General features: G+C 46.9%; 44 protein-coding genes, 5 pseudogenes and 1 other annotated feature (1 of these 50 cut by a window edge). Of the genes and pseudogenes, 16 read left to right on the top strand and 33 right to left on the bottom strand.

Features of this window, described 5'->3' with window-relative positions:
- Positions 1–8 precede the first annotated feature (8 nt).
- Entirely contained in the window at positions 9–281 is a 273-nt protein-coding gene (locus AC58QD_RS06545) for a GNAT family N-acetyltransferase (protein WP_497331242.1), read from the bottom strand.
- 426 nt (positions 282–707) lie between these two features.
- On the opposite strand from AC58QD_RS06545, the pseudogene AC58QD_RS06550 reads away from it, so the two are divergent.
- Positions 708–1,445 (top strand): annotated as a pseudogene (locus AC58QD_RS06550) (Gfo/Idh/MocA family protein); the annotation flags it as partial.
- 501 nt (positions 1,446–1,946) lie between these two features.
- Here AC58QD_RS06550 and mraY read toward each other — a convergent pair.
- From mraY to AC58QD_RS06570, 4 genes are all read right to left on the bottom strand, one after another.
- Entirely contained in the window at positions 1,947–2,906 is a 960-nt protein-coding gene (gene mraY / locus AC58QD_RS06555; RefSeq protein ID WP_497331244.1) for a phospho-N-acetylmuramoyl-pentapeptide-transferase, read from the bottom strand.
- 370 nt (positions 2,907–3,276) lie between these two features.
- On the bottom strand, positions 3,277–4,173 hold the full coding sequence (locus tag AC58QD_RS06560; protein ID WP_497331246.1) for an RCC1 domain-containing protein: 897 nt from the start codon (positions 4,171–4,173) through the stop codon (positions 3,277–3,279).
- Between the two features lie 903 nt (positions 4,174–5,076).
- Positions 5,077–5,718 (bottom strand): HAD family hydrolase, encoded by a 642-nt coding sequence (locus AC58QD_RS06565; RefSeq protein WP_497331248.1) that lies wholly within the window; start codon positions 5,716–5,718, stop codon positions 5,077–5,079.
- A 119-nt stretch (positions 5,719–5,837) separates the two neighbouring features.
- A complete protein-coding gene (locus AC58QD_RS06570; RefSeq protein ID WP_497331250.1) occupies positions 5,838–5,960 on the bottom strand; it encodes a hypothetical protein in 123 nt (40 codons plus the stop codon).
- 977 nt (positions 5,961–6,937) lie between these two features.
- On the opposite strand from AC58QD_RS06570, the gene AC58QD_RS06575 reads away from it, so the two are divergent.
- Both AC58QD_RS06575 and AC58QD_RS06580 read left to right on the top strand, forming a co-directional pair.
- On the top strand, positions 6,938–8,179 hold the full coding sequence (locus AC58QD_RS06575; RefSeq protein WP_497331252.1) for a hypothetical protein: 1,242 nt from the start codon (positions 6,938–6,940) through the stop codon (positions 8,177–8,179).
- A 31-nt stretch (positions 8,180–8,210) separates the two neighbouring features.
- A complete protein-coding gene (locus AC58QD_RS06580; RefSeq protein WP_497331254.1) occupies positions 8,211–8,552 on the top strand; it encodes a hypothetical protein in 342 nt (113 codons plus the stop codon).
- Between the two features lie 236 nt (positions 8,553–8,788).
- Here the strand turns inward: AC58QD_RS06580 and AC58QD_RS06585 are convergent, their stop codons facing one another.
- The 10 genes and pseudogenes from AC58QD_RS06585 to AC58QD_RS06630 form a co-directional block, all read right to left on the bottom strand.
- Positions 8,789–9,358, bottom strand: coding sequence for a dihydrofolate reductase family protein (locus AC58QD_RS06585; RefSeq protein WP_497331256.1), 570 nt, complete (start codon positions 9,356–9,358; stop codon positions 8,789–8,791).
- Between the two features lie 991 nt (positions 9,359–10,349).
- Positions 10,350–10,709: pseudogene (locus AC58QD_RS06590) on the bottom strand (response regulator); the annotation flags it as partial.
- A 147-nt stretch (positions 10,710–10,856) separates the two neighbouring features.
- Positions 10,857–11,051, bottom strand: a pseudogene (locus AC58QD_RS06595) (MerR family transcriptional regulator); the annotation flags it as partial.
- A gap of 472 nt (positions 11,052–11,523) precedes the next feature.
- Positions 11,524–11,979, bottom strand: coding sequence for a DinB family protein (locus AC58QD_RS06600; protein ID WP_497331258.1), 456 nt, complete (start codon positions 11,977–11,979; stop codon positions 11,524–11,526).
- A gap of 309 nt (positions 11,980–12,288) precedes the next feature.
- Positions 12,289–12,696 (bottom strand): dihydrofolate reductase family protein, encoded by a 408-nt coding sequence (locus AC58QD_RS06605; RefSeq protein WP_497331260.1) that lies wholly within the window; start codon positions 12,694–12,696, stop codon positions 12,289–12,291.
- 290 nt (positions 12,697–12,986) lie between these two features.
- Positions 12,987–13,733: a type I methionyl aminopeptidase gene (gene map, locus AC58QD_RS06610; protein ID WP_497331261.1), complete on the bottom strand. Its 747-nt coding sequence runs from the start codon at positions 13,731–13,733 to the stop codon at positions 12,987–12,989.
- Positions 13,734–14,840: 1,107 nt separating this feature from the next.
- Positions 14,841–16,523: a P-loop domain-containing protein gene (locus AC58QD_RS06615; protein ID WP_497331263.1), complete on the bottom strand. Its 1,683-nt coding sequence runs from the start codon at positions 16,521–16,523 to the stop codon at positions 14,841–14,843.
- 719 nt (positions 16,524–17,242) lie between these two features.
- Entirely contained in the window at positions 17,243–17,932 is a 690-nt protein-coding gene (locus AC58QD_RS06620) for a hypothetical protein (protein WP_497331265.1), read from the bottom strand.
- A gap of 320 nt (positions 17,933–18,252) precedes the next feature.
- Positions 18,253–19,194 (bottom strand): NAD-dependent epimerase/dehydratase family protein, encoded by a 942-nt coding sequence (locus tag AC58QD_RS06625; RefSeq protein ID WP_497331268.1) that lies wholly within the window; start codon positions 19,192–19,194, stop codon positions 18,253–18,255.
- A gap of 255 nt (positions 19,195–19,449) precedes the next feature.
- Positions 19,450–19,945, bottom strand: a pseudogene (locus AC58QD_RS06630) (hypothetical protein).
- Positions 19,946–20,228: 283 nt separating this feature from the next.
- On the opposite strand from AC58QD_RS06630, the gene AC58QD_RS06635 reads away from it, so the two are divergent.
- Positions 20,229–20,435, top strand: coding sequence for a helix-turn-helix transcriptional regulator (locus tag AC58QD_RS06635; protein WP_497331270.1), 207 nt, complete (start codon positions 20,229–20,231; stop codon positions 20,433–20,435).
- Positions 20,432–20,863 (top strand): hypothetical protein, encoded by a 432-nt coding sequence (locus tag AC58QD_RS06640; RefSeq protein ID WP_497331271.1) that lies wholly within the window; start codon positions 20,432–20,434, stop codon positions 20,861–20,863. Before AC58QD_RS06635 ends, AC58QD_RS06640 begins: the two co-directional genes overlap by 4 nt.
- A 493-nt stretch (positions 20,864–21,356) precedes the next feature.
- Here the strand turns inward: AC58QD_RS06640 and AC58QD_RS06645 are convergent, their stop codons facing one another.
- Positions 21,357–22,508 carry an aminotransferase-like domain-containing protein gene (locus tag AC58QD_RS06645; protein ID WP_497331273.1) on the bottom strand — a complete coding sequence of 384 codons (1,152 nt, stop codon included), beginning with the start codon at positions 22,506–22,508 and terminating at the stop codon, positions 21,357–21,359.
- A gap of 66 nt (positions 22,509–22,574) precedes the next feature.
- Between AC58QD_RS06645 and AC58QD_RS06650 the strand changes: the two genes are divergently transcribed.
- Positions 22,575–23,279, top strand: a complete 705-nt coding sequence (locus AC58QD_RS06650) for a dihydrodipicolinate synthase family protein (protein ID WP_497331409.1) — start codon at positions 22,575–22,577, stop codon at positions 23,277–23,279.
- Between the two features lie 112 nt (positions 23,280–23,391).
- Here the strand turns inward: AC58QD_RS06650 and asd are convergent, their stop codons facing one another.
- Positions 23,392–24,477 (bottom strand): aspartate-semialdehyde dehydrogenase, encoded by a 1,086-nt coding sequence (asd, locus tag AC58QD_RS06655; RefSeq protein ID WP_497331411.1) that lies wholly within the window; start codon positions 24,475–24,477, stop codon positions 23,392–23,394.
- A gap of 246 nt (positions 24,478–24,723) precedes the next feature.
- Positions 24,724–24,989: a binding site (T-box leader), on the bottom strand.
- A gap of 337 nt (positions 24,990–25,326) precedes the next feature.
- Between asd and AC58QD_RS06660 the strand changes: the two genes are divergently transcribed.
- Positions 25,327–25,719: a MoaF-related domain-containing protein gene (locus AC58QD_RS06660; RefSeq protein WP_497331275.1), complete on the top strand. Its 393-nt coding sequence runs from the start codon at positions 25,327–25,329 to the stop codon at positions 25,717–25,719.
- A gap of 52 nt (positions 25,720–25,771) precedes the next feature.
- On the opposite strand, the gene AC58QD_RS06665 is transcribed toward AC58QD_RS06660, so the two are convergent.
- The 3 genes from AC58QD_RS06665 to AC58QD_RS06675 all read right to left on the bottom strand — a co-directional run bounded on the left by AC58QD_RS06665 (position 25,772) and on the right by AC58QD_RS06675 (position 28,318).
- Positions 25,772–26,659 (bottom strand): helix-turn-helix transcriptional regulator, encoded by an 888-nt coding sequence (locus AC58QD_RS06665; RefSeq protein WP_497331277.1) that lies wholly within the window; start codon positions 26,657–26,659, stop codon positions 25,772–25,774.
- A 22-nt stretch (positions 26,660–26,681) separates the two neighbouring features.
- The gene (locus tag AC58QD_RS06670) at positions 26,682–27,827 is read right to left on the bottom strand and encodes a cysteine peptidase family C39 domain-containing protein (RefSeq protein ID WP_497331279.1); all 1,146 of its coding nucleotides are present in this window, start codon (positions 27,825–27,827) and stop codon (positions 26,682–26,684) included.
- Positions 27,828–28,039: 212 nt separating this feature from the next.
- Entirely contained in the window at positions 28,040–28,318 is a 279-nt protein-coding gene (locus tag AC58QD_RS06675) for a DUF4177 domain-containing protein (RefSeq protein ID WP_497331281.1), read from the bottom strand.
- Positions 28,319–28,356: 38 nt separating this feature from the next.
- On the opposite strand from AC58QD_RS06675, the gene AC58QD_RS06680 reads away from it, so the two are divergent.
- Both AC58QD_RS06680 and AC58QD_RS06685 read left to right on the top strand, forming a co-directional pair.
- Positions 28,357–28,701 carry an extracellular solute-binding protein gene (locus AC58QD_RS06680; RefSeq protein WP_497331283.1) on the top strand — a complete coding sequence of 115 codons (345 nt, stop codon included), beginning with the start codon at positions 28,357–28,359 and terminating at the stop codon, positions 28,699–28,701.
- A 990-nt stretch (positions 28,702–29,691) separates the two neighbouring features.
- Entirely contained in the window at positions 29,692–32,385 is a 2,694-nt protein-coding gene (locus tag AC58QD_RS06685) for a DUF4091 domain-containing protein (protein ID WP_497331285.1), read from the top strand.
- Positions 32,386–32,817: 432 nt separating this feature from the next.
- Here AC58QD_RS06685 and AC58QD_RS06690 read toward each other — a convergent pair whose 3' ends face one another.
- The 4 genes from AC58QD_RS06690 to AC58QD_RS06705 all read right to left on the bottom strand — a co-directional run bounded on the left by AC58QD_RS06690 (position 32,818) and on the right by AC58QD_RS06705 (position 36,037).
- Positions 32,818–33,243, bottom strand: a complete 426-nt coding sequence (locus AC58QD_RS06690; RefSeq protein WP_497331287.1) for an NUDIX hydrolase — start codon at positions 33,241–33,243, stop codon at positions 32,818–32,820.
- 229 nt (positions 33,244–33,472) lie between these two features.
- The gene (locus tag AC58QD_RS06695; RefSeq protein WP_497331289.1) at positions 33,473–33,895 is read right to left on the bottom strand and encodes a GNAT family N-acetyltransferase; all 423 of its coding nucleotides are present in this window, start codon (positions 33,893–33,895) and stop codon (positions 33,473–33,475) included.
- 146 nt (positions 33,896–34,041) lie between these two features.
- Positions 34,042–34,590 (bottom strand): GNAT family N-acetyltransferase, encoded by a 549-nt coding sequence (locus AC58QD_RS06700; RefSeq protein WP_497331291.1) that lies wholly within the window; start codon positions 34,588–34,590, stop codon positions 34,042–34,044.
- A 388-nt stretch (positions 34,591–34,978) separates the two neighbouring features.
- Positions 34,979–36,037 carry an RNA-guided endonuclease TnpB family protein gene (locus AC58QD_RS06705; protein WP_497331293.1) on the bottom strand — a complete coding sequence of 353 codons (1,059 nt, stop codon included), beginning with the start codon at positions 36,035–36,037 and terminating at the stop codon, positions 34,979–34,981.
- 258 nt (positions 36,038–36,295) lie between these two features.
- Between AC58QD_RS06705 and AC58QD_RS06710 the strand changes: the two genes are divergently transcribed.
- A complete protein-coding gene (locus AC58QD_RS06710) occupies positions 36,296–36,670 on the top strand; it encodes an MmcQ/YjbR family DNA-binding protein (RefSeq protein ID WP_497331295.1) in 375 nt (124 codons plus the stop codon).
- A gap of 2 nt (positions 36,671–36,672) precedes the next feature.
- On the opposite strand, the pseudogene AC58QD_RS06715 reads toward AC58QD_RS06710, so the two are convergent.
- From AC58QD_RS06715 to AC58QD_RS06750, 8 genes and pseudogenes are all read right to left on the bottom strand, one after another.
- Positions 36,673–36,953 (bottom strand): annotated as a pseudogene (locus AC58QD_RS06715) (MarR family transcriptional regulator); the annotation flags it as partial.
- Between the two features lie 233 nt (positions 36,954–37,186).
- Positions 37,187–41,866 carry a 3-keto-alpha-glucoside-1,2-lyase-like domain-containing protein gene (locus tag AC58QD_RS06720; protein ID WP_497331297.1) on the bottom strand — a complete coding sequence of 1,560 codons (4,680 nt, stop codon included), beginning with the start codon at positions 41,864–41,866 and terminating at the stop codon, positions 37,187–37,189.
- A 292-nt stretch (positions 41,867–42,158) separates the two neighbouring features.
- Complete coding sequence (locus AC58QD_RS06725; RefSeq protein WP_497331299.1) at positions 42,159–42,353, bottom strand: hypothetical protein; 195 nt, start codon at positions 42,351–42,353, stop codon at positions 42,159–42,161.
- Between the two features lie 103 nt (positions 42,354–42,456).
- Positions 42,457–44,475 carry a Sip1-related alpha-galactosidase gene (locus AC58QD_RS06730; protein WP_497331301.1) on the bottom strand — a complete coding sequence of 673 codons (2,019 nt, stop codon included), beginning with the start codon at positions 44,473–44,475 and terminating at the stop codon, positions 42,457–42,459.
- Between the two features lie 96 nt (positions 44,476–44,571).
- Positions 44,572–46,149 (bottom strand): extracellular solute-binding protein, encoded by a 1,578-nt coding sequence (locus tag AC58QD_RS06735; RefSeq protein WP_497331303.1) that lies wholly within the window; start codon positions 46,147–46,149, stop codon positions 44,572–44,574.
- A 99-nt stretch (positions 46,150–46,248) separates the two neighbouring features.
- The gene (locus tag AC58QD_RS06740) at positions 46,249–47,130 is read right to left on the bottom strand and encodes a carbohydrate ABC transporter permease (RefSeq protein ID WP_497331305.1); all 882 of its coding nucleotides are present in this window, start codon (positions 47,128–47,130) and stop codon (positions 46,249–46,251) included.
- Between the two features lie 14 nt (positions 47,131–47,144).
- The gene (locus AC58QD_RS06745) at positions 47,145–48,104 is read right to left on the bottom strand and encodes an ABC transporter permease (RefSeq protein WP_497331306.1); all 960 of its coding nucleotides are present in this window, start codon (positions 48,102–48,104) and stop codon (positions 47,145–47,147) included.
- A 164-nt stretch (positions 48,105–48,268) separates the two neighbouring features.
- Complete coding sequence (locus tag AC58QD_RS06750; RefSeq protein ID WP_497331413.1) at positions 48,269–49,594, bottom strand: extracellular solute-binding protein; 1,326 nt, start codon at positions 49,592–49,594, stop codon at positions 48,269–48,271.
- Here AC58QD_RS06750 and AC58QD_RS06755 point away from each other — a divergent pair.
- The 3 genes from AC58QD_RS06755 (at position 49,539) to AC58QD_RS06765 (ending at position 53,375) form a co-directional block, all read left to right on the top strand.
- The gene (locus AC58QD_RS06755) at positions 49,539–49,865 is read left to right on the top strand and encodes a hypothetical protein (protein WP_497331417.1); all 327 of its coding nucleotides are present in this window, start codon (positions 49,539–49,541) and stop codon (positions 49,863–49,865) included. The genes AC58QD_RS06750 and AC58QD_RS06755 overlap by 56 nt on opposite strands.
- Positions 49,866–49,978: 113 nt before the next feature.
- Entirely contained in the window at positions 49,979–51,781 is a 1,803-nt protein-coding gene (locus AC58QD_RS06760) for a sensor histidine kinase (RefSeq protein ID WP_497331308.1), read from the top strand.
- A complete protein-coding gene (locus AC58QD_RS06765) occupies positions 51,756–53,375 on the top strand; it encodes a response regulator transcription factor (RefSeq protein WP_497331310.1) in 1,620 nt (539 codons plus the stop codon). Before AC58QD_RS06760 ends, AC58QD_RS06765 begins: the two co-directional genes overlap by 26 nt.
- Positions 53,376–53,829: 454 nt before the next feature.
- Here the strand turns inward: AC58QD_RS06765 and AC58QD_RS06770 are convergent, their stop codons facing one another.
- Complete coding sequence (locus tag AC58QD_RS06770) at positions 53,830–53,979, bottom strand: hypothetical protein (protein ID WP_497331312.1); 150 nt, start codon at positions 53,977–53,979, stop codon at positions 53,830–53,832.
- Between the two features lie 474 nt (positions 53,980–54,453).
- Here AC58QD_RS06770 and AC58QD_RS06775 point away from each other — a divergent pair, with 474 nt between their 5' ends.
- From AC58QD_RS06775 to AC58QD_RS06785, 3 genes are all read left to right on the top strand, one after another.
- Positions 54,454–57,075, top strand: coding sequence for a LamG domain-containing protein (locus AC58QD_RS06775; protein WP_497331314.1), 2,622 nt, complete (start codon positions 54,454–54,456; stop codon positions 57,073–57,075).
- Between the two features lie 184 nt (positions 57,076–57,259).
- Positions 57,260–57,412, top strand: coding sequence for a hypothetical protein (locus AC58QD_RS06780; protein WP_497331316.1), 153 nt, complete (start codon positions 57,260–57,262; stop codon positions 57,410–57,412).
- Positions 57,413–57,505: 93 nt separating this feature from the next.
- Positions 57,506–57,671: the 5' portion of a CBO0543 family protein gene (locus tag AC58QD_RS06785; RefSeq protein ID WP_497331318.1), read on the top strand. The gene runs 314 nt beyond the window's last position; 166 of the gene's 480 nt are visible here — the first part of the coding sequence; its start codon is at positions 57,506–57,508; its stop codon lies off the right edge, out of view.

Here is a 57,671-nt window from a genome sequence, read left to right on the forward strand (position 1 = left end):
TACTCAAATCACCAATGTTTTTCCATGGCTTCTTCACATCGAAAAAAGCCATCTCTTGAATAAAACTGCACACTTTCGCTACTTGGCCAGAGAATAAGAAACTCTACGCTATTCTCTTTTGACCACTGTTCCATAGCGATATGAATCTTGGTACCGATACGTTGACTTTTAAACTCTTCAAAGCTCACTATACCATTGCTGTGCTCATCTTCTGAGAATTCCCGACGCATTTGAACAAGTTCATCAACATCATCTAAAGTAGCCAAACGCACAATTGCCATAAATGTCACCCCTTTGATTTGTATATGTCTTCCATATGTAACTGAATTATTCTTGTTTATTCATATAAGGTTTTTGCGTTAAACCGCCTGTTAGCTTAACGCTTAATCTCTGTCGGGAATGAGATAAAGTTCTTGTCATTTGAATTTGACAAGAACTTTATCCCATAGAACAAAAAAGCCGCGGTTTATGCGGCAATTAATGGGACAATGTTCTTGTCACCCGACACTTAAAAGACAGCAATCCTTTGGACCGCTGTCTTTTAGAAACGTTTGTGTCATTGGGAAAGGCCTTGTGATATTCATAAGGCTAACCAAGTCTAAAACTTATAGATTTTATATACGATTGTACGTATTTCATTTCTTCATCTAATTCTTTTTTTCTGGCAACATCTTTGCATTCAATCTTTAGCAACGCTAAATTCATAAAAGCCGATGGCGACAACCGCCGCAGAAGGTTTAGCCATGATCGAGGCTGCCCGCCGCAACGGCGTTTATCTGATGGTCGGCCACAACCAGCGGCTGATGCCACCTCATGTGAAAGCGAAAGAAATTTTGGTGTCCGGACGACTCGGCAAAGTGCTGACATTCCGCACCTCATTCGGCCATCCCGGCCCGGAAGGCTGGAGCTTGGACGGCCGAAACAGCTGGTTTTTCCGCAAGGCCGAAGCCGTAATGGGCGCTATGGGTGACCTGGGCGTCCATAAGTCCGACCTGATCCGCTGGCTGCTGGACGACGAAGTAAGTGAAGTAGCCGCTTTTGTCGAAACGCTGCATAAAGCAGGCACGGATGTTGACGACAACTCCATCTGCCTGTTGCGGATGAAGAGCGGAACCATTGGCACGCTTGCCGCCAGCTGGACGTATTACAAAGGTCAGGACAACAGCACGGTGCTTTGGTGCGAGAACGGAGTGATGAAGATCGGAACTCACCCGGAAGACCAAGTGATCGTGGAACTGCGAGGCGGGACGATCGAACGGTACAAGGTAGGCGCGATCGCAACGAACGAGAAACAAACGTACAGCGGCGTCATTGATGCCTTCGTCAACAGCATCCTTACAAAGACGCCGCCGGAAATTTCGGGCGAGGAAGGGCTGCGGTCTCTTCAGGTCATTTTGGCCGCGTTCGAATCGAAAGCAACCGGCAATTTCATCAAGGTGGAATAAACAACACAAAAACGTACACTTTGCAAGCTGTAGCCGGCATTGCAAGTGTGCGTTTTGCTTCTATGATTTCTGCTTCATTGCAGCTGACGATCACATCGGCGAACCGGCTGCAGCTTGCGTTGCTCGAAGGAATTGAATCTTAACTCCAATACTCTTTTCGCTGAACACGTTAAACTCTGAAAGTCAAAAAGACCCGAAGCAGTGCCTCAGATCCGTGCTATAACTTATATTTAGCGGCAAAAGCTTTCGTTCCCTACCCCAGCCTGTGCCAGAGCAGTTTCCAAACCAGCTGCAAACGCTGGCTGAACGACTTTGTTCGACCCAGCGGCTACAGCATGAGCAAGCTGATGTTATCGTCAGTCCGCCGGTCCATTTACTTTGACATCAGCGCTTCGACAATTTTTTTGACTCATCGACTGTCTTATCCGTGGATTACTTGATATCATCCGCATCAGTAAGGGATTTGCCCAATCCGAACGGGACTTAGATGCTTTACATTTATTATTCTGAAAACATAAATTTCCATAATAACAAACATATCAAAGTAGATACCCATGAAATGAAGCCAAATATCATAACAATTTTGTTTTCACTCCAACCATATTTCAGGCTAAAATGATAGTGGATAGGTGCCATACGAAAAATACGAAGTTTGGTTTTTTTATAGTACCAAACCTGTAAAATAACGGATAGTTGTTCAGATAAATATATAAAAAATAAGATGGGAATTAATATCTCAACTTTTTCAATTATAGCCATAAAAGCTAAAGAACCACCAATAGCCAAAGAACCAGTATCACCCATAAAGGCTCTAGCAGGATATATATTATAGAAAAACAATCCTAATAAACAACCAATCATTACCAATGAGAATGTTTGAACGCCTATTTTGTCAGAAATTATAAAGAAGAAAAAATATGTTGGAATAGCTGCAGAAATAAGTAAACCATCTAATCCATCGGTAAAATTAATCGCATTTGCTGAACCGACAATAAAGAGCACCATTATTATTAAGTAAAATAGAAAGGGAAGTTTTAATGAATAATCACCAAATATTGTTATGTTCGGACTAAGGGAATATGTACTAATCAGATACCAAAGGAGTACACCAGTAAAAGTAAACTGAAGGACTAGCTTTGTTTTTCCTGAAACACCAGAAGGGTCTTGAAAATAAGCCTTTTTAAAATCATCAATAAATCCTATTATGCTGAATAAGATGAAGGTGGTATTAAGGAATAATGTTAATGGGTCTGGTCTGGTCAGAGTGGTTACTAATATGCCTGTTAAAAGTACAAGACCCGCCATTAACGGAGTTCCACGTTTGGCTTGATGGTCAGGAGGTAATTCCGCTCTAATTGGTTGGGTAAGTTTTAACGTCCGTAGTCCCCAAATAAGAATGGGACATAAAAGTGCGACCATAAAAAAGGAAAGTGTGGAAATACCTAAGGTTGATTGCAGCATGATTATCCCCTATCGTTTTTTGTACAGGCGTAGGATATTATACATTAATTTATTGGACAAATATTCCTGTAGAGGATTTTTAATTTTTTCAGTCCTCCTTTTAATATTCGTTTTACAACTCTTACGGCTTTCTCGCAATAACTTAATGTTACATGAAAAATATGAATAAAAAAAAGAGAAACTTCAAAGAAATATCTTTCCTATTTTATTGACGACTTTCTCTCAATCCCGAAACTATACCATGATTCCTACACGTTCTCAGAGCTTAAGAAAAGCATCATCGTTTGATGATGCTTAGTTAGTCGCTTGATTGTGCCTTAAATGCTCTCATCTCCTAAATAGCTGTGTATTTTACTATTAATATTGAAAATTAATTTCCAGGCAGTTGGATGCCGCGCCAGCCACTTACATTGCATTGGCCATATTCATTATCACCCACAGCAATCACCGTGCCGTCCGATTTAAGCCCTACGGTATGGGCACAACCCGCCGCAATCGCCACAATATCGCGCCAATCACTTACATTACATTGGCCATGCCTATTCCAACCCACAGCCGCCACAGTACCGTCCGATTTAAGGCCGATGGTATGATTACTACCCACCGCTATCGCCACAATACCGCGCCAGCCGCTTACATCGCATTGGTCATGTTTATTCAAACCCACAGCCGTCACCGTACCGTCCGATTTAAGACCGATTGTATGAAGATAACCCGCCGAGACCGCCACAATCTCGCACCAGCCGCTTACGTTGCATTGACGATACTGATTATTACCCACTGCCGTCACCGTGCCGTCCAATTTAAGACCGATGGTATGCCAGTCACCCGCCGAGACCTCCACAATATCATGCCAGCCGCTTACATTGCATTCACCTTCATTATTTCGTCCCACTGCTACCACCGTACCATCCGATTTAAGCCCAATGGTACGACGCCACCCCGCCGCAACCGCTACAATATCGCGCCAGTCGTTTACATCGCATTGGTCATACTTATTCCAACCCATAGCCGCCACAGTACTGTCAGATTTAAGACCGATTGTATGAGCATTACCCGTGTTCGTCGCCATATGAACATTACCAGCAGCGACCGCTACAATATCGCGCCAGCCGCTTACATCACATTGGCCATATTTATTATCACCCACAGCTGTCACCGTGCCGTCAGATTTAAGCCCAGCGGTATGACGACGACCTGCCGCTATGGTATCTTTAGGCCACCGTTTCACCTTTAACATCGCTTCTTTCGGTGAAATGTAATCCATGTTTTACCTCCTTGAAAACAAGACCTATTTTTTTATACGTTTCATCGTAGTCAACTACACTGCGAGAGTTGTACGTTCCATTAAGAAATATTACCACGAACTGTCTTTCTTGGGTTTTGTTAACCTCCCGTTAACGTAGCGAAGCTGCCGATCTTTCCCTGCGGTAGCTTCGTCAAACTGCTATTAAGTGAATCCGGTATTCTTCTTCAGTTTTTAAGCCATTTGCATAGACTACACAATCTACGTAAGTCTCAAAAATTAAGGTTACATGACTATTTTTGAGACTTTATTATTCTGTGAGGCTGAGCATCAGTGGAATACCACCACGTTAATCTGCCCGATAGCTTAACAGGCTGCCAATGCCTGCAGCCTAATGTCGTTGAGCTATAGTGATCGGTTAGCAGAATGATCTATTATGTAACACTGTGATAATTTCGTTAGTTAGGAGGTCAACATTTCCGTCAACGACGAGGTCACAATCTTTTCTAACATTAGCGTTTACTATTGAATACGAGTCTCTACTAACATGAAGATATTGATCGACAAAGCTAAATCAAATCCGATTTCAGCTCTAGGTTGTTCTCCCTGAATCCAGCAATGGAAGCCACAAGTTCCAATAAGCTCAGCATCACTCTTACTAAAAATCCCCCAGCGGCAACCGGTATCTTCTATGTGATTACAGGTGTATTTGTGTCAATTTCCAAGTCCTGAAAGATCCCTATAGTAAATATTTTCCTCATCCCATATCTTTCATAGTCGGGACGGTCACACTTTAATCCAACCCGAACATGCCGTGGTACCCAGCAGCCAAGCTCCACGTTCCACGGGCATCACGTGAGTCCGCGCCGCTCGCACTGCTCTTCACTTTTAAAGTGAGTATGGGACACGCTGGCGAATGCTCTCTCAGGTTACATTCAGGATAATGTCCTTTAGTTCAATCAGAGTCTTGATTCGATAGCTGGCCTGTGAGAAGTCATGTGTTTTTGTGAAGTCGTTATGGACAATAGCACAGTCGATACCAGCCGCCACGGCTGAGTTCAACCCTCTGTTTGAATCCTCTACAACCAGGGTCTCTTCTTTGGTAGCTCCGAAGCGCTTTAGGCCTGTCAAGTATGGTTCCGGGTGCGGCTTGGTGCGCTCGTAGTCTTCGCGAACAAGGACGAATTCCATGAATTGTCTAATCTGGCGCTTTTCATGAATAAGTTGAAAATCCGCACGTTTTGCAGTCGTCACGATGGCCATGCGGACGTACTTTGACAGTTCGGCTAGAGTTTCAACTACGCCTTCAATCTCTATGGCTTCTGTTCTTAGATATTCCTGATAATAGACGTTGCGGACCTCACGTTGCTTGCTGATGGTCTGTTCATCAATACCTGCCGCCCTAGCTTGGGACCAAGTGCCCAATGACTGGGTCATGTCGCGGAGGTATTGATCTTTATCCAAGGTAAATCCAATGTCAGCCAGAGCGCGTTCTCCCGCTTTGTAATACCAGAATTCAGTATCAACCAGAACACCATCATGATCGAAGAGTATGTACTTTTTCATTGTTTCGTTCTCCTTTGTCAGCTGCGGCAACCATGCGTGCCATCACGCGCCGTTGATCACCCATAAGTAGACGGGCCACTGATACCGTTAACCTTTAATGTGATACATTCATTAACAAGTTATATGCCAATCCATCCGTCATAGATTTGTCTGTTCTTATTGTTATGAAGCACCAGACTCTTCTTGAAGGTTGCTTTCCATTCGGCATCAAAGTCAGGGTCCAGCTTATTGGCAGTTTGCAATGCAGCCGCTTCATCTATTACTCTGCCGTTTCTTGCACACTGTAAATTGTAGCACTAGCTTAGCCCCGCAGGGAGTATTTGCAATTGTAAGCGAAGCTGCCGATTTTTTTTCCGCCCTATCTTCGCCGTGTTGTTTTCTTGAGCACACGTTCCTCGTTAACGGAGTGACCTAGAGATCTTATATTCAAGAATATAAATACCCCTCAGTTCGGTTGCCAATAAATACAAATTCTATCCAATACTCCAATATCCTGCCCAGCAGCTCTATGACGAAGTGAAGTTACTGCATTCCCTCTTCAACGTCACAGATTTACCCCTTGCTATTATTTCAATGACGTTTCTGTCGGGAATGAGATAATGTTCTTGTCAATTTCGGGAATGGGATAAAGTTCTTGTCACGGAAAATTGACAGGAACTTTAACCCATTAAACTAAAAAGCCGCGGTTTACGCGGCAATTAATGAGATAATATACTTGTCACCCAACAGTATTTTTTCGGCAATGGGGTATTATTAGGAAAAATCGAGGTGTCCTTATATGTCCTTAGAACCACTTTTCGATCAGAATTCTAGTAATTGCCGCCACTAGGCGGCTTCTTATTTTTAATCCTTATGATAGAAAACACATTCAAAGCCCGCCGCACTTAAAGACGATTGTCAGAGGACAGAAGAAAAGAACTATGTGTTAGATGAGGCAGCGCACTAAGATAAAAGGCAGGATACTCCTTCTGCCTTCCGTTCCAGGGCTTCCCAAAACCTCATTTTTCGAACTGTAGAACTTACCAATAATACAATACTTATCCAGAACGTGAATTAAGTCCTTTTTTCGAAAAGCGACTTCCCGTACATTTACCCCAAGAAAAAAACAGGGAATTTCCATTCTTTGGCGAATAAATAAAGTGGAGTCGGAACTGCCGACCGACATTCGCCTATGTTGGCGATCTGCAAGACGTACGCTTCTGATGAGGAGGTGAATGGCTTGAAAAGCTATGTCCTTGCGCTTTCGCTTTCTATATGCATAATCTCCATCGTATTCGCCGGGGAATGCTCAGCTGCCGCTAAGGAACCGTCTGCTTCCTCCTCTTTGCTTGGTGGGCTTGCAGGCATATTGCATAACGTGACGGATACCTTGCCCCCGATTACCGATACGGTGGAAAAAACGCTGAAGCCCGCAGTGGAGCCGGTGTTAAACACAGTGACGGAAACGGTAAAGCCGATCACGGAAACGGTTGGAGCAACGTTGATGCCCGTAGTGGAGCCCGTGTTAAGCACAGTGACGGATACGGTAAAGCCGATCACGGAAACGGTTGGAGCAACGCTGAAGCCCGTAGTAGAACCCGTGGTAAATACAGTGACGGAAACGGTTGGATCGACATTGAAGCCCGTAGTGGAACCCGTGCTAAACACAGTGACGGAAACGGTTGGAGCAACGCTGAAGCCCGTAGTAGAACCCGTGGTAAATACAGTGACGGAAACGGTTGGATCGACATTGAAGCCCGTAGTGGAACCTGTGCTAAACACAGTGACGGAAACGGTTGGAGCAATGCTGAAGCCAGCGGTGGATCCCGTGGTAAACATCCTGACGGAAACGCTGGCTCCCGAAACTGACTACCTACAATCCGCGTTGCCGTCCGTCGTGCAGCCCTTGGTCCCAGTCGCTGCAATTCCTGCAGCTCCAGCAACACCAGCAACACCAGAACCTAGTGCGCCTCCAAAAGAGGCCCATTCCCATACAAATTCTCAGCCCCAGCAAGTCGTGGCGGCTGCCAAACCATTAATCGAACCTGTTCCTGAGACTGATTCATCTGCTGTACATAATGAAAATGAACCGCCGTCGCCAACACAGACACCACAACAAAAGAAGCCGGCAGACGTGCTGTCCAACGCTGGTCCTGAAACAGACCCGATCCCAGAGCAAACGCCTCCGAATCGGATTCACCTGCTGCCTCTAGAGGAGTCCTCGAATACCAATCCGGCTCCGCCATATTCGGACATGCCGGAGGCGGTCATTCAAAGCACGCCGTCCTGCGCCGGTCCTGGGAAATTGTCAGGAAGTGCAGCCGGTCTTCAAGCTGCCGGAGTCCTGAATGAGGAATGGGATACCACTCTACAAGCCCAGATCCTAATGTGGGTCAGGGAGAGCAAACGGATTAAAAAATGGTCGAATGCTCCACCCGGACGCCCGCCAATGGCCTCCTTGGTCTCGATAACCAACATGTAAGACCAATCGAGAACAAAGGAGTGTCAATAGCATGCATAGCACTAAATCTTGGATTCCCTTAACAACTAACGATAAAATGTTGATTGTGAACTGCTTGGTGTTGTGGTCAAGGAAAATCAATAACCGATACGAATCTCAGATGTATAGAAAGCTTGCCAAAAAAACGGTGTATGCGGAAGGTTATGTTGGACTGGACGGTCAGGAGCTCACAATGATGGCTTACGCCTTGAAACAAGAGGCAGATTGCTGCGGCAATGATCAATTCGCCCGAATGTACCGGCTCATGGCTCAGGACCTTGTTCAAGTAAAGAAAAAGTTTCACAGCGAAGCGTATGAGGAGTTAGCCGCCCGTTACTTTTTTCCAAAAGAATAATCGCCGCAACCATGTCCATTCCGTGAAAGTTTCAAAAGTACCCCAATAATAATGTTTGGTCCCTTTAGATTTGAATATAGAAAACGGCGGCAGCCTTGGACTTATTTTCCTCAAGTCCAAGGCTGCCGCCTGTTGACGGATGACAAGAACATATATCCATTGCCACCAATCCAGCATGCCGGCAGCCTCGTCCTGGATTCAACTATCGTGTCCCTTTAGCGGAACACCTTGTACGGCTATTTCTCCAGCTCATAGCGGGCCGCGATAATGCCCGACTTGAGCGTTCTGCTGGACAGCAGCTTGAGCCTGATTTTCTCGCCGCCGCCGTCGAATACCGATTTTCCGCCGCCCAGGACGACCGGACAAATTGTAAGCAGGAATTCGTCGATCAGGCCGAGCTTAAGCAGCGTCTTCGCCGCTCCCGGGCTGCCGAAGATAACGAGATTTTTGCCGGGCTGCTCCTTGAGTACCTTGATCTCCTCTGCGATATTGTCCTTGATCAGCATCGTATTGTTCCATTCCACCTTGTCCATCGTGCCGGAAATGACGATCTTCTTAACATCCTGCAGCCATTTGGCATGCTCCATACCGTGCCTCGACGCATTCGGATTGTCCAGCACCGTGGGCCAGTAGCTCTGCATCATGCGATACGTCGTGCGTCCGTAAACGGGAGCTCCGACTTCGGCTACGATCTCCTCGGCGTATTTCTCTAATTCCTCATTGTACGGAATCCAATCGAGTCCTCCATTCGAATCCGACGCATACCCGTCCAGCGACACATGCATGAACAATACGAGTTTTCTCATGTCCGTTTCTCCTCCGATTTCGAATTTATTTTGTTCGATTTTATTGGCCGTTGGCCCGCGTTTCATCCTGCTGTTACGTTCATTATAAATCATTACGTTACGTAAGGTTCAAGTGGAAATCTGAATTTTTTGCAACGAAACTGCCGATACATGCCGGCTACCTCGTCCTAGTCCTTATTGACCTATTGTACTCGTTAATGAAGTAAAGGAAATATTCTTTATTATTATCACCAATGAAATGAATACCTTTTAGAAGGTCAAACTGTGAAATCTCTTCTTTACTTAAACCCCTAGCATCAAAAATAGCTTCACCAGAAATAATTATCGTGCCCTTATCGGTAGATTCATAGGATCGTCTATAAATCGGAATAATCCCTTGTGTAGTCTTTTGTCGGTTGTTGTTGACAAGAAATTGATGTCATAAATGACAAGAACTTTATCCCATTCGATAACAGTGACATAACCGCAATGAGGCTACCGACAGCGGATCGGTACACCAAAAGCCGTTGGTGCTGCAGCTACCAGCTTCAACAAAAAGGACCGGCGCTGATGGACCCGGACGCTCCCTTACCCGGCGGGCGGCGTCGGCGCGGTAACTGCTGGCTAGCGCGCGCCCCCTGGAAGCAAGTCGGCATAAAAAAGAGCAGCTGCTTTTATCAGACTGCTCCCTCCATTGAACTATCGTGTCCCGTTAGGTGAATCAATGTAATCATACTTGTTCATATTTATGAATATTTCATCGCATTAGCTGTAAGCTCGCTTTCGGCAATAAAAAAGAATAATTGCGGTTCTAGGCAGGAGATATTTGTTCCAAGTTCCTTAATTCACCACAGAAATCAGTCCATTCAGGACTATCCAAACTAACCCCTTTATTACAAAGTTCAATTAAATCATTAATCAATTCTTGCGTTAGAGTTCCTCCTATACTTTTCAGGTGGTTATCCTCCAAAATAGACGCAACAGACGAAAATTCGTCCTGGAGAGCACTCTCAAGCGTGAAGTGAATTATTTCAAGAAGATTTTCCGCTCTAAATGGTTTTACTACAAAGTGGCTTGCCCCCGCCTGTAAGCTCTCAAGTGTTGTGAGGAGTTGACCTTTAGCGGAGCACATCACAATTTTGGAATTTCCATCCATTCCCTTGATCATTTTAGCCACTTGTATGCCATCTATCCCAGGTAAGCCGATGTCCAAAATGACAACGTTTGGTTTAAGTTCGTCATATCTAGCTATTCCTTCTTCTCCACTGGACGCCTCTCCAACGACTGATAGACCCTGTTTTTCAAGAATATCCTTCAATACATGACGCATAAATGCAGCATCATCAATAATTAGTACTTTCTTCTTATTCATTGTTACCTCTCCCTTCAGATTCTTGATACGTTTGCTAAGCTTTTCAATTGTTTGTTCTATATGGGAACGGTCGGTGGTTAGTTGCTGAAGTCTTGAATTGAAAGCACTTTGAAGTCGTTCTGTGCTTGTGCAATAAAGCAATTCTTTAATTGCGTCCAAACTAAAACCGAATTGCTTCAGATCCATAATTGTTATGATATCGTTGACTTGTTCTGCAGAGTAGTATCGGTAACGGCTAAATGTATCAATATGGTAAGGTTTCACTAATCCGATTTCATCGTAATAACGAAGCGCATCTATGGATATTTTTACAATTTTAGATAGTTCCCCAATTGAGTACATCTTCTCCCCTCCTGTTCCAAGTAATCGGTAACTAAACTCATCTTAATCCCTAGGGTAACTCCAGAGTCAATATGAACACTAAAATTTTATTCCTATACTAGGTACAAGACGTCCAGGTCAGCCTTATCAATTCCACTTTAACCTGCTCGTTAGCTTAACGCTTAATCTCAGTCGGGAATGAGATTAAGTTCTTGTCAAATTCGGGAATGGGATGAAGTTCTTGTCATTTGAATTTGACAAGAACTTTATCCCATAAAACAAAAAAGCCGCGGTTTACGCGGCAATTAATGGGACAATGTTCTTGTCACCCGACAGATGTCGGATGACAAGAATCTGTACCCGATGATTGACAAGAATCTGTCCAATTTTGGGCGATCTTCCTGTGCCGGCTGCCGTAAGTCGTGACTTAACTATAGTTCTCCGTTAGGTCAATACCAATCCCATTCCGAGTGATGGTGATTATTAGGCCCCGTTAGAGCCTCGCGAACGTGATGTAATCGACTTGGACGGGCTCTGCCGATTCGATCCGAAGTCCCCGGTTGATCTGTCCCCGGTGATATTGCCCATGTAAGAGGATCTGCGACAGGATGTCCCGGACGGACGTTCGGAACGGAACCCCGCTCTGGTTCGCATAGTCGACCATCTCGTCCAACTCGGATTCCTCGAGCTTTTCGATATAGACGCGATATTGCTCGGCGTTCTCTTCGAACATCGTCCGGATCGCCGTCAGGTCTTCCGCTTCCTCCCACAACGAATATTGCGCGCTGCCCTTGCCCTGCAATCGGGACAACCAGACTCGTTCCGCGACCGCGATGTGCCGAACCAGCTTCAGAAGGTCCTTGTTCTTCGTCTCACTCTCCTCGAGCGCGTCCAAGATGCGTCCGTCCGCCCAGTACAGGTGGTCCATCATGCGCTTGATCGTCTTCATTTCGGTTTCCCCCTCTTCGTCTCATCGATTACTTGAACCTATGTCTCCCGTTAGTTTAAAAATGGAAGCCGCTCATAACTTCCGGCTTCCGTAGTTTCACTTGATTATAGTAAGCCCGAAGGCGTATCTCCTGGATTTCACTCTCTAGTGTCGCGGTCAGACGATCACGCGGTAGTGAAGATGAACAACGCCGCATTGGAAGCGGCGCTCACCGAGCAGCTCTAGCCGCATACGGAGGTTGTCCGGCAATGCTCGCTTCCCTCCACCCAAGACAATCGGATTAAGAAGCAGATGACACTCGTCGATCAGTCACGCGCTCATCGCCTGCCCAGCAAGCTCGGGGCCGTTAATCGTAATGTCGGCAACTGAAGACTCCTTCAGCCTCCGGATCGCATCAGGATCGAATTCGCGCTCGATCCTAGTCCTGGCGCTTGAAACCGCCTCAAGCGTCCGGGAATACACGATTTTCTCAGCCGCTCGCCAGATCTGCGCGAAATCCCGTATTACCTCCGGTTGATCGCCGCTGTCGCTCGCCGTCTCCCAGTACACCATCGACTCATATATTCGACGCCCATATAGGTAGGTGCCAATCGCCCGCTCGAAGTCAGTCCAGAACGCATACATCTCGTTATCGGAGATCGTCCAATCAATATTGCCTTGCTCGTCCTCAATGTAACCGTCCAAAGATACGTTAGTAGCGTAGATTAGTTTAGCCATTTCAATAACGCCCTCCAAATTATTAGTTTCCAACGAGACCAAGGCCTGCCCCTCTGAATTTGAACAAAGAAACATCCACTTTTATATTAACACATATTGGAAGTATTCTGCCCTTTAGCTAAACGCTTAATCTCTGTCGGGAATGAGATAAAGTTCTTGTCAAATTCGGGAATGGGATAAAGTTCTTGTCATTTGAATTTGACAAGAACTTTATCCCATAGAACAAAAAAGCCGCGGTTTACGCGGCAATTAATGGGACAATGTTCTTGTCACCCGACAATTATGATGGTCTATACTGCAGTCACGATTATTGGCTGATTCTTTGTAACTATTATGGTATGCTCATGTTGTGCCACAAAGCTATTGTCGGGTACACATAAAGTCCATCCATCCGTTTGCTCAACGACATACCCTGCACCTGTAGATAAAAAGGGCTCGATTGTAATTACCAAGCCTTCTTTCAATACCCGTTTATCGTGCTTGTTATAGACGGGTAGAATCTCTTTTGGGGTCTCGTGCAGAGATTTTCCAATACCGTGGCTACACAGATTCTTAATTACATTATAGCCGCCTTTTTTAGCCTCGATTTCAATAATCCTTCCGATTTCGTTCAATTTTACTCCATGCTTAAGTGAAGAGATTACTTTCATCATTGTATTGTGTGTGTATTGACACAGACGCATTAATGAGGGCTCGTATTGAGGTATCGGAAAAGAATGTCCCGCATCCGCATAATAGCCCCCCAATTCTGCAGAAACATCGATGTTTATTAAATCGCCCGGTTGAATTATTCGATTTCCAGGTATTCCGTGGGCAACTTCGTGGTTAATACTAATACATGTGTTGCCAGGGAAATTGTAAGTTGTCTTAGGTGCCGGCACAGCCCCATGCCTTTTCAAAAACTGCCCACCAATATCATCCAGTTCCTTCGTCGTAATTCCTACACGTGCGTGACGTTTCATTTCACTAATCGTCAATGCAACGATTTTGCCAATTTCCTTCAGAGCATCAATATCGTTTTGTGATCCTATTGTCATAAAAGCCCCTCCATTTTCCATATGAATTTAATTTAACACAAAATAGAATATTCAATTATTGTAGCAATTAGGAAAGTATCGTCAACGAAACTTGTAAATTGTTATTGCATTGTATTTTGTACATATGTATGTAAAACGATGAAATACCGTGACCTATATGGATGATGCCGCAGTTCTTCTATTTAGTCATTCCTCTTCTGAATCTCCTTTTATTTTACCATATCCTATTTCATATAATAACTGCCCATTTGTTAAGCGAATTAGGAAGCTAATCAGAAAAAGCGATGGACTGTATCTATCGCTTTCCACTCGTTCCTCGTTAGACGCAAAACAAGCGATGGATCGAATTCATCACTGAGCTTTCGTTCTGCGTTAGCGTAACCCCTTTAATGGTTCCGTTGGGTGAAAGTGCATAAAAAAGACCTCTGTTAAGATGTCAATATTGTGGATTGATCTTATTTCTCCACATTTTGTATAGCCCTACAACTAAAATTCCATAGGCAATCAGGTCTATAATAGTAGGAAATAATGAAAACCAACTAACAAATTCTCCAATAGTCATCCCCATCGGAGGACGGTTGTTGCTTTTATTAAGTGAATCAATGTATTTATTAAGTAACGGTGAGTAAAAGTAAGATGAAATCTTATGCACAATTAGGATAAGAAAGAAGTAAAATCCCGCTGTGAATGAATGTTTTCTACATTGCACAAGTCCTAAGAACAAAAAGGCGAGAAATAAAACAGTCAGTAAAATGTATACTAAGACTAACAACATTAAATTAACACCTCCCTTTATAACAATATTTTATTATACCAGATTATCCCATTTTTGTGTCATAAATTGTGACTCTCCCTCAGTTGGCTATCCTGCCATTTAGCTTAACAGGGGTAGCGTCAAGAAGTTTGTGTTTTATTCAATTGTTTCGATTCCAAACGCAGAGAAGATTGTGAAAGATGCTCTTGAAAGTTTTATGAGCAAATTTACAATGCCATTCGTATGTGCTTAGTACCGACTTCCCGTCCCTTGATTTCCTTCTTTATCACGGACACGGCCCCGCTCAATATTGAGCGGGGCCTTTGTTTAGGTTAGCGCACTTCAACCCGTCCCTAATTGGATAAACCTATATTTATGTCGTAATTATCAGCGGGCTCATGCTGAATAAAATTCAAATGTTTCATTCGGTTTATGACAGAAAATACTTCATTAATTCTTGGTAATTCAAGCCATCTTTCGAAACCAGGAAAAAAGGAAGAAAATACAATATCCACTCCTTCTCTCTCCATATCTTCGAGAGCTTTTTTGATCTTTTCATGAAGAAAGATGAGGCGATCCTGATTACTTATAGCGATTTTTCGAATTAAAAAGGCAATAGCTGCAAGCTGGGCGTGTGATGTGATATTGTAAAGCCCTCTGATATCAATTTGTTCATCACCTATCATCATGTATCCCATGGTTGAAACCATCAACTTTTCTGTACCACTGCCCTGTGGATAGCTCGAAAAGTGATCGGTGGTTATTTTTCTTTCTATCTCCCATTTTGTAAGGGGGATACGTTCGCGTGGTTTGTCGTGTTCACATAATTTTTTTGCTTCCTGGGTTACGTTTTTTGGCACAAAATTGTCCATCAGGATGATTTGATCGGCAACGGATAAAAATTCACTGCTACCTCCAATTACAAGAACGGAAGATACGCCAACAGCCTCATAAAGCTCCCTGACACGTTCCGTAAAAGGTGTAATGGGTTCATGCTTGATTAATGAACGCATTTTGATGTCTTGAATCATAAAATTCGTCGCACTTCTGTCTTCATCAATAAGAAGAAGCTTACACCCGACGTTGATTGCCTCCATAATATTTGCGGCTTGAGATGTGGAACCTGAGGCGTAGTCAGTCGAAAACTGTTGAGCCGAACTATTCGGTATCCATTTTATGAAAGGCGTAATATTGATATTTTTTATGGAACGGCCTTCCTCTGCACATATTTCCATTGCACTTTGATCGGTTATCACAAATTCTCGTCCGTCGCCTATGCTGTGATTGTAAATCCCCGAATTTAGTGCATCCAGCAATGTGCTTTTACCCGAATAACCACCGCCGGTGATGACCGTCACACCATGTTTTATTCCCATTCCTCGCAAACCACAAATTTCAACTTCAACATCTTCCGGGGATGTAAAAGGCAAAGCACCCTCCAGGGGCCCGCTGTTGTCTTTATTTCTTGGCAAAATGCTGCCATTCGCAATAAACGCACAATAATCACTGGATTTCAGCCATTCGCGAATCATATTTTGTTTCTTTGCCCATTCATAGGCAGCATTTAATTTGATGAGATCAAACTTGGCAATAAACTTCTCCACTTTTTTTGGAAGCATTTTGCAGAGCATGCGCATAGCTTTATCATTATTCTTGAATGGAAGTTGAACTGTAATCATTAAGCATAGATACCATTTTTCCCAGATGACTTCGACAAAGGATGCATTACGTTGCAACACCACATTCGTTGGACGAAAACAATAATAAGCACCATTTTCTTTATCAGGACGTGACCGATTATAAATCAATTCATTTAATGCTTCAATATGATCAACCCATTCTCTTAATGCAAAATCGGAGAGAACAACTTGATCCATATTTTCATCTAAGCCGAGACGGTCAAAAGGTATTTTTATGGTGATACATGGTTTATCCAATGTGAGTTTATGTGTCCGTTCAATGTAATAGGCAACATCATTATTCCAATAGGCTGTATCTTCATAAATAAAACTGTAAGATGACTGTCCGGATTGCAATGAGCGAAAATTTTGTTCTAGTCTTTTAATAAAGCATCATCCTTTCATATTTGGAAAGCGGTGAATAAAGGGAAACCATGCCGAAGTTGAAACGATATCTCAAAAAGGGGGCCCCTTATCCATTGGAACAAGGTAACGACGAAAAGTATCGAACCCTAATCTCCAGGAATGAGCCTGCTCAAACATAAACCGGCACTGTTTGAAATTTTCCGCGAAAAATGAATTCCATCCTAAGCAATTCAAGTTCAATTCATATTCCCCCTAATAGAGTTCAGATCAATTTGTAAGACAAACGATTAATTCCTAACCATTTCAAAATAAAACCACTATTGTTGCCTTGACCAACCTTTTGTCCTAAAAAAATAACAGCCACTCCGTAAGTGGCTGTCATAGATCGGCAAGAAAGCTTAAACGTTCCTTCTGCCTAAATATAAAAGCTCTGAGAGTGAATCCTACCCTCAGAGCCTAATGTATTCGTAAAAAAAAAACTAAAAAGCAATATGAGGATAAGACGTATATTTTTTTGTTTTCATTGTCCTCACCTCGTTACGATTTATTTTTACAGCAACAGAATCATAACATTAAGATCATCCACAATATAGGGAAAGATTAATTATAAATAACTCAACCCTGAAATAGGTAAAAGAATATATCGCGATAGCTATTCCACTAAACTCCCAATAATCCAACATACAGAGAATTAGCGTAATGCCGCCCTGCTACTTAGACATGAGAACACTGGCGACATCGCGCGAATCGTCAAACGATTTTATGGCAACTTTCGTCCCTTCGCCATTAAGTGCCTCAATCTCGTAAGGAGCATCTGCTGATGATGGTAGTACAACATACCAGAGCCTCTGCCCTACCCTATTTTCGATCAACTTGGCATTATACTTTCCTGCATCATCACTAGCTGTGATGCTTGTAATGGTCGAGTTGGTTATTTGTCCGAAAACAATTGGGAATGGCCCGTGTACACCTTTAAACTTCGGCATACTCATATAATTTAGTGCCTCATCCGAATCCGATCCGCTCGATAAACCGTATCCTCCTCCCATAACCCATTTCCAACCCAGCCACGTTTTACGAACAAATTCAATCTGTAGATTTGTACTACCTTCCTTCTGTTCGTCTCGTTTGAGGAAAAGTAGGACTCCTCCGTCGACGGATTCCCGGTGAATCACCTGCATCGAAGTGTTACGGAACTTCTGAACCGCTTCTTCCGGCGTTCGCCCAGTAGGAATGCTTAATGTTCCTGAGTATCCGGTCGCGCGCGAAAACAGCCTATCTGCGATCCCCCTCGGGACTTCATATGCATAGACAGAAGCAACAATTAAGACAAGACATATCAGTACTGCTCCAGACCATCTGAGCCATAACCCCCGTCTTGTTCGCTTTCTTGAACGCATACCAACCGCCTCCTTTGGGACCAACCAATATCCTTATTAAAATTTTACCTTTTATATTTATTCTGTAGTTATGTACAACTTATTTATTAGTCCTGAAATACCTACGTTATAATGCCCGTTAGCGCAGCGAGGCTACCGATCCATGCCGGCAGCCTCGTTCTGATTGATTATTCATCGTACTCTAAACAGAAGGTGCCCCACACGTGCTGACTAAGTCTAAGTCGTTGTAGGATTTCATAGCTCTGTTAAACAACTGCCTGCGTATGGAGTCTTCCTTTTATCTGACAGACTCAACATAAGCTTTATCCTTAAGTTTCTTGTCACGCTTTTGCACGATTCTTCCATTCATCTACTACATCGGTAATTCCAGATTGAATCGTCGGATATAGATAGGTAAACCCGGCTTTCTTTAATTTCTCATTTGAGAAATTAGTATGGGATGTAGCATATTCGGTTAATACTGGCCCAAGAAGCAACCGACACAACCAGGAAGGAACATATCGCTTTTTCTCCGGCACTCTAAGCGCTTTCGCAGCGAGTGTCGTAATATCTCCGCTCCTGATCGTCTCTTCGTCTACGAGAATATAGCTCTCCCCGGATTGCCCTGCTTCCAACAAGAATAGAAATGCTCTAGCGCAATCTTGGACATGGATGGGAGAAAATAATGGATTATGACCCATCAGACCAATAACCGGCTTACTTTTCGCAAGCGGCTCCAGAAACAACTGAGGGAACCAGGAATCAGCTCCATACACTTGTCCGGGAAAAGCCGAAACAATCGGAATTCCTTTGTTGACATACTGCGGTAGGATTTCAACAGAAGGCGAGATATAGGGCCCCCAGCCTTTAGGCTGAGAGCGGAACGTTTCGGTTACCCTCTCCCCGTCACCAGCGTCACCAAAATAACTGGTGCCCGCAATATAAATCAGCTTTTTCAGCCGTTCCTCGTTGACATTGTCCAGCAGTCGAACGGTCATGTCGTAATGCCCTTTTTGATAGTTTTGGGCAACCTTCGTAGTGACCTTTTTCCCCCAAGTAGGCGGTGCAGCCAAGTGAATTACATATTCAGCGTTTGCCAATTCCCTTTGCCAGTCACCATCTTCCATCAGGTCGCCCATCAAAGCTTTGGCGCCTTTACGCTGTAATTCCTTCGCTTTCGCCGCATCTCTTGTCAACACCGTAACTTGATAGCCTTGCTGGAGAGCGACATCAACCGTTTTGCTTCCGATATACCCAGTGCCGCCTGTAATAAAAATTGACACACTTGCATCCACCTTTCAATAAATGTCAATATTTACTATACTATAACTCCTTCAAGAACGGTGTAAAAATATCGAGGTTGCCGATCCACTATGCCGGCAGCCTAGTTCCAATTGTTTTGTTCAGCTATCGTCTCCCGTTACTTCAACAATCGTCTCACATTGATGTTCGCCGCCACATTCTTTGGTGGTTAATTCCTATACTCAGATTGATGTTTGTTTTTTAATAGATAGCGGTCGAATGCTTATACTGTACTCTTATAGTCTTCTTGCTTTGAATACAAAAGTTACAGGAAGCATCTTTGCTTTTTTTGCAAAATCGCTATTCCGTGATTGTATAATTTCGTCATCAGATTGCTCAATCATTTGCTCAATTACAAATCCCGCTTTGGCCAACGCATTCACATAAGTTGATAGTTTACGATCCGATAATGCTAGTACTCCTTCATCTAGAGATACCAAATACCAAGATTCATCGAAATAACGCTTTGCGTTCCCCCAAATATTGCAAAGAATGACCGCTTCCACACCCTATTTCCAGCATCTTTTTTCCTGAGACATCGCCAAAAAGCTGGCAATTTTCTTCTGAGACAAATGCTCCGTAAAAAGGAAGTGCGGTTGCTCCTAAAACATCATTCCTTTTGTATCCCAAAATAAACTGTTTGTTTCATGAATAACACTCTTATCCATGTCGACCGAGATGGCGCCAAACTCGCCACCGCCTATTTGTTCTAGAAACAGAATTTTTGTCCATGCAGACACCATCCCCAAAACTGTTGGGGAAACTTATTTCGATGGTGTCGCAAAAACTATCCTCGTTTATCCCTTTGACGAGGCACTTTACCTCACGTAGCTTTTTGTAGTGTTCAAGCGGTTTATCGGTATTGAAAAGCCGAATAAAACCCGGACGAATGACAATATCATCCCCTCTGGAATTTAAAAGCTTTATCAAAATGGAAAGTACGCTTTACATTGCTTGCCTTGCACGATATACTTTCCTTATGGAAAGCTAACTTTCCATAAGGAAGGTGAACGCATTGAACAACCGTTTAGAAGAAATCCGCAAGCAACGCGGAATTAACCAAGAAGAATTAGCAACGGCTCTTGAAGTGTCAAGGCAAACTATCGGTTCGCTGGAAAACGGACGTTATAACCCATCGATCCTTTTAGCGTTCAAGATTGCTCGTTTTTTCGGTATGAATATCGAAGAAATCTTTATTTATGAGGAGGATGAAAATGTATGAAAAAAACTATTTCGTCTTATTTTCTTACCGTTGTAGGTGTAGGACTACTAGCAGGTGGTCTGTACTTCATCAAAACAATTGAAGATCCACAAGGTATGCTGCGAGCGTTGCCTTATATCTGTGTTGGGCTTGGCTGTGGTATTTTCGGTCACGGTATGGGAGAAATAATCGTCCAAAGAGCTATGAAGAAGGATCCCGCCGCAGCAAAGCAGCTAGAGATTGACAAGAAAGATGAGCGTAATTTGGCAATCGCTAATCGGGCAAAAGCGAAAGCATATGACATGATGGTTTTTGTGCTTGGAGCCTTAATTACAGCAATTGCCTTGATGGCAATAGATTTAATAGTGGTATTGCTATTGGTTTTTGCCTATCTGTTTATCCTTGGATATTGCTCTTATTACCGTTTGAAGTACTATAAAGAGATGTAATAAAATTCAAGAACTTCTTTAGGAGTAATCGAAAGGTTGCTCCTTTTTCATGCCATTTTTGAGAAGGTGATCTTATATGGCGGACAATTTCGACCTGAAAATTGGTGCTGAGGGTTTTTCGCACATTCATTTTTCCAACCACGACATCAATACCATGCACTCCAAATGTAATGCGCTCAAATCGAAATGCCGTATGTGAACAACCTAAAACACAAAGTCAAAATAGTTCCAGATAACTGCCCGTTACTTCAGCGAACAAAAGGGATCAGCTAACTGCACTGCAATTAGCTGATCCCTTTGCAAGTAACGTTCTCCGTTAGACTTCAAATTGAAGTCCGCCAGGTCCCTTTTCTAACACAACCGTTTTTTCTCTGTTTCTTCATTAATAATTTTGGTCATTTCCGGTAAATCGGTGGAAATCGTTTGAACCCGGGTTGATATTAAAAGGAGCAGTCTTTAACCAATTACAGAAAAAATAAGAATCTGTCTGTAATCACAACCGAAAGAATGGCTTAGGGGAACTGCTTGTGTATTTGGAACGCTCCAGTTCTTCGGAAATGATGCGGATGCCCTCTTCAATATCTTGCTCATCGGTCCGAATGATGCTAAGGCGCAGCAAGTTAAGCTTAGGGAAAGAAGAAAGGAATTGCTTATCAGTTTCCAGTACATCAACGCCACGATTCTCCAATCGCTTGACCAAATCTTCTGTATGAATGGATTCCGGAAGGTGTATTGAAGCGAAGAGCCCTCCGCAAGATTGGATGGTATATAAACACTCTTTTGGCAATAATCGCTGTGAAATTTCTCTTAGATGTTTAATGCGATGATTGTATACGGATTTCATTTGCTTCGCATGATGAGCATACATTCCGGACTTCATATAAATCTCAAGCACACCCTGAGAAAGCACTGAGGTGCTCAGATCCGCCGTATGTTTATGCCATTGGAGTAAAGGAATAAGCGAATCTGGTACTACGGCCGCGGCAAGCCTTAATCCGGGCAGCATCACTTTGGAAAAACTTCTGAGATAAATGACATGACTGGCTCCATTATAAGCGTGAATAGGATCTGCTTTACTGTTTTTTTCCAAATCAGCAAGATAATCATCCTCAACGATGTAAACGTCATTGGCTTTGGCGAGTTCTGCCAGTCGCTGTTTGTCTTCCGCTGTGTAAGAAGTACCTAACGGATTATGGAATCGCGGTATTGTATAAAAAAACTTGATCATATTACTTTGAAAATGGCGCTCCAAAATTGCCCAATCAATTCCTTTAGGAGTTCTTTCGATGCCGATTACGGTTTGTCTTTGTGTCTTAAGCGCAGCCAGCATTCCCCAGTAGGTAGGCTGTTCAACCAAAATGTTAGTTTTTCCGTTTGGGAAAGGCATCCCGGCTAGAAGATGAAGAGCTTGTTGAGCGCCTGAAAATACAAAAACTTGCTCTGCCGAAGGGAAAACCTGTTGCTTCTGAAAAAGCTTTACGATCTCCTTGCGAAGAGAAAGCAAACCCTGTGGATCGGGATAAGTGAAAATGGACGTCTCAAATAATTCCATCGCTTTGTTCAAGCATTGACGAAAGTCGATTTGGGGTATCGACGCGGGATCGGGAGCCGCTGATGCAAAATCGATTCGTTTTGTTTGCAGCAACGGAAGAAGCGCTTCTTTGGCTACGACAAAATAACCACTCTTCGGACGTGAATAAAAGGAAACGGAATCGACTCTTTGTTTGTTTCAGGTTCAACAGGGGAACAGCATTCATTGAGCATCGAGGAACGACTGCATATTATTAACTATTTTAATCAGAAGCATTTTCTGGACGTAGAATTGATTTTTGGCGTTGCATCCATCAGAACCCGAGACGGGGTGAGATTGATCCAGGCACTTGAAGAATCGGTCTTTGATATAGTCATGATCGGATTCCCTCCTTACATTAAACCGACCCAGCAACAAGCCATTTTGTATGTGGATGAGTTGCTCTCACACACAACCAAAGATGTAATTCTTTACAACAATCCTTCCCGGACAGGTTTTGATTTGAGTCTGGGAGCTTTGCACGATTTAATAAGAAGACATAAAAACATCTTGGGTTTTAAAGAAGCAGGAGACGTTCGTCGTCATAAAGACTCATTATTTCCTGAATCGTTTGTTCGGTTCACAGCTGGTGATGAAAACCTAGTTTGCAATATTGTATTAGGTGGATGTAATGGCTTGTCCAGTATGGTCGGAAATGTGTTTCCTAAAGAAATCAAGCAAACCTTTGATGCACTTTTGGAGAACAGAACCTTAAATGTTGAAGAAATCGGCAAGATCATTACCCAAGTCACAAACGGTCAGACCATTATGAATATAAAAGAATATTACAACCAATTGGGAATGGGGACCGGTGGCTGCCGTTCACCTCTGGGGGCCGCAAGATAACCGATATAAAGCTAAGCCGAGACTTGAAGTCTGATCGGAAAGAACAGCAAGCCCCTGAACGTGCCAGAGTGCTTGCTGTTTTGTCTATCTATTCAAACCGATGTGAGTGCTTTTACTTTGCCTGAATGTATCCTTCCGCTTTGAGCAGTTCAGCGATCAGAACAGCGCCGCCCGCTGCTCCACGTAATGTATTATGCGATAGTCCTACAAATTTATAATCGTATATGGAATCCTCGCGCAATCTACCCGCCGAAACCCCCATACCTCGCTCAATATCACGATCAAGTTTTGTCTGTGGTCTGTTTTCTTCTTCAAAATAAGTTATGAATTGCTTTGGTGCGCTTGGCAAGCCAAGCTCCTGAGGCCGTCCTTTGAATTGGAGCCAGCGATCGAGAATTTCTTCTTTTGAAGGTTTGTTCTCGAACGATACAAATACCGTAGCCAAATGTCCGTCTGTTACTGGAACACGAATACACTGCGTTGTAATAATAGGTGTGCTGGTTTTTATAATTTCACCATTTACAAGGCTACCCCAAATGCGCAGTGGTTCCTGCTCGCTTTTTTCTTCCTCGCCGCCAATATAAGGGATTACATTATCCAACATATCGGGCCAATCGGTAAAGTTTTTGCCAGCTCCGGAAATCGCCTGATACGTCGATGCAACCACTTTGGTTGGTTTGAAATCCAGCAATGCATGAAGTGCAGGCACATAGCTCTGAATCGAACAATTAGGCTTTACGGCAATAAATCCGGTCGAAGTTCCAAGCCTCTTTCTCTGAGCGGCAATCACTGCAATATGTTCCGGGTTAATTTCCGGAATGACCATCGGGATGTCAGGCGTCCAGCGGTGAGCCGAATTATTGGATATCACGGGCGTACCCGTTTTTGCGTATGCTTCTTCCAATGCTTGAATTTCTTTCTTTTTCATATCTACGGCACAAAAAATGAAATCGACTTGATCTGCAACCTCTTCCACTTTCGAAGCGTCCTGAACAACGAGTTTTTTCACTTCTTCAGGAATCGGGACAAGCATCTTCCATCTGCCATGTACAGATTCTTCATAAGTTTTACCCGCCGAACTTGCACTAGCTGCAATCGCTGTTACCTTAAACCACGGATGCTGATCCAGCAACTGAACAAACCGTTGCCCAACCATTCCCGTTCCTCCGATAATTCCTACCTTCAGTTTTTCTGTCATTAGATATTCAAATCCTTTCAAGATGACATGATTAATGGGAGCCTATTCATACATTGGGTTCCTCGGTGAATAACACATTTAACACAAGGAGAATATCCCCATTTATTGTTTATCATCCGAAGTACGTATAGGGCATCCAAGTTCTCCCTTAATAATTATTCAAATAGTCTGATTGTGTACCATATGTTGTGAGCTCTATAATCTTTGAAACAACAAAAAAATCCCACCCCCAAGACATTATTCAGTCTTAGGGACGAGATTTGGTATACTCGTGGTACCACCCCAGATTCGCTAATATGTCACCATATTAACCTCTTCAAGTACGACATTACAGTGTAATGCTTATACTCTAGCTCTGTAACAGGAGCTCCTGACACACCATCTTCCTTTTAATTGGGGTCCGATGTGCTGCTCTGAGGCTTTTTTCAATACAGAATTCCTTACTCCTTTTCAGCTAACGGAGCTCTCTGTGAAAGAATCCCTCTATTTACTCTTCTCTTCATCGCATTTGAATATGGTGATTATATTATCAAATAACCATTGTGAGGTAAACACAATTTTCAAAAAATCGAAAACATTACAAACTTGAACATAACTGCCCGGCCACAACGAGGCTGACGTCCGATTGATATGCTCCCCTATTCTAAGTCCCTACTCTAAAAAAATAATAACCCGCTTAAATATTATTTGAGCGGGTTATTATTCGATATTATGATCTGCAAGGTGCCGTCTCCTGAAGAGGCCGACCCCAACTCGTTACGAGCTCATTTAGTTTAAAGCGACAAAAAAGCTGACATTAGAGCATACGCCTAGATTTTGCATATACTGCTCATAAAGGAGGAGTATTGTATGCATTATCCCAATTTTCATTATGTACAACATAGTCATCAAATCCCTGTTTACGCTGGAAAAACCTATAGATATGATTATGTAGATGGCAATGTCTTTATCATTCATTTCTTCGATCCCACTCATCGATATGATGAAGGGATTGCTGGGCAACATACAGGACACAAAGGTTACTATCAATTTAATTACGTTGAGATAGCCCCTTGTATTTACTTTATGTATTGGTTGGAAGAAGCCTACACAGTTAGCCAAATTATTGATCTTAATAGGATGGTTGTCTATACCCATTATACCTATGATAAAAATGGCGATCGAAAGAGCTTTTTCCATTCTGGTACAATAACCCAACTGTATACAACTTCACATCGTAATCCCAACTCATCACTTTATTGAACTATCCTGCCCGTCAACGAGGCTACCCTGCCGGCAGCCTCGTCCTGTTATATCAAACTAATCTAAGCTTTCTCCGCAATCTGTTGTACGTAAGGTTATGCAGCCAACGTGGGGTTAAGATCTCAAACCCGGTTGGACATGCTAGCAACTTGGCAATGAGCAGATCCTTGTCCATGTATTCTACGCGAAAAGTGCCGGGAACCAACTCCACCGCCCGTATGTCAAGCATTTGTGCATATGACGGGATGTCGAAGCGAATGATTGCAGAATTCATCTCTTCCGTTAAATACGGGAAGATTTCCGCCCTTATTAACAATGGTGTCAGGTCATACGACTGTTCGGTAGGGACTGCATCGCGAAGATCGTCAAGGCGAAACAACCGAATCTCTCCCTCCGGCTCGCAATACCCGGCCACATAGTTTTCTTTGCAATAGACGTAGATCTTATATGGAGACAACAATCCCTCTTCGTTGTCTTCTCGACTTTTGCCGTATAGGATTCGGACCTTGCGGTGTTCCTTGATGGCCTGACTAAGCACGTCAAACCGCGAGAGCATCGCCGGTTCGACCGGGAAAATCGGAATAGACGCGGATGAATCCTCCTTCGTCCCCTCCCCGACAAGTCGGCTAAAGAGCCGTGCTAAATGAGTGGCATGCTCGTTCTCAATGCGTTTGTATTGCTCCGCTAAATAGGCTAACGTTCTCCTATTTTCTTCGGTCATGAACAAGTTAGTTACGGCGTATGAATGTCCATTATAGTAATAACCTCTGCGTTCATGACTGTAGGCAAGAGGTGCGCACATCGAATCCCTCAAATATTCCAAGTCACGCGAAGCTTGCCTGGAAGAAATGGAGAACTTCTCTGCGATCGTTACCGAATTGGGAAAACGGTCGCCACGGATTTGTGAGTCAATCCAGGAGATGCGATGCATATTGCTCATTGTCGAGTCACCCTTCCGAAACCTAGTATAAGGCGTCCGCAATTCGCTCCAATGTTTGAAGGCCTTTGCGCTCCATTTCTTTTGCCCGCTCGAGGTGCTGGACTGCCTGGGAGATGCGAGTTCGGTCTTTCATATCTTCCGGCTTCCTCCCATGGAACGGATACAAGTCCCTAACGCTGCGCAAATGTTCGTGAATAAAATCGTATTCACGCGCACCTTGACGCATGAATCCGGCTGCCTCCCCGCCGATTCTGTCCGCCGCCTCTAGTAGGAATGGGGCCGCCATAGAACGGCACTCCGCCCAAGCTTCAGCGTTGATGGATAATCCAAAACCATCTGTATCCGCCCTAAGGAAGGTTTGCATGAAATTGTCGTACGCTTCGAGTCCTGCCTTGTACCCGTCGAACAGCCATTTTCGAGGACTTCGGGAAAATTCCAAGGCAAATTGAAGAGCCTCTCGCACAATGTCCCTGTCATTCGATGCAATCCCCTTCTCGACCCAGAACATTTCCAAAAGACCGACGTGCTTCGTCGCCAGCCGATCCCAGGCTAAATGGGCTTTTCCCGCGACTGTGAGGGAATGGCCTTGATCGTCCATAATTTCATAAGGTCCTCCGTTGCGTCCAACTACGATATTATCGGACAGCGTTACGCCAAGCGAACGAGCTAGCTCCCTGACCTCGTCATTCGCTATGCCTTTATCGAGCGCTTTAGCCGCCTCAGGACTGACTTGCCATTCCCAATCATCGGTTCCGATCCCCTGGAAAAGGTAGCCTTCTTCATCATACCCGTCCACGACGTAATATTCCGGGATCCCTATCGAATAGCCATAGCAAGGAGTTCCGCGATCGATTGCCCCTTTGACCGATTCCCACGCCGCGAGCTGCTTGAATTGAAAGTCGCTGTCTTTTTGCAACGAGATAACTCCTTCTATGGTGATGCCGAGATTGTTAGCCAGGTTCCGAATCATTTCCGTATCAAACGCTTGGAATCCTCCAGGCTGTCCTTTATTCTCCATGTTCATCAGGAATGCAAAGCCGGTTCCCCCGTACAACCAAGCCCGACTCATTGGTACGCCCAGATAAGAGGCGCATTCAAATATGCAATCCAACTGCGTAATCCAATTTTTTTGCTTATACGTTATACCTTCCAATCGTTTGACCATCATTTTATTTTCCCTTTCTTATGGATCCTTTTTAATACAGTTTAAGGGGAACACCCTGACATATATTGTCATGCTCTATTATTTCAGCAGAAATTTATTATCCATCTCTCAGTCGTCAAACACCCAGGTAGGGATTAAGAACTCCTCTCCTGCACCTGCCTTTTTCGCAGCATCTCCTCTATAATTCGTTAAATTCCTATTTTTTCCTTCCTTGATTAAACGGCAGTCGATTGTCTTGTCGGCTGCCGTTGGTGTCTTTTATAGCTATCGTTATCCGCTAGTTTAGCAACACCTTTTGGTAAGGTAGTGTTTTTTTGTATTGGTCTTTCCAAAATGATTTCGTATAATCCAGGCTTCCCATGACCATTATAGTTTGTCGCTAAGACCTGTACTAATCTCCAACCTTGTGCAGCATATTCATTTCTGGTTTGGCGGTGGGGGGGTGCTGAAAAAAAACCGCCCAGAGATGTTTCTACGTATTTATATTCGAACAATGTTAATTCCACCTTTCTTTACATTATAGGGCTCAGGAATGTTGAAGAAGGATATATACAGAAAAATCAAAGGTGACATTGGGATGTTCGTCGCTTCTTACAGTTATCTTTCTCTGTTATCAACTGAACATAAAGATAATATTGGTGTAGCAGTAACTCCTTCATTTCCAAACAAGTCGCGTGCAGTTTTCGGCACTTCGGGAGGCATAGCTATTTTACAAAAATCTAAGAATCCAGATTTGGCCCTGGAGTTTATCAAGTTCATTACAATGGATAAAAATGAAGTAAGCGAAGAACTTTTCGAAAACCTTGGATTAGGAATGTCCAAGAAACTTACGGAATCCAAAGAAGACGATTGGCTCAGGTTTTGGATGATGAACTAAGAAAAATTGAACAGTTGTCGTAGGTAGCAACTCCCGGTTCACTCATAAATTCGCCAAAAGTCTATATTGGAACAATAAGCAATAAGCTTCACCATCAATCGGTAATTTCTTACCGTTCTCTATCTTGAGATTTTCACCCACTATCCAAGAAAATAGTATCATGCAGTTGACTGAAGCAAATCCTTCAAATACTTCCACGCTCGATAAGTGCTGAACTGTCTGCATTTTTTTACGAATTGTCTGATGTGCAAACTTAACGCGGAGTATAATTTTATTGTACCTTCAATGAAAGCACTTGATTTTATTAAGAAAGGAGCGAAATGAAATCTTTTTCCTTTTCCCTAATTACAGCTTCGGTTCCGGTCTGACTTCATGGACAAAAAACCACTGCTCGGGAGGAATCGCCGTATCTTCGGAACAGGCCCAGGACGGAATTAATCTAAAACGCCTCTTTTCACTAATGCCTTATCTATTAACAACTCCAGCTATTCGTTGATGAGTGCAATATATATCGCATATTGTAATTCATAGAAGTATGATCGACTTGAGACTCCTGGATCACATCGTCATTTTCAACTGCAATCGAAAATCTCCCACACATCGAAACACCTCTATTCATTCCAACGATTTTACGCCGTTATGGTTACCCCTGGCTGGACGTCTATTTAAAAAGGTGAGTTAATTATAGACGACAGATGCTTGGATGAACCCTTCACATTTTGCGATTTATAGGAACTATCTCAAGCGAAAAGCCTGCGAAACCAAGAACCTAATGGCAGCGGCACTTCGAAATCCGTTTCGCATAGCACCCTATCAAAGTCATTTGGTTAGTCTAAATATGAACATTAGCATCATATTTGAGGTATGTGGCATTAGCAGACTCAGTCGTGCCTTGTACAGGACCTTATTTTGCGGGCTTCTTGTTAGATTGTTGTAAGCGCTTTTTTGGGGAATATGCCCGGGCAATCCAACAAAAAGGAGGATTAACAAGTGAGAAAATGGATAAGTTATGTGTTGATTTTTTGTTTCTTGTGGGGAAGTGTATCCACGACAGTTTTGGCAGAAGATTCACAGACTGCACAACCAACTGGTACAATATACAATTTTAAAGACCTCAAGGTCACGGAGGCTACGCTGGGTACGCGTTACATGCCCCCATCAGAACTCGGACTTTCTTTGGGAGCATTGCTGTTCAGAAATTCGGTAGGACCGGGACATCATGTGACGGTTGCGTTTGAGGTAGCTCAAGCGGATGAGTATGAGATTGATTTGCAAGCGTACAGGGCACTCACCTACGGTATTTACGAAATCAAAATTGACGGCGAATCCGTCGGTCAATACAATTTTCATGCTCCTACCAACGGACCTGGCGAGTTTGAAGCCTTAACAACAATGTTTTTAACAGAAGGAACTCACCACATCACTTTTGAATGTGTAGGTAAGGCTGCGACGTCTAGCAGCTATTTTGTGTCCTTCATGCAGTTGATGTTATTAAATGAGGAAGATCGTGAAGCCAGATACCAGCAAGCAATGCACATCATCTACACTGCCCGGAATGAGCTTCAAACCGTAAGCAGCAAGATTCCTATAAGCGACGCTGTTGAGAATCAGGCACTCAGGACTCAATCGGTAAAGTTGAATGGCCAACTCCAAGGGTTGGAGGAACAGGGAGTGCAATCGAAGGAAAACCCTTCCGCCTTACGCGCCCTGAAAGTCGAAGCCGAACGAATTTCCTTGGAGATTAAAAGACTGAACAACTTCGTCGAGGCGAGAAAGGCTCGTCCGTCCTCGGCATTCGGTTTAACTACCGCGGATACGATGAGCCTGGTGTATCCGCGCGATTTGCCGTGCCGCTCGTGTTCGACTGGTCCGGCCGAACTAACGCTGGCTCAAGGAGAATATGAGAGTCTTCAAGCCGTAGTAATGCCTTATGGAGAGACCTTGCGTAATTTGAGCGCAGAGATCACAAGCATCAAAGGCCCAGAAGGCGATGAAGTCCCGGCATCGCTGTTCCGTGCATCCGTCAACCCGCTCGGCTCAGTCTATGTAAAAAAGACTCCTGTTACGCTGCCGGCCTTGGGGGACCGACCGAAAGATTATGAGGGCTGGATCCCTGACCCGGTTCGGACGGATATTTCCAGCGTGGATGTTGCCGCTTGGGATATGCAGCCGTTCTGGATCGAGCTGTACACAGGCAACAAAGCAAACCCAGGAACATATCGTGTCACTGTTCAATTCTCTGCTGACGGGAAGGTCGCCGAAGTTCTGGAGATCGATGCGGTGGTCTGGCCGTTCGCCATTCCAGATCGCCCCGATCTGGCCACATCCATCACGACAAAGTCAGTGAATCCATTCGCTCAAGCAAAGTTTTCGGAACGTTGGTATATTCTGGAGGAGATTTACAATATCACCGACGCAGAGGAATTTGCAAAACTGGAAGATAAATATATTGATTTGCTCGAAACCTTTAAAATTGAACCGGATCTCATTTATAATACAAAACCGCCCACTGTGGAGGAATTGTTGAAGATTAAGCACGAATGGGGATTGCGTCAATTTAACATCATCTACCTTCCCCCATACTCGATGAATTTTGATATGAACAAGCCGGGAACATGGCAACCGCAGATCGACAAAATTTTACTGACAATCGAAACCGCTATGGTGGAATACGAACAAGCAGGATTGGCGGATAAAGCATACATCTATGGATTTGACGAAAGCAGTCAGTTGGGCTTGGCTAAGGAGATCTTCAGACAGATTAAAGAACGCTTTCCGGATCTGCCTATTATGACAACTTATTTGGACAGATCACTAGGTGTAGATACCGGTTTGGCCGGGCTGGTTGACATCTGGGTGCCCGGTGTAGAGCTTATCAACCACGATGCGAGAATCAGAGCGCAGAATCGAGGCGCCAAGGTGTATTGGTATACTCATCAGGCCGTGAGGGATCCGCTTCCGAATTGGTTTAATGGGTATGCGCCGAGTGACACCCGCGTTCTCTTGGGGCCGATGTCGCACAAGATGGATGTAGATGGATTTTTGTACTATAACATCGCCAGATGGGTCAATCGTGGCCCGATGGATGACGGAATATTGAGCAACTGGGACCCGCGGACGTATCCCACTGCCAACGGAGACGGATCGCTGTTCTATCCGGGTGCGGACGGTCCACTAGCTTCACAGCGGATGCATAACTTCCGGGACGGTTTGGAGGATTATAACCTGTTGAACGTGTTGGAAGCCTCGATCGAACGCGCAGATGAGGCTGGAATATCCGATAATCTCCTTACAGAGGCTAAAGTGCTATTGAACGCCGATGCCGTCGTATCCACGGAGAGAGTATACACGAAGGATGCTTCCATATACCGGAAATGGCGCGAAGAAGTATCTCAGATGATCGTTCAGCTCATGACTGCCGACATCATCGAAAGAGAGTTGGAAGCTTATATAGCAACAGGCAACCTGAAGCAGCCGCTTGCCAGCCAACTGACCAATCATCTCACGCAAGCGGTTCATCATCGCAAAAAGGGACAGGACGAACAGGGGCTGCACAGCCTTGCCCTTTTTGTTCAACATTTGAATAATGAACAACACGCCGATACCGTCAGTGAAGAAGCGAAGGCTCGTCTGGATCAGGATGTGCGGCTACTGATTGCCAAATGGCAGAAGCCCGCTGAATAAGGTTCAATGAATGAAAAAAGGAGCCCCCTTAGATAGATGTAACGAAGGAATGAAAGGGCTATGACCCGTTGAGACATGGGAGCGAAAATCGCTAAGGGCCATGTGGAGAATACGTGCAGCATTTGGATCGATTTAGGTGAAGCTACTCCCACCTGGGTTCGGCACTCCTTCTAACGAGTGAAACTATCAATCGTAACTTTCTCTCTTAAATCATCCTAATTTAAGCTGGATAAAATTCTGCGAATACACGAGCTTTTGCGTGAGAATATCAAATTATTTCGAGGGAGCGTAGCAAAGGGCTGCCACTACGGCAGCCCTTTTTGAACATCATCGACCCCTTCCTTGGAAAACCATGAGCTATCGTGATCCGTTAATTGTTCCCCGAAACGTAAATACGTTGATAGATGGTGCCTGCGGCTTCTTGAGCTACCATCATATATTCTTCTCATCATTAAACTCAATACAAAAAGGTTGGATTTCAGGTCTTAAACAGTGCTCTATTCTTTTTCTGAAATCTTTCCATTCAACCTTTTTTAGTGCTTCATCTATCGGGAAGTATCCCGTCTCCAAACTTTCTGATGATTGTATTAATTCTCCACCTATTGGCTTGGCTAAAAATAGGGTGTTACAAATTGAATTTCCTACGTTTTGAAATATTCCGCAGAATTTGATAATTTCAATGTCTATTCCGGATTCTTCTTTTGTTTCTCTTATTGCAGCTTGACTTAAGGATTCCCCTTCTTCTACTTGACCACCAGGCATCTCCCAGCCTCTTCTTGGTCCCTTAATAAGTAATAATTCATTCTTTTCATTCACTACAATAGCCGCTGCAGAAATGATATGTTTCGGTGTACTCATCGTATTACTCCTTAGAATCGTAATATGTATTTTAAGCTCTTTAGTTTTTAAGCTCTTTAGTTTTTAAATTCGCGAAGTGATTGTCTTATTAGTCCGAGTTATTAAGCCATTGCCTGGATTAATTAGATCCTGAATTTTGTAGCCATTCTCTATCGACAACCCGATCCACTCATTTTCATCGTCGAATAATTAAACTCTCGTTCGCAGACAGCGTAATGAAACAACTATTCTAATTGATGTCTTTTTTCAAATAATAATGAGTGTGTCTGCCAGCGTTATGTATCGTTCCAAACACTTCATATCCTTGTTTTTTATAGAAATCTATCGCTTGAAAGCTCATGGTATCTAATTTAATGAAATCACACTTTTTCTCTCTAGCAATTTCTTCGGCTTTTGACAATAGTTTCTTTCCGTATCCAAATTTTCGGTAGGCTTCATCTACAAAAAGGTACTGTACCTCTAACCAATTCCAGCATATTTCACCAACCAAACCTCCGTAAATATTTCCATCAACATCTTTCAAATACAGGTTAACCACTTGGTATCTGCCCTTCAAATCATCAGGGAAATGCTTATGATTAAACTCAATCATTTTGTTTACTACATAAGACTTGTCGGTATTATTCGTCTCGTCATATATTTGGAATTCCAAGCGATTCTCTCCTCATCAACCACTATAATATAATAACATTAATTTACCATTAAACCCCAGATTATGGAGGTAAAAACACTTATTATTAAACTAAACTCCCGTTTCTTCAGAAAACAAAAAAGGAGCCACGAAAAGCAGCTTCTACACTAAAGTATACCATTAGCAGAATTTTGATTTGTATGAAATAAAACATGTTTGTTTAAAGGACTACTTTTCTCAACTTTCGGATGATTGAAAGTTTTAATAAAGCTCATACCGATTTTTATCATTACGTTTTTCGAAGGGTTATTAACATCGGCTGTAAAACTATAAACATCAATAAAACCCAATTTGTTAAATCCATATTGTAAACAAGCTTCCGCTCCCTCAGTTGCATATCCTTTTCCCCAAGCATCTTTTTTCAGTCGCCATCCAATTTCTATACACGGTGTAAAATCAGCCTCGAATGTGGTCCTATGAAATCCAATAAACCCTATAAAGTCTTTACTTTCTTTTACCTCTACGGCATATAACCCAAATCCACATTCTTTAAACTCGGATACAATTGATTTATAGAACACATTTGTTTCTTCGGATGATAAGGTTTTAGGAAAATACGTCATAACCTTTTCGTCCGCATTTAGTCGACTAAATGGCTCTAAGTCCGTTTCTTCCCAGTCGCGTAATTGCAATCTCGATGTCTCAAAATATATCATTTTACACCTCCCAAAGAAGTATTAATGGACAGCTTATCATACTATCCTGCCCATTCAATAAGGCTTCCGATAAATTCCTGCGACAGCTTCTTATTTTAGATGTTTTTCACTCGTTCTCATTAACAAACAAGTTGACTTCTACCATATTATCATTGTTACCAATTCTTTCAAATGGAAGTTCTAAGCGGCCCATAACAATGAAAGAACACTCCTATTTAGTGGGGAATGTCTTCTTTTTGACACTCCACACGGCTAAAGCCGTGGGATTCTTGGTCGTTAGCGTCCGCAGTCCATTTCTGTTTTGGACAACGCCCAAGTTCAATGTCAAAACTTCGTTTTGACACAGGGCTGTGCCATCAGCCCGTCCTAAGACAGTGCATCTAGCATCTTAGGCTGACAGACTGTTACCGTCTATCGCAGGTTGATGCATGATATTGATTGCTCCAACCCTGTCGCGGTGTGCGTGGAAGCCGCATGCTGGACATTGATACGTTCGGTCCTTTGCTTTGTTGCGTTTACCGCACGTCGGGCATGTTTGTGAAGTGTAGGCAGGATTCACTTCAACAACTTGGATACCCGCCAATGCAGCTTTGTACGCAATAAATATTTGCAATTGATAGAACGACCAGTTATGCAGGTTTTTAGCGTTTTTACGACTTGTTCTTGTCGTTTGGCGAATGTTCGTTAATTTCTCGATCTTGATGACCGCTACTTGTTCTTCAATCGCCAAGTTCACGATCTGTCGGCTGATTTTGTGGTTTTGGTCTTTCATATAGCGCTGTTCCTTGTTTGCTTGCTTTCGGATGGCGGATAGCTTCTTAAGTTTGCCCATCTTTCTTCGACGCTGGTTGAACTTACGACGGACGTATTTGTTCTGTCTCCCGTTGCCAACAAACTTTGTTTTGCCTGTTGATGTGACAACAACGGCTGGTACTTTCAAGCCAAGATCAACACCCATCGTCACATCGCCAACCGTTTGTTCGGTGGTTACTTCAATTGCAATTTGAACATACCATCTGCGCGACTTTTCAACCAATTTGAGAAGTCCCCGTTTTCCGCTAGACAGCCTATTTTTCTCTCGTTCTGTTATACGAGATGAGATGGAGAGCCGCTGCGTTTTCCCATTCATCATAACCGGAAACGCAACGGTGTTGTCACCAATCGAATAATTTTGATTATTTACATAGTAGACTCTCCGTTTTAATATCGGATGTTTTTCTTTCGTTTTCGATTTGTTATGAATGCTTCGCGCATCTCGAATGACTTGATTCTTTACCGCTGATGGAAGACTGGCTTGTATATCTTTTGATGTTAGCTTTGGAAAAGCCCCCAGTAGTTTTGCTTGCTCTGTTAACTGATTGACCGTTTCCACATATTGTTTTCCAAGTTCCCGCAATAAGTCTGGATGGGTTGGAAAAATACGAACTTGAACCGTTACGGTTTGCACGTTTCCACCTCCTTTCGAACATTTGTTTGAATATATTCATTATACCAAACAAATGTTCGTATATAAAGTCATTAAAAATAACAAGAAAATATAGAGATGTAGGACAATTAAACTGCCCGGTGGACAGCCCTTGTCCTAAGCTGATTCATCCCATGCCTGAAGGAATGGGCTTTCTCGGCTGATATCTGTAATTGTTTGAGCTATATTGCAAAGCGCAGTATAATTTTATGTACCATATCAGGAGGTGAAACTAATACAATGCTCTCTCATGAATCCATTATCAAGCATACTATGCGCAAGGCCGGGGTCACTGTTCGGACTCCATTCGATCCGAACATGAATGTCCTCTTCGTTGGGGATAAAATGTTCGCCTTGCTCGGTGGCTCGTCCGAGCGTCCCTCAGTGAATCTAAAGGCGGACCCGGAAGATGCTTTCATTCAACGCCAGCAATATCCGAACGCGATTCTGCCCGGCTACCATATGAACAAAAAGCACTGGAACACCATCATCTTGGATGGGACAGTGCCTGATCGTGAGCTATACGAGATGGTAGACGAGTCTTACCAACTCGTCTTTCGGAGTCTGCCCAGAACGGTAAAGAATGAACTTAACTTGTCTTACAGACAGGGATAAAGTTCGGTAAATCCCGCTAAAGCGACATTATTCGAATGATCATTTTCTCTTTTTATTTTTTTGTTAAGTTCATCATCTTTCTTTTTCAATAAAGCCATTCATTTCGAGCTTTTGTATTGCAAGAGCTGCGGTTGTTCGGTCTACTTTAATCATTTCAGCTAACTTTTCTTGAATAATTCCTGGGTTTTCACATATTCCGACAAGGTACAAATACTGCCCTTTTTATAAGGTTATATATTAAAAATTCTATATTGCTTATAGAATTTAATGCCCTCGCGATCATTCCAATTTCACGGGGGTATATTTGTGTCAAAATCAATTGACACAAATATACCCCCAATCAAGCTAAAAGTCCTGCAAATTCAGGAAGTTGATTGGGGGGTGTTTTGTGTCAATCGACATAACACAATTATTTCGTTAGGTCATCATAATCTGGAAGCAATACGTTGACTGATGTATCAGATTCATTGGGAATAGTCTGATCTGCAGCTGCTATTATCTGTATGGCGGAAGCTGTCACTCCACCGTCACATAGTCGAACTCGGCATCGGTACCGTATGTCCGGAACCCGATCTTGCCCGCGCTCATGCTGGAGTCGGTCACATTGATTTTCTCGACGCCGTTCACGTAGCATTTGATCGAATTTCCATTGAGGACGACCCTCAACGTGTACCAAGTGTTCAACTGCTGCGGCAGCGGCACACTGGCGATCTGGCTCCATGTTTGCCCGTCCTTCTTCATCAACCGCAGCTGGCCGTCGGGTCGGCGCAAATTCAACCAATAGTAATGATTGTCGTCCGTCATGCGGAACACGAGACCTGCGCCGGTGGCAAACCCGTTTTCTGCCGTCATTTTTACCCTAGCTTGAACGGTGTAATCGGTCCACGCCGCATTTCCGGCCGAAGATACCGCTTCTCCGCTCGCTCCGGACTGCACGTACACAAGCGTGGCGTCCGGCGCCAGCTTCCAGTTCGCGCCTGCTGTTGTCCAGCCCGCCGTATCACCATCCTCGAAATCGTCGTACAGCAAATATACGGGCGGTGTCGGACCGGGCGGCGTAGGCGTCACCGCCTCGGGCGGAATTTCGTACGCGACGGTAACGTCGTCGAAGCGGGCCGACGTCTTGAAGGAGCGGAAGCCGATTCCGCCGGCGGGCAAACTGCCGTCCATCACGTCGAATACTTTGACGCCGTTCACATACGCTTTGATCGAATCGCATTCGATGATGACTTTTACCCGGTGCGACTCATTCAGCGGAAGCGGAAATGGAACGGTCGATCCGATTTGACTCCACGTACCCCCGACCTTCTTCATGAGCCTCAACTCATTCGAAGGAACTTTCAAGTTCAACCAATAGTAATTGTTGTTGTCCGTGCGGTGGAAGGCGAGACCGGTCCCGCTGGTGTCCGTTCCGCCGACGCCGGTCAGCTTGATTTTCGCCTCGGCAACATAATTATTCGCCGCGGAAGTGCCGTCGTGCCAGCTGATCGCCTCGCCGGCGACGGACGACTGATCGTAGGCGTACGTACCGCCTTCGGCGACGACCGACCATACGCCGCTGCCCGACTTCTGCCAATCGGATGCGTTCCCGTCCTCGAAGCCGTCGGCGAACGGCGCCGGGATCAGATTGGGAAGAGGCGCCCCGAATTGCACTTTAAAATCGTCGACGTTCGTCGCCGTATTGTATACGCGTACCCCGGCCTTGCCTGAAGCCGGACCGGAATCCGTGACGTCGACGAGCTTCGCTCCGTCCACGTATGCTTTGATCGAGCCGCCGAAGGCCTCGATCTTCACCGAGTACCAGCTGTTCAAACTTTGAGGCAGCGCGGCCGCATACACTTGACTCCACACGGTGCCCGACTTTTTCATCAGCCGCAGCTTGTTATCCGGCCGCCGCAGATTGAGCCAGTAGTAGTTGTCGCCGTCCGCATGCCGGAATACGATACCGGAGCCCGTCGAGCTAGGCCCTTCGGCCGTCATCTTGATCCGGGCTTCGATCACGCTGTCGTACGCGGAAGTCCCGTCCGCAATCGCGATATATTCGCCGATCGAGTCGGACTGGCGCAGCACTTTCGTCCCATCCTGCACGACCGACCACCCGGTTCCGGAGGCGGTCCACCCAAGGAAGTTGCCGTCCTCGAAGTCGTCGGCGAAAGGCGCTTGCAGCGTCGTGGCCATAGCTGCAACCGAAGCAGCCGACTCGTAGCCGGCGGTGTTCACGGCCGTCGCCTTGTAATAGTAAGATGTCGACGGTGCGAGCCCCGTGTCCCAATAACGGGTTTCCGCGCAGCAGGCGATTTTCGACTCCCACGACGGCGCAAAGTCCGGCGTCGTACCGCGGTACACGTTGTACGTGTTCGCTCCCGCCGTGTCTGTCCAATCGAGCTCGATCACCCCGCTGCCGCGCCCGGTCGCGGTCAAGCCCGCAGGCGCCTCGGAGGCCAGCTTCAATGTCCCCGGGACGCCGGAAGCGAGAGAATAACTGACGCCGCCGACCGTCAGGCGCTCCACCGCCGTCCCGACTTGGATTGCGGCATTCAGCTCGGGGCGCGGATCGGTGATCGACACCCCGTCGAGCGTCACGTTTGCGGCGTTTTCCAGCTTGATCGCCGCAATGTCGCCGTCCAGCGTCCGAACGCCCGCCGCCGTCGTGATCGTATTGGCGCCCGCGAACGTGACCGTATCGGCGCCGGCGATCAGGATGGCGTTCCGGATCGGATCGCGTATCGTATTGTTAAGGATCGTAATGCCGCGGATTCCCCGCGAATCCGACACTTGCTTGTCGGCCTTCTCGCCGAATATTTGAATGCCGCTCGCCGTCAACTTGCCGCCCTTGGCCGCGCTGTTGATATCATTCAAGTAATTGTTGCCGTTAAACGTATTGCCTTCGATTGTCAACTGCTCCGCCATCGGCCCTTCATACGCGAACGGTCCCGGCTCGTTTTGCACGGCGATTCCCGCCCCGCCGAGGTCGGTGAACGTGTTGTTCCGGATCACGCCGCCGCTGCCGGGCCGCACGAGAACTCCGTACCGCCGCGATTCCCGGAACGTCGAGCCGCTTACCTCGTAGTTTTGGAAATTTTTCGTCAGGTTGAAAATCGAGTCCGCCGTCGACATGTCGTCGCCGCCCGTCATACCCGGAATCACCCGGTCCAGCGTCAGAATCGCCCTGCTCTTCAACTCGAAGCCGTTTACAGGCGCCATTCCGACGATAACCGCCGTTCCTCGGATTCGCCCGGTTCCTGGATCGAACACTTGAATCGTATCGCCGATCGCGTAAATGCCGGTAATTTTCGCGTAGATTTGCGTCGGGGATTTCGCTTCGATCAACTGACTCGGATGCTGGTAAAAGTTGATCGCATCGTCCAGCATCCCTTCGAACGTCGAATTCCGCACGACCGGCCCGTTTGCGGAAAACTGGATGTGGATGCCGTCCGCCGGGGTCGTCATTACCTGATCCGGGGTACGGCGCAGAACGTTCAGGTTGTCGACCGTCACGTAGCCTTCCAAATTTTGCCCCGTAATCGTCGTCCCCGCCCCTTTATAAACGGTCACGCCTTCGATGGCAATGTTGCTGTCGTTGCGCAAGTCGAACACGTTGAAGCCGGTCCCGCGGTAGCTGAACGCGAATTTGTCGTTTTGCTCGATGTAGCCCGCCGCGCACACTTTGGAAGTCAGGTAAGACGGGAGCTGCAGCCTGTAGGTGTTCGCGCCCAGCTTCTCCCACGACTGCACCGTGACGAGGTTCGGCGCCGCCTCCTTTTGCAAATCGAAATTGGTCGGATCGCGCACAACTCCCCATCTGGAAGGCATGAGCGCCGTACGCGGATCGTCCAAAATATACCCGTACCCGGCGTCGGGCGCGAAGTCTACCGTAGCCGCCGGGCCGTTGCAAGCGGTGATAACCCCTTGCGTAAAAGGCGGCTTCTCGTAATCGACCGTGAAGCCTTTGATCGCAATGCCGGACGAATCCTGAAATTTGAACGCCCCGTAGAAAGGGTCAGCGAACATCAGCTCCGTATTGTTGCCGCGCAGCGTCAGTCCGCCCGTAGCCCCTTTGTAATGAAAATAAAAGTTTGAGATTAGCGGGTTTTGCGGTTCGAAGCGTACACTGTCGATTTCCACCGTACCAGAAGCGGCCCCGGCGGCTGGTTCGATGCGGATTTGCCGGACGATGCCGTTGTAATACAGGCTGTTGAGCGGTATGACGTATTCCTTCACGTCCGCGTCGCCGGCCGAAATCGCGAACGTCATCGACTTTTTGTCGTCCCACACCAAGTCCGTATCGGTAATATAACGGATTCTGCCCTGGAGGGCGGAAGTGTTGTTTTTCATCCGCAGCTTGAGCGTACCGTACCGTCCGGCGTGAAGGCTCAAATATTCCGGAGACAACACGGCGGAGTCGCCTGCGGCAACCGTCAGTTGGTAGCGGCCGCCCGCAACGAGACCGGATCCGCCAAGAGCCGTCCAACCATCGGAGACTCCGTCTGTATCGAACTTCCATTCCGCCGCGGTCGCAACGTCTGCCCGGATCGAATCGATTTCGATCGTCCCCGAGCCGGCTCCGTTTTCCGGGTCCAGCCTCAGCTTCTTGATCATGTTGCCCGCCCATTTCGGGTGGTAGCTCAAATCGACGGTATATTCGGTAAACCCGGCGTCGTTCGGCTTGATCGGGAACGTCTCACTTTTGGCGACCGACCACGCCGCGTCGTCCTGGGTTGTCCACCAAATCGACGCCGACGTGGCGGCGGTGTTGTTTTTCATTTGGATCCGGACGTTAAAGAAGCGGTCTCCGTCGATGGCGAGCGCGCCGGGCGAGATCATGTACGGGTCCGTTCCGCTCGGAGCGAGCGTCAATACTCCACCCGACACGGTGCCGGACAATTGATTCGCCAGCGTCCATCCGTCTAGGCTGCCGTCCGTATCGAACCGCCACTCGCGCGTCGGCGAACCGACCAAATACCGGCCCGTCGCGAAGACGACCTCCGCTCCCCCCGGCGTTCGCACAGCTTCGTCGATCGCCGTCCGTATCGCTTCCCCGTCATCCGTGCCGTCATTCGGAACGGCGCCGTAGTTCGCCACATGAATCACGGTGACCGCCGCTTTCGCGACAGGCGCGAACAAGCCTGCTTCCAAGACGCCGAATGACAGGCAAACGATCGCAAGCCATGCCGCTGCTTTTGCCAACTTTTTCATTCCATTCCCTCCCTAAGTTTCGGGTTGAATCGACTTTTCGATCCATGTAAGCGCTTACCTCGAAGTTCGCGTTTTTGTTGTTCCAGCTTTCTCAGGCGCTCATAATCCACAAACACTTGAGACTGTTCCGGGATCGCTCCTGACCCATACTGCCTGATCCACTGACTTAAGGTACTCTTAGGATTTCAACGATAGAGCCGATCGTGAAGCGAAGCGTCCGAGCCGGCTGCCACGCGTTCGAATTTGACGGCGTCGGCATGAACGAACGTATTGCTCTGCGTCGTCACCTTCGTCAGCTTGACGTACTCGGCCCCCAGCTGTCGAACGAGAACGTTCCGAGCACCGCCCAATCGGATGTTCCTTGCGTAGCGTCGACATACTGCGTATCCGCCGAGCCGCCGGGGACGATATCGAGCTTGATATGGGGATCGTCCGTGGCCGTCTGCCTTTTGACCTTGAAGAACGAAACTTTATACAAACCCTGCAAAGTCCCCGCGGGAGGCGAAGGAAGCCAGTGTCAAAATCATTGCAATAAGCCATATAAGCGGCTTGCGCATCTTTTCACAGTTTACGAATTCAGCCTCCTCGCATTATTTGCGACGTATTCGCATGACAGCATACTTTTGTCCCGCCGGCGGCTCGAAACGCCACAACCGGCCGTCCACCGTTGCCGGCGTGCAGCCGTCGGCCTCCAGTTGCCCATAGGCGCTCCAAACCGCGAAGGGACCGCTCTCTCTCAAACGGACGATCAATTCTTGCGCGGAGGCCGAAATCGTTTCGACCGCCGCCGCAGACAAGTACTTGTCGGTGCGGCCGATGGCCGACCAGCCGTCGCGAATCGGCGTCAGCATGTAAAACCGGTTCCCGTATCCCGGAAGCTTATAATTGTGCGGACCTTCCAAGAGGGATGCGCTCTGTGCCAGCCAATCATAAATGACCAACCCTTCGGCCGGGACCGTCCACACCGTCTGCTCTGTCTGCAGCATGCAGCCGGCTTCGGTATAATGCTCAGGACGAATCGATCCCTCTAGCGGCACCTCCGGTTCCGACAAATTGTAGGCGACGACGGCGGCCGCCCCTCCCTGCAGTGGAGCGATTACGACATAAGGCTTCTCCCCTTCCAACGGATTGTCAAACAAACATTCGCGCAACGGAACCGCCGGCGCTTGAGGACGGAGCAGCTCTCCGTCCGAGTAGCACAACGGGAGAACGTTGCCCGCATTGAATGCCGCCGGGTTGTCGGACAAGTAGACCGGTCCGCCGGACATCGCCTTGGAAATCGCCATCACCTGGCCGCTCACGGCGTCGCCGGAATGGAACATGTCGTGGTCGCCCCATACCGTTTGGCCCAACGACGGCATATTTCCGTAGGAATTGTGCAGGTGCCGGCGCGCCCGACCCAGGTCGCCGACGGCGTAATCCTCGCTGCAGCGGGTAACCGCGCTCATTCTCGTGTTGAACATGCAGACCGCATTATGGGCCATACAATTGATCAAGCCGTCCAATTGGCGGGCGCAAGCGGTCTCCAAAGCCTGCGCATTATGCGTCGCCCGCTCCGAGCCGTTGTCGGTACCAGTATTGAGCTTCACGTTCTGCGCCTGATTGTCGACTTTGACGAAATCGAAGCCTGCTCCCCGCACCACGCCGATCATTTCTTCATAGAAGGCAAGCGAATCGAGAAACGAATTCTTCGGCTGAAGCCGGTCTCCCGGCACCTGCTCCAAGTGGGATCCAAGTTCGCCGAATTCGTGGTCCGGGCTAATCCCGCCCCAATAGCCGTTAAAGTTCAGCCACAGTCCCATCCACTTGATTCGTTCTTCCGTCCGGCGATTCAGCAGCGCCGACCAGCCGTTCGGAAATTTATTCACGTCCGTGCGGAAGCTGATGAGGCGGCGCATCGCATCGGCGTGCAGGTGGCCGTCGTCCACCAGAACATACCGGACCGGCAGCCCGGATTCCTCGATCCGATCTACCGCTTGAAGCAGCATCTGTTCGTTGATGTCGAACTTGTACTCCTCCCAGCTGCACCAGCCCAAATAGCGGAATATCTCAGGATATTGCTTTTCTTCCCGCATTCGGACTGATCCGCCCAGCCGTTTGTCGGAGATCGCCGTCTCCCAGACGCTCCGGCAGGCTGCATACGGATCGGAGGCCTCGGCCCAAGCGCAGAGCGGGATGCTGTCCGCCTCTATCCGTCCGGTGCCGAACGTGCCGATCTCCAGCATCAGCCTGCCGTCTTCCTCGGCAAACCAAGCCAGCGTCTTCGGGCCGGCAACGGCGAGCAGCGCCGCATAGTTGCCGCTTTGCAGCTGGAGCAGGAGGAAGTGCCCGCCGATCGCGAGGCCGTGAAAATCCCGGACAGCCAAAGGCTGGATGCGATTACAGCCGTCCGGCCACGCCTGGGTATGTCCAGGGATCGGGTCATACTTCTGGAACGGGGCGAAATAGGAGGCTGCATCGAAGGACGGCAGCTCCACCGCGTACCGCAAAATCACGCCGCGGTCGTTCGGGAGATACGAGCCGCTCTGCTCCGCCATCATTCCGCTCTTCCGCTCCAAACCGACAAAGGATAGTGTTTTCAGCTGCACATCGGCAGTTGGATTTCCCATAATTCATTCTCCTCTTTCTTTTCTACTAAAACAGCGTCCGCCCCACCGCAGTCAACAAAGCGATGGGAGCTGACGCCTCTTTCCGATATGGACAACTTACTTGGCTGCCTTCGCCGCATCCATCTTCTTAATAAAGTCATTCATTTGCTTGACGTAATCCTCGCCGCCCGCTTTATACCATCCGCTCAGCAACTCGTCGAATTTGCTTACCGGCTGTTCGCCGAGAATGATCTTCATCACGGTCTGATCCCAGACCTTTTGGTAATCCATCATCTCCGGCTTTTTGGCCGCATCCGGAACGAAGCCCAGGTCTTTGCCGCGCACGACGGTGTCTACCGACTTTTTAAGCCAAGGCATAATGAGTTCCTTCACGTTCTTTTCCATACCGACCGTTATAAAGAAGTCGATATCGTTCGCGCGACGCATCGTGTTTTTGCGCACAAAGCTGGTCGGCGCGTTCGGAATGGCGACCTTTTGCCCGTTTTCCACCTTATAGTCGAAGCCTTCGAAGCCTTCGCTCACGGTCGGCCACATGTCGTCGCCCAGATATGCGTCCAGGAAGTCTACCGCCTTCTGAGGATTTTTCGAGCCCTTCATAACCGCCCAGAAGCCCCACAGACCAGTTGCGTAGCCGCCGCCTTTCACCTGACCCTTCTCGTCCTTCACGAAGACGTAAGTCAGTTCGACATTCGGATTCAGCTTGCGCATTTCATCGGTATGCAAATTGTAGTGTCCGGCGAAACCCGGAAATACGCCCGTAACGCCTCTATAGAACCGCTCTTTCGCCTTGGTGGCATCGCTCGTCGCCGCATCTGGATCAAGCAGCCCTTCCTTATACAGCATGTTCGTGTTAGTGAGCGCCTTCTTGTAAGCGTCGGAGGTCGTATCGTAAATCGGATCCATATACTCGTATTTGCCGCCGCTCGTTTTCGTCCAGCCGGTCAGTCCGAATGTGCCAAACAATACCGGATCGAGCACCTTCTTCGTATTGGCATTGACGGCGAACCCGTACGTATCATTCTTACCGTTCTTGTCCGGGTCATTCTTCGTAAATTTACGCAGAATGTCGGTGAACTGGTCAAGTGTTACCTCCGCGTTGTCGGGGATGGTGATGCCGACATTTTTGAGCCAGTCCTTGCGCACCCAATACGCATCGTTACGAGTAACGGATGTACGCGGAATGCCGTATATCTTGTTGTCCTGATTGACTTTGAGCGCATCCCAACTGGTGTCGTAGCTGTGCTTTTCCAAATTTTTCGTGTTCTTGATATAATCGTTGACCGGCAAAATAACGCCGTCTTTCATTGCATTCAAGAAGCTCGGATCGTTCGTGGCGGGGAAAAAGACGAGATCCGGGTAGTCGCCGGACGCCAGCATCAGCTGCAGCCTTTCCTTATAGCCGGTCATCGGCGGGATTTCAAAGGTAATCTTCGTCCCCGTTTTCTGCTCCAGCAGAGCGACCATCTTTTTGTCCGTCTCCGATAAATCTCCCGCGTCGTAGTTCCCCATCATTTTAATCGGTACCGGCTGGCTCGATTTAGCCGAGGTCGCTGTCGGTGAAGATCTACCCGCGTCCGTTGTCGTGTTACCGGAGCTTCCTTTCCCGCATGCCGCGGTGGTCAGCACCAGCGTTGCCGCTATTGCCGCCAAAAGCCCCCTCTTATTCATAACCATGTGAATCTCCTCCAGGATCTTCAATTTAGTATATAGTGAAAGGGACATCCCTTTAACTATCGAGCATCAATCGCCATGCGTCAATCTGCAATTGGTATGCTAACCCTTAACAGAACCGAGTGTAATACCCTTCACAAAATATTTCTGGATAAACGGATACACGAAAAGAATCGGAAGCATGACGATCGTCAAAGTGGCGTATTTTAGCGTCTCCGAAGTAATTTGTTCAGCTCCGAGCTCCGCTGCATTGCCGCCGGATGAGATCATTTTGGTGTTGGCCCCCTCGATAATCTCCCGCAGGAACAGCATAAGCGGCCACTTGTCGACGGACCGGATATAGATGATCCCGTTGAAAAAGTTGTTCCAATACCCGACCGCCGAAAACAAACCGAGCGTTGCGATAATCGGCATCGAGAGCGGAACGATGATGCGCAGCAGAATGTACGGATCGGATGCCCCGTCGATCCTGGCGGCTTCCTCCAATTCCTCCGGCAGCCCTTCGAAATAGTTTTTCATCAGGATCAGGCTGAAGCCCGAGAACAGGGACGGCAGGATGAGCGCTGCGAGCGAATCGAGAAGTCCAAGCGACCTCATTAAATAGTAGTTGGGAATGAGGCCGCCGCTGAACAGCATCGTGAATACGACGATCGTCATGAGCGTCTTCCGGCCCTTCAACACTTTTTTGGATAACGGGTAAGCGGTAAGCACGTACATCACGAGGCCTGCTGCCACCCCGATTATCGTGACAATAATTGTGTTGCGATAGCTGACCCATAGAATACGGTGCCGCATAATCTCTTTGTAAGCGCCGAGGTCGAAATCATGCGGCCAGATCATAAGTGGATTGGCCACATAAGCCGTATACGAGCTGAAGGAGACCGCGAGCACGTTGATAAACGGATAGAGCATAATGATACAGATCAATGTGATCAACGTATAGTTGGTGACGTCAAAGGCGTCCAATCGGAATCGTCGTTTCATAGGAGCTACCTGCCTTACCAGATTTGTTTGCCGAACATCCTGGCCAGACGGTTCGCCGCCAGGATTAACACAAAGCCGACTACCGCTTTGAAAAGACCGACCGCCGACGCAAACGATAAACGTCCATCGATCAAACCGATGCGGTAAGTATACGTTTCGAATACGTCGCCAACCTCGTAGGTCATCGGATTATAGAGCAGAAACACCTGCTCAAAGCCGTTATCGAGGATATGGCCGACCTGCAGGATCATCAGAACGATGACGGTTGACGAAATACCTGGCAGCGTAATATGTCGGATTTGTTGAAACCGTCCGGCTCCGTCGATCCTCGCCGATTCATACAGAGTAGGATCGATACTCGTCATAGCGGCAAGATAGATGATCGTCCCCCAGCCGACCCCCTTCCACACCTCCGCGGAGACCAGGATCGTCCGAAAATATTCGGGCTTCAGCAGGAACGGAATCGGCTCGTGTCCCATCGACTTGATGATCTCATTGACAATCCCGTTCGAAGGAGATAAGAAATTGATGATCAGCCCCACAAGGACGACCCAAGAAATAAAGTGCGGCAGGTACAGAATCGTCTGCGTGACCCGTTTGAACACCATATGCCTCACTTCATTCAGCATAATGGCGAGCAGGATCGGAGCCGGAAACCCGAAGATGATTTGATAGAAGCTGAGCAATAGCGAGTTCCGAAGAATGTGGTAAAAGTCAGGCGCGTGCATCAGGTAGATGAAGTTATCAAGTCCGACCCACTTGCTGCCCGTTATGCCGCGAACGAGACTGAAATCCTGAAAGGCGATCACAATCCCGAACATCGGGATATACTTGAATATGAACAAATAAAGAAAGCCCGGAATAAGAAACACATACAGCCATTTGTGATGAGCCATATGTTTGCGCAAAGCCCTTTTCCGATCTGCGCTTGTGACGGCCGCCCGCTTTGGCGACTCGTGTACCGACAACTCCATGTCGACCCATCCTTTCCTCTCTCGATGCAACTCTATAATCATTGTAGCTAACTAAGCCTTAGTTCAAAATGCAATATCTCTCGAAATGTTTGGCTATTCCGTCATTTTCGCAAACACCAAAAGCGCCCCATTCTCTCCTTGGAGAACAGGGCGCTCTTCATCGTCTATAGCAGTCCTTGGCTCTTGAGCTGCTGCTCAGCCGCCTGGAGGTAGACGTCGTAATGATATTCGAGATCCAGCGTCTTGAGGAAGTCGTCGTAGCTGCTAAGCGGCCGCTTGCCGTAGAGGAATTTGTACAGTTCTCCGGTGATGTAGCGTTCCGTATCGGCCGGGACGTATTCCGGAGGCGGCTCAATGAAGGAATCGAGAATTTCGAGGCGCGGTTGCTTTATGGCGAACGTGAAATAAGGCTCCTGCTTGGCGAACTTCGTTTGCAGGTAAACCAGCTCATCCCGTCCGATCAGCTGGTACATGTACGAATATTTGGTCTGCGCCATCTTGGCGGTTGGAACGATCCGGCCGTTGCTCATCGTGTAATGCTTGCCTTCGATCCCATACATCACAAGCCGGCTGCCTTCGGGCGAAGAGACATAATTGATCAGCTGAATCAGCTTATACAGCTTGTAGGGACTTTTCCCCAGCGTCTTCGGCATGACGAGGATATTCGAGTCTCCCGGGTCGTAAAAGCTCGTGTATGCCCCGCCCGGCCCCTGCGGCGCCGGAAGCTGTGACCAGCGCGCGTTCGGATTGAGCTGCTGCCACTCCCGTACCTTATTATCGTTGATCATGTTGGGCCAATTGTAGTAAAACAGCCCAAGTTGCCCTTGGAAGGCTTTCACTTCATGTTGCACCTTCGTGTTGGACAGAAAGTCCGGGTCCACGACCCCCGCATCCACCAAAGCTTTTATATACTCAAGCGCCGACTTCATGCCAGGGTCGTAAAGGGAGTTCATCAATCGTCCGTCTTTGCGGTAAAAATGTCCCGGATAAGTCGTGCCGAATGCGCCAAAGATCGGACCCAGCGCCTGATTAGGCGCGCCGCTGAACCCGTAGGTATCGTTCTTTCCGTTCCCGTCGGGATCCCGAAAGGTTATCGCTTCGGAGACCGCGGCCAGCTCGTCCAGGTTTGTCGGCGGCTTCAGGCCCAGCTTATCCAGCCAATCGTTGCGCACCCAGTACGTGTACTGAGATGCGGTATTATTAAGGGCAATGCCATACTGCTTGCCTTCGACCGAGGTCAAATGCTCCTTAGCCCCTCCGACAAAATCGAATGCAGGCTTAAACAGATCGATATACGGCGACAAGTCGAGCAATTGATCCTGCTTCGCCATCCGGTTTAGTGTACGCCGGTCGACATAAAAAATGTCGGGCGGGTTGCCTACTGCCATCCGCATGTTGAGCTGCGTTTTACATTCGTCCCCCAAGCAGGCTACGATGCGCAGATCAATATTGAGCTTGGCATCCAGCGCCTTCTTGATGTCGTCGTTCAACGGGTCCGGCAGCTCGCTTCCGGCTATGAATACCTCGATGAGCGGCGTTTGCCTGACCGGGTCCGCGCTTCGATCCGGTTCCTTGGAAGCTCGCAGCGTGCAGGCTGCCAGGAGCAGAGTTGCCGCCACACAGACGGAAACTCCTACCAACCGACGTTTGATTGTGAATGCTTGGTACATAGGGGCACGTCTCCTTCATAGAATCGGCCGAACATCACTCTTCATCATTATAAACGCAGAAAGGGAAGCGAACCATCGGTATCTCCTTTAATTTTTCTAGATTTTCTTCGTTATTTCGCTTTTTCAAGCTTCGTTTGTCCGCTGCGGATAGTTTGCCTTTATAATAGAAAATGACCACTTGAATCCGGAAGGACGACCATCGGCATGAATCTTTTCCACAACCAGCACAACGCCAGACCGCTCCGCTTCAATCTATCCACCAAAATGTTTTTGGTTGTGTTCGGATTGGTGGAAGCGATTATTCTGCTGTTCGGTTATTCCTATTACCGTTACTCGGCCAATACGCTCGAGAACGCGCAAAAGGAATACGCCAAGCAAATGGTGCAAAAATCCGATCAGTATTTACAGCTCAACCTTGCCAATATTCGCAGCTTCTTTATCTCAGTCGCAAACGATAACCGGCTGCAGACGGGCTCGGAGTCGGAAATCCGCAAATGGTTCAATAACAACCTGATCTATTTCATGCCGAGCGCGAGCAATATTCATGTCATGATCGACGATCGTACGGTCATCGGGACGAACGTGAGCGGCTGGAAGCTGACGGAGAGCGACTATTTAATGCAGAAGCTGACCACTGTGATCAATCGGGGAGAGCTGTACTGGATTGGACCCTACTTCTCTCCGGTGTCCGGCTATACCGTTTCCGTGGTCATGAGTGCTAATACGGTACGCGGCTCCAGTAGGCTGCTGATTGTCGATTTGGATCTACAAGGTCTCTATAACGCCCTTATTCCGGACAGCGCATCCCAAATGCAGGGCTCGTTGCTGCTGCTCGATGAATCGAACCGTCCGGTTTACGGAAAAGCTCCGTATGCCGACTATTCAGTCTTTACCAAAAGCTTCAGCTTGACTAGCTTGCCTGCCGATCTGTTTAAAACCAACTGGCGGCAGAACGAGCTCTACGATACGGACCATCGGGAGCTGTTCCTCACCAGAAGCCGGACGAATTTCGTAGGCTGGCAGGTTGTCTGGATTCTGGATCGAAATCTGCTGCTCTCCCCTTTAAACAAGCTGCTGGACTATACCTGGATCCTGGCCGTGCTCTCGCTCGTCCTGTCAATCGGAATTGCGAGCCTCATCTCCGTGCTGATCAGCCGGCCGATCCGCCGAATCGCATCCACGATGAACGAAGTCAGCCGTGGAAAGCTGGACGTATCCATTCATATGACGAGAACCGATGAGCTCGGATTGCTTGCGGGGCATTTCAATAAGATGGTCGGGCGAATAAGAGGTCTGATCTCGGATTTGAAGCATACGGAAGAGCAACGGAAGAAGGCCGACTTTATTGCGCTTCAAGCGCAAATTAAGCCGCATTTTATATTTAACACATTAAATACGATCAGTATGGTCAGCCGGCAAGGCGAGCTCGATAAAGCCGACAGGCTCATTTCCGCTTTGACCGACCAGCTCCAATACAGCCTGGATGTGTCCCCATCGCCTGCTCCGCTGCGTGAGGAGCTTCGCTCCATGGAGAGCTACGTAGAGCTGATGGCGGCCCGGTACACCGATTCCTTCCGGTTCGAATCGGATATCGATCCCACCGTACTAGAGAGGATGCTTCCCAAATTTACGCTGCAGCCCCTGTTGGAGAATGCGATTTTCCACGGGCTTGTACCTCTTGGCCGCCAAGGGACGCTTTTTATCGGGGCGACGGATCTGGAGGATCGTTGGGAGCTGATGGTTGAGGATGACGGCGTCGGCATGTCTTCAGAGAAGCTGCAGGAGTTGATTGACCGGATGGAAGGCAATCAGCGTGGAGGCCGCATCGGCATCGTTAACGTTCATCGCCGGCTGCGTCTCATGTTCGGTGATCGTTATCAATGTCTTATCGACAGCAGTCCCGGTTCCGGCACACGCATCATCCTGACGTTCCCCGCCGTGCATGATACCGACCATTTCCCTTTACAGGAGGATGAGACCGATGAAGAAAATATTGCTCGTCGATGACGAGCCAGCCGCCCGCGAACATATCCGGAATAGCTTCCCGTGGGGGACATACGGCTGCGAGATAGTCGGAGAGGCCGGCAACGGCGAAGAAGCGCTGGCGCAGTGCGCGCTCCTGCAGCCGGATATCGCCTTGATTGATATCACGATGCCGGTTATGGACGGGCTGGAGCTGCTGCATCGGCTTGAAGCCGAATTCCCACATATCCGCAGCATCATGCTTACCGCTCACCGGGATTTTGCTTATGCGCAGCAAGCGATGTTAAGCGGCGCCTATGGTTACGTCCTGAAAGCTCCCATCAGCATGGTCGAGATGAAGAAGGCGCTCGACCGCGCCTGCATCGACTTGGACCGTGACCACCACTACAAACGGCACGAGAAATCGCACGAGCGGCTGCTGCGAAACTACCAATATCCGCTTAGGCGTAAATTTTTCAGTGATATCTTGAACGGCCTTCTGACCGAGGAGAGGGAAATGATTCTCGAGGGAGCTCGGCTCGACATCCACCTGGTCAGCATCGAGCACGGCCTGCTTCTGTGCGCGGCCGATAAGCTAGAGGAATATGCACAGCGTTACCCCGAACGCGATCACTCGCTCATCGAGTACAGTATGCTCGAGATCGTGCGCGAAACGCTGACCGATTCGGAGCGCTATCCGTTCGAGCTATTTCCGCTCGAATTCGGCCGATTCGCTCTGCTGCTCGGCTGTGACGGGACCGAGAGTGAACCTTATGCCTCGAGGGTGAATCGGGTATGCCGCGGCATTGCCGCTCCGCTGGGCAAATATTTGCAAATGAACCTGACCGCCGCATATAGCCGCCCAGTTCGATCGTTATCTCAGCTGAGGCGTACGTTTACGCAGACGGAGAAATCCATGGTGCTGCGATTTTATCAAGACCACCCTGCCCCGATCGATGCGGGTGGACCCCTCTTGTTTCAACCCGTCCCTGTGGAGCGCTGGGCGGAATGTGTCGGCCGGCTGGCCGGGATTCTAAAGGCTCAGGAGCAAGAGCTTCAGGCCGGGATCGACGTGTGGATACGAGAGGCTCGCATGCTGCTCTCGCGTTTCCAGCCTGACCCGAGCGAGGTACGCGTTCTATTGGGTGATATCAGGCCCCATCTGGACGAACGGTTGCCGAACGTAGATGGAGACGGGGCAAGTTGGCCTGATCTCCACTCGTTTGTCAGCTTAAACGAGATTTTGTCCGCTCTGCATGACTATATGGTGGAGCGAGTCCGGTTGCAAACGACAATCCGGGAGCTTCGTCCGGAAATCTCAAACGCCGTACAATTTATTCGGCAGAACCTTCAAACGGAACTAACGCTGGATTCGATCGCAAGCAACGTGCAGCTCAGCCCGTCTTACTTCGGCCACCTTTTCAAGAAAGAAATGGGCGTCTCCCTGATCGAATACATTGTTGAACAGCGAATTGAGCTTGCCAAAACATGGTTGAAGGACGGCCGCTACCGCAACTACGAGCTCGCTGAGAAAACCGGCTTTCAAAACTATTCGTACTTCTGCACCACTTTCAAGAAGGTAACGGGAATGACCCCAAATGAATACAAGAATGCTCACAAAAGGAAAACGGTTATTTAACCAAAAATATCCTATAGGAGTAAGTAGTCACATCCGAATTTGTTTTCGATAGTAGGATTATCCTGCGAAATGCGATGAACAAGCCGACTTCCTTTGTTATGTGAACAGTACCTTCCGCCCTTATGATTTCATTCAGCATAGCTTCTAATTCGGATAGGCGGCAATCGGTCAAACTTTCACGCCCCCCGGCGTTGTTCGTATATAAGCGATGAGCGGCTTCGCATCCGTTACTTTCAAGTATCCTCATAACACCTTATGTTTCATTTAATGCAATGTTGCTCTGTGGCTTTCTTTTCCATATGCTCAAAATTCACCCCAGTTCACCATGCACATCAATGGGATAAAGTTCTTGTCATTTGGTTTTGACAAGAACTTTATCCCATAAAACAAAAAAACCGCGATTTACGCGGCAATTAATGAAATAATGTACTTGTCACCCGACACTTAGAGTAGCTTAATTTTTTCTCGGCGGACTAACGCTTTTATCAACCGTCACCACGCAGCAATCCTTATCGTAACTAATCTGCAGCAGTTCGTTCATTCTGGCACCAGAAGATGTGATGATGTCGAGTGCGAATCTTGCCCAGTTTCCCAACAATCTCATCCTTAGAAGCTCTAAGAACCACGCCTTCCGACCCGTCTCTTACTTTTCTGCTTTGACAAACTCGAGAACACAGTCTTCATCATTGAAATCTCTGTAACTCTTCTTCTCTCCTTGAAAGTGCCCAAAACCTTTAAGATCTCTAAGGATGAATTCCCATCGTTGAAAAATTGTTAAAAAATTCAATATATTTCTCATTTTATTTAATAAAGCGCTTCCACAATTAGTTTCGCCATGAATTTATAAAAAAACACATATACAGGGAGGGTCCATTTCCTCTATATCTGGAGGTGCAGGGTAACTATTTCATAGAATGGAGGCCTAAAGTAAGGACACAGAATTCCTGTTTCTACAGCTTATTTCGAAAAGGAGCAAAGTTTCAAATGCCGTGAAATTGCCCAATGGTCGGACGCATTTCAAGTATGTAGTCCTCGCATCATGTAACACTGACCGCCATCAGGAGAAGATTGCATCTGGATGTTCCCGATCACAAATCCGAAAATGGAGTGTGAGACGGTGATGAGTATGATGTCTTTCAAGATGTTCAAGAAGTCCGTAGTATCCGCAGTTGCTCTCCTTACTGTTGCTTCCACTATTCTAGCTCTCTCTCCTCAAAAAGCACTTGCTGCATCTGAATTCACAGTAAATACAGGTACCGTGCTGCAATCCGATTTCGTCGGCAGCGGTACAGAGTATAACCAGAATTTATACTCGACGATCAGCGCAGTAGATGGGATCACCACTGGTAATGTTGGTCTGTTGGAGAATAAAGTAAGGGCGCTTGATTCGCAAATCGTCCGGATCTTCTACGATTCCAGGGGCGAGGATACCGTTAATTACCCGGATTACATGGCTTCCTTCGAGCAAACTGTAGCATTGGCACAAAGTTCCGGTGCTGAGATCAACATCACTTATTGGCATGGTCCTTATACCAATGTCTCGGCGCAGATGCAGACATTTGCTGATGAGTTATATCGCTTGAAAGTAACGCTCGGCTACACCAATGTCAAGTACGTTACGATCCAGAACGAAGTCAACTCGACATCGATAACACAAACCGCTTATGAGTCATTCTATCGCACCTTAAACACGCAGCTTACAACGCTTGGGATCAAGAGCGGCATCAAGTTCATCGGCGGTGACCTCTTACTCGACGGTCAACAATCTTGGTTCGATTACATGGATGACCACATGACCGACATTCTTGACGGCTACTCCGTCCACATCTACTGGGATTATGACAATGTGCAGTATGGGATTGATCGTTTAGATGGCATCCGCACCATTATTAATGGTTTATCGGTGGCTGGGCAGAAGCCAGTGTACATCATGGAGTACGGGGTACGTGGTGAGAAGACCACTTGTACTTACGACCCCGGTTGCTTAAACGGCACATCTATCCCTATCGGGGATACCATTATTAGCGCCTATGAGCATGCCGAATTTACGATGAATTCAATGAAGAGGAAATTCGTTGCCTTGACTAAATGGGATGCCTACAAAGCAAAGTACGATAATGGCACACAGTACCATAGCGAAATCGGCAGCGGTACAGATGGCTATCCGTTGAAGCCAATATACAACGTAACGCGGTTGTTCACCCACACGGCTAATAGCCATTGGAATCTTGTTAGTGTAACAGGATCGGTTACGGGCAAGATTGTGACTGCTCTCAAAGATCCAAGTTCTAGCGATATGGCTGTCTACGCATTGAATGATACGGGTGCAACGACAACCATCTCCTTTAACGGAGTTGGCGCGAATAAAGCGTTCCGCTTATTCATGTGGAATGAAAATGGTGATGGTGGTGTAACCGACAAGGGCACGGTTTCAGCCAACTTCCTCGGAAATATCCAAGTACGGCTGAATTCGCAAAGTTTTGCGGCATTTACGACGCTAAATGTCACTGACTTGGAGCGTCAAGCTTATTGGAAGTTCAACGAAACAAGTGGTGCCGTTGCGGCTGACAGCACGGAGTACGCTCGTAATGGCACTGTTGTAAACGGTGGCGGTTGGATCGGCGGCAAACTTGGTAACGCCATGGATTTCAACGGGACTTCCACTTATGTTACTACCCCGCACATCTTGAACCCCGTTTCCCCATCGAACTACGGCGCCTTTAGCGCATCGGCTTGGGTGAGACCGGACACTGACACGGGTGCTTCCCAATACATCCTCCAGCAGGATGGAACAAATGGTAAGGTCTGGTTGGTACGTTACCAAGACGGTCGCCTGGAAACGTTCCTCGGCGGTACTGGAACGTTCTCGACAGGCACGATTCCACTCAATTCGTGGACACACGTTGCCGTGACCTACGATGGTGCCACGGTCCGCCTGTTCCTGAATGGTGTTCTGGATGGTTCCCGTACGATCGTTATGAATTCTGAGCCTACTGGCGGAATGATTATTGGGGCAAGTAAAACGCTCGGCAACCTCTTCAACGGTGGAATTGACGAAGTATCTATCTACAATCGTCAGCTCACTTCGACGGAGATCAAGGACCAGTACAATAGCACTTGGTGGAAGTTTGACGAGACCTCTGGAACCGTAGCTGGCGATTCCGCAAGCTATAGCCAATCGGCTTCATTGGTGAACGGTGCGACCTTCGCGACAGGCAGAGTGGGTAACGCCCTTTATTTGGATGGCGTAAACGACTATGCTACCTCCGCAAACGTTGCGAATCCTGGTACTAGCAGCTTTACTGCAACCGCTTGGGTGAAGCATAGTGGTGCTAGTAGTACGGCAAAATATGTGCTGCAGCAAGACGGAACAAACGGCAAGATTTGGCTGTACCGTGATAGCACTGGTGTTGTAGGCACATTCCTCGGCGGGACAGCGTTATTGGGAACTACGAACATTCCTGCAGATCAATGGGTCTTCATCGCCGTAACATACGATGGTACCACAGCAAAGGTCTACATGAATGGTGCTCTGGAAAATTCGGCTGCTAGAACCGTTGCCCCCGAAGCTAGCGGTATGATTATTGGGGCAAGTAAGACTTTCGGGAACCTTTGGAAGGGTTGGATCGATGACACTCGTGTGTTCACCCGAGCACTAAGCGGTACCGAAATCTTGGACCAATACGAGCTGGGACGTTAATTCCAGCAGCAGTAACATTTGTGGTGAACCCAGCCCTACTCAACCGTGGGGCTGGATTTTTTATGAATAAGCTTACCATTGGTGCTCTACAGTGGCCATATATTATACCTCCATTTCCTCTGGATAAATTTACTTAATAATGGCTATCCTACTTTCGGATGAAAAGAAAGTAGGACGCTGCACATTGAATGAAAAAGAAAGAAAACAAAAACCTACCATTGCACCAGGGATGAATATGCATGATCTAATTGAAGAAAAACCAACTGAGAAGGAAATCGAGGATGGCGAATCAACTTCGGTTACACGCCTTTACCTCGACAGAACGGCGGAGGAATAAACTTCCTCTTCCTTGCCTTCAATAATGAATAATTCCAAACTCCTACTGACCCTATTGTGAAATCAAATTTTTGAGAGGTGAAATACTTTGTCGATGGAATTCATCATTCTTGCTCTCACGTGGATCGTTCCGGCAATTCTTCTCATCATTTTTATTAATAAGAAAACTTTTCTGGATGCTCAAGTAAGTTTCTTATTTATGCAAGTACCTTCATGGTTACTTGGTGCTTTGGTTGTTGAAAATAGATTAATTGAATATC

The organism is Paenibacillus sp. J2R1T-4, assembly GCF_059692235.1.

Coding starts and splice junctions, on each gene's coding strand:
- AC58QD_RS06585 (WP_497331256.1), bottom strand. CDS start 9,358: ATGAGAAAACTCGTATTGTTCATGCATGTGTCGCTGGACGGGTATGCG.
- AC58QD_RS06710 (WP_497331295.1), top strand. CDS start 36,296: ATGCTCTCTCATGAATCCATTATCAAGCATACTATGCGCAAGGCCGGG.
- AC58QD_RS06775 (WP_497331314.1), top strand. CDS start 54,454: ATGTTCCCGATCACAAATCCGAAAATGGAGTGTGAGACGGTGATGAGT.
- AC58QD_RS06690 (WP_497331287.1), bottom strand. CDS start 33,243: ATGAGTACACCGAAACATATCATTTCTGCAGCGGCTATTGTAGTGAAT.
- AC58QD_RS06680 (WP_497331283.1), top strand. CDS start 28,357: ATGTTGAAGAAGGATATATACAGAAAAATCAAAGGTGACATTGGGATG.
- AC58QD_RS06745 (WP_497331306.1), bottom strand. CDS start 48,104: ATGGAGTTGTCGGTACACGAGTCGCCAAAGCGGGCGGCCGTCACAAGC.
- AC58QD_RS06660 (WP_497331275.1), top strand. CDS start 25,327: ATGCATTATCCCAATTTTCATTATGTACAACATAGTCATCAAATCCCT.
- AC58QD_RS06720 (WP_497331297.1), bottom strand. CDS start 41,866: ATGAAAAAGTTGGCAAAAGCAGCGGCATGGCTTGCGATCGTTTGCCTG.
- AC58QD_RS06730 (WP_497331301.1), bottom strand. CDS start 44,475: ATGGGAAATCCAACTGCCGATGTGCAGCTGAAAACACTATCCTTTGTC.
- AC58QD_RS06665 (WP_497331277.1), bottom strand. CDS start 26,659: ATGAGCAATATGCATCGCATCTCCTGGATTGACTCACAAATCCGTGGC.
- AC58QD_RS06760 (WP_497331308.1), top strand. CDS start 49,979: ATGAATCTTTTCCACAACCAGCACAACGCCAGACCGCTCCGCTTCAAT.
- AC58QD_RS06770 (WP_497331312.1), bottom strand. CDS start 53,979: ATGAGATTGTTGGGAAACTGGGCAAGATTCGCACTCGACATCATCACA.
- AC58QD_RS06700 (WP_497331291.1), bottom strand. CDS start 34,590: ATGATATATTTTGAGACATCGAGATTGCAATTACGCGACTGGGAAGAA.
- AC58QD_RS06580 (WP_497331254.1), top strand. CDS start 8,211: ATGCATAGCACTAAATCTTGGATTCCCTTAACAACTAACGATAAAATG.
- AC58QD_RS06605 (WP_497331260.1), bottom strand. CDS start 12,696: ATGGCTAAACTAATCTACGCTACTAACGTATCTTTGGACGGTTACATT.
- mraY (WP_497331244.1), bottom strand. CDS start 2,906: ATGCTGCAATCAACCTTAGGTATTTCCACACTTTCCTTTTTTATGGTC.
- AC58QD_RS06670 (WP_497331279.1), bottom strand. CDS start 27,827: ATGATGGTCAAACGATTGGAAGGTATAACGTATAAGCAAAAAAATTGG.
- AC58QD_RS06560 (WP_497331246.1), bottom strand. CDS start 4,173: ATGGATTACATTTCACCGAAAGAAGCGATGTTAAAGGTGAAACGGTGG.
- AC58QD_RS06755 (WP_497331417.1), top strand. CDS start 49,539: ATGCGCAGATCAATATTGAGCTTGGCATCCAGCGCCTTCTTGATGTCG.
- asd (WP_497331411.1), bottom strand. CDS start 24,477: ATGACAGAAAAACTGAAGGTAGGAATTATCGGAGGAACGGGAATGGTT.
- AC58QD_RS06620 (WP_497331265.1), bottom strand. CDS start 17,932: ATGCGTTCAAGAAAGCGAACAAGACGGGGGTTATGGCTCAGATGGTCT.
- AC58QD_RS06765 (WP_497331310.1), top strand. CDS start 51,756: ATGAAGAAAATATTGCTCGTCGATGACGAGCCAGCCGCCCGCGAACAT.
- AC58QD_RS06545 (WP_497331242.1), bottom strand. CDS start 281: ATGGCAATTGTGCGTTTGGCTACTTTAGATGATGTTGATGAACTTGTT.
- map (WP_497331261.1), bottom strand. CDS start 13,733: ATGACAATAGGATCACAAAACGATATTGATGCTCTGAAGGAAATTGGC.
- AC58QD_RS06600 (WP_497331258.1), bottom strand. CDS start 11,979: ATGAAGACGATCAAGCGCATGATGGACCACCTGTACTGGGCGGACGGA.
- AC58QD_RS06740 (WP_497331305.1), bottom strand. CDS start 47,130: ATGAAACGACGATTCCGATTGGACGCCTTTGACGTCACCAACTATACG.
- AC58QD_RS06735 (WP_497331303.1), bottom strand. CDS start 46,149: ATGGTTATGAATAAGAGGGGGCTTTTGGCGGCAATAGCGGCAACGCTG.
- AC58QD_RS06565 (WP_497331248.1), bottom strand. CDS start 5,718: ATGAAAAAGTACATACTCTTCGATCATGATGGTGTTCTGGTTGATACT.
- AC58QD_RS06640 (WP_497331271.1), top strand. CDS start 20,432: ATGAAAAAAACTATTTCGTCTTATTTTCTTACCGTTGTAGGTGTAGGA.